The following is a 57,195-nucleotide window of genomic DNA, read 5'->3' on the forward strand; positions in this document are numbered from 1 at the left end:
AGGCGCGCGAAAAAGGCAGGCCGACTTGTCGTTGGAAAAATCCAGTTCCTTGCCAACATGGTACGATACTGCGGCCAATTTTGCGTGGCTGATCAGATCATTGCAACCTCCGGGCCATCTTTAGAAGGTTTGTAGCGGGCGGAATTCGGCTCGAATCAAGCTCAGCCGGCGCGTTTGACGGTGTGTGTTTTCCTGCCCAATCCCCGCCATATGGGATGCGTAGCCAGTTCAGTGCTAGAAAACGCCGGCTTCTGTTTTAGTTCATGGGCAGCAACAAGGTTAATCTTAGACAGCAGCGGGTACTGTATGACATCGCTTGAAATCGAGAACGTGCAATCCTATCCGCGGCCCCCGGTTCTTGAGGCTGTGCCGCACACCGTGCGTATTGAGTTTGGCGGCGATACGATTGCTGAAACGGATCGGGCGTTTCGGGTGCTCGAAACTCATCATGCTCCGACATATTACCTGCCGCCTGACGACATAAAGGCATGTCTTGTTCCGGTTTCTGGACGAACATTTTGCGAATGGAAGGGTGTTGCGCGGTATTGGGACGTAGAATCTGAAAAAACAAAAGCGCCAAAATCTGCGTGGAGCTATTCGGAACCCACCGCTGCATTCGCAAAAATCGCAGGCTACTACGCCTTTTACGCAGGCTTGATGGACGCCTGTTTTGTTGGTGCCCATCGTGTTCGCCCTCAACCCGGCGATTTTTACGGGGGCTGGGTTACAGATAACCTGCGCGGGCGTATCAAGGGTGCGCCCGGAACGGAGTTCTGGTGATGTTTTGTGAATTCTCGGGCATCGCCCACACTGGAATAATACCAAACTCTGTGGGCACAAACTGAATGACTGGGCGCAAACCCCTTTCCGGCCCGGTGGCGGTACCAACAGGCCGATTGGTTCGAATTGCAGGGCTGGGTGGTATGACCGCGGGCATAGCTGGAAACGTGGCCGCGCAGGCTTTGGGCCAGGTACGACGCGGGTCGCGGCCGGATATGCGCAGTTTGTTGATGACTCCGGATAACATTCGGCGGGTTGCAGATCAGCTTGCCCGCATGCGCGGGGCCGCGCTGAAAGTTGGGCAGCTCATGTCAATGGACGCCGGCGATGTGTTACCGCCCGAGTTGGCAGATATCATGGCACGACTGCGCGACCAGGCGCATTTCATGCCACCCAAGCAATTGCAGCAGGTGCTGAATCGAAACTGGAAACCTGATTGGCTGCAATCCTTTCAGAGTTTCAATGTAAGGCCAATCGCTGCGGCAAGCATTGGCCAGGTGCATCGGGCCACTTTGAAAGATGGGCGGGATGTCGCGATCAAAGTGCAATATCCCGGCATCGCGCGAAGTATTGATAGCGATGTTGCCAATGTTGCGGCGTTGGTAAGAATGTCCGGCCTCGTTCCAAGAAACTTTGACCTGAACCCCTATGTTGAAGAAGCCCGGAGCCAGCTGCACGAAGAAACGGAATATGAAAAAGAGGGCGCCCACCTAAGGCAATTCACGGATTTGCTGGACGGCGCGGATCAATTTGAAATCCCAAGTTTTTATGCCGATTGGAGCACGCCCGAAATACTCACGATGTCATTCCTCGAAGGTCTGCCCATCGAAACGCTGAGCGATATGCCAAGCGATGCACGCAACCATGTTGCACAAGCGCTGATAGAGTTGACTCTGAAAGAGGTCTTCGAGTTCGGCGTGACGCAAAGCGATCCGAATTTTGCCAATTTCCGCTACAATCCCGTGACGGGCAAGACCATACTCTTGGATTTTGGCGCGACAAGAACCCTGGATTCGTCAAGCATTGATGGCTATCGCCGCCTGTTGCGCGCAGGCCTGAAGGAAGACTGCGAGGGTTTGCGTGACGCGGCGGTTCAGATGAAGATAATTGAGGGCGACAGCGCATTTGACACTCAAATACTCGGGATGATCCGATCGGTTTTTGGCGCGATCGTCTCTAGAGAAGAATTTGATTTTGCGGATCGATCTTTGGCTGAACAGTTGCACAGGGAAGGTGTCGCTCTGGCCGAGGCTGGGTATGTTCCACCGCAGATTCCGATGGAAATACTCTACCTGCAAAGAAAATTTGGCGGAATGTTCCTGCTTGCAACCCGATTGAAGGCGAAACTGCCGTTGCGATCCTTGCTGACCAAATTTGCGAACTAAGACAGCCGCTGCCCGTACTTGGGGTTGGAGTTGTGGCAGCAGCACCAACCTTCCCAGGTGCGCGTTCAATTATTCCTTAAACTATTCATGGGATGTGGCGGGAGGAACAGACAAACAGGATCGAGATTAGAAAATGGGCGTTAGGTTTGGGACGATTTCGGCAAAGCTTCTTGCGGCCACTACCATCGCGATTACCGTACTGATGCTGTGCTTCACGGCATATGCAGCATTTGAGAAATCCAAAGAAGTAGAAAAGGAGGTGTTGGATCGCGCCACTGGATATGCCAACGAGCTTGCTCTGAAGCTCTCGACAGAGTTGATCGAGGCAAGTTCAGCCGCCGCTACGCTGGGGGGTGCGATTTCGGGGTTGGTAGATGACGGAAACGCCACCACGGATGAGGTCATTAACCTGATGGAAGGCGTGCCCGAGCGATACGATCTGGTGTTTTCATCCTATATGAGCGGAATTCCCAACGGCACTACAGAGCAGTTTATTCTGGGTCTTGAAGGCCGAAATGATGACGGAGTGTTTACGCCCTATTGGACCAAATCCAAATCGGGTGAGCTGACTTTTGAAACATTTACTGTGAGCCCAAATGAAACCGGCGAATGGTACCGTCTTCCGATTGACACCGGTGAAAGCGCGATCACCGAACCCTATCTGTCAGAGGCGGGGCGCTTGCTGACATCCGTTTCTGTTCCGGTTTTTGCCCAAGACCAGATCATCGGCGTTGCTGGTGTCGACATTCTTTTGGGTGAATTGACGCAGCTGGTAAACGACTTTTCGGTGTACGAAGGCGGCAATGTGATGCTTATTGGGCAGGGTGGTAAATTCCTGGCTCATCCCGATGCCAACATGTTGACCAAACCCTTTGAGGGTGAGGGACAGGCGGCGTATCGCGCCGCGATGGAGACGGGTGAAACGCAAGTGTATTCGGGACTTGAAAGTGGCGCTGTACGTCTGTTCCTGCCGTTTACGGCATATGGGATGAACAAGACTTGGGTTGTCGTTTTGGAAATCCCGCGTGACGTATTCGTCAACCCGGTACGCTGGATCGTGGCTGAGCAATTGATCACAGGGTTCTTTCTGCTGGTGCTGACCCTTTCAACTATTTTCTTTTCGGTACAGGCGTTGGTAAGCCGCCCGCTGGGAAAACTTCGGGGTATGGTTGAAAATCTGTCTGCAGGAAATGTAGACGAACCCATTGATCTGCAATCACGCCGCGATGAGATCGCCGATATCTCTGTATCCGTCGAAACGTTGCGACAGGGCTTGAAACAGAAAAAAGCCTTGGAAATCGCCAGACAAAACGAACAGAGCGAACAAGCAGATGTTGTGCAATCGCTGGCTCAGGGTTTGCAACAGTTGGCGGCAGGTCAGTTGGAAGCGGAAATTCACGAGGAAATGCCGGGGCGTTACGAAAAGCTGCGTCAGGATTTCAACGCGACCGTTACCACACTTAAACACACAATTGGTGAGGTTGTTGACGCCGCTGGGTCAATCCGCGATGGCTCTGTTGAGATCAGCCAAGCCTCTGACGAGCTATCGCAGCGCACCGAAAGTCAGGCGGCAACGTTGGAGCAGACGGCAGCCGCGCTTGATGAACTAACCGCCTCGGTCAAATCTGCTGCTGAAGGTGCCCGCAACGTAGAAAGCTCTATGGTTGTTGCAAAGAGCGAAGCCGAAGAAAGTGGCGAGGTTGTGCAAAATGCAATCGAGGCCATGCACGAGATCGAGCAGAGCTCAAGTTCGATTTCCCAGATTATCTCGGTGATTGACGACATCGCGTTCCAAACTAATCTGCTGGCACTTAACGCCGGTGTCGAAGCGGCGCGTGCGGGTGAAGCTGGCCGCGGGTTTTCGGTGGTTGCCTCTGAGGTAAGAGCATTGGCACAACGATCGTCAGAGGCGGCGAGAGAGATTAAGTCTTTGATCGGAGAAAGTGCGCAAAACGTCCAGCGAGGTGTTGTTTTGGTTGGCAAAACCGGAGAGGCGCTCAACAGCATCATGGAGCGTGTTACTCATATCTCGAAATTGGTCTCTGACATTGCCGAAGGCGCAGCCGAGCAGTCCGTTGGATTGGGTGAGATCAATTTGGGCGTCAACCAACTTGATCAGGTCACGCAAAAGAACGCGGCCATGGTCGAAGAAGCCACTGCCGCCGGGCATATGCTCAAAGGTGATGCAGAGCGGCTTACGGAGATGGTCAAGCACTTCACCATTGATGTCCACCGTGGCACGGATACGCACGCCGAGCTGTCCGGTTCTGCGACGCATGGCAGAGACTGGTCAGATGAGGTGCCAAAGCATCAACCTATGGCGATGGCGGTAGGGGATGCGTCCTCAACACGGATTTGGCAAGAGTTCTGACCCTGAACGCCAGTAAGGGTTAAAGAGTACACGAGCCGGCCATTTGGAATGCCGAGCAGAGCAAGAAGGCGAGTAAAACTGGTGACTGGCCGCAGCAGGGCAGACCCCTTGCGGACTTGACCCAACCAAAAAACCCGAGCGGTCCAGGGCGCAAAAAAAGCGCTTTGGGCCGTTTCCTCGTGTCAATAAAGCCCAGGGTAGGCGTTACTGGCTCAACCCGGCAAATTTTCAGACCCAAGAAAAGACCGTGAGACACGTTCCGTTTGGAGTCTGCCTTGAAAAGGAACTGCTCTACGAACCTTCAATAGACACCAAGCGGTTTGGATCGAGTGACTGTACTTTCTTTTCGCGCTACGCAAACGGTCTGCCTTTTCACTTGATCTCCGCAGCGTGCGATCTTTCAAGATCTCGGTTTTTTAGAGGGGAAGTATGGGCTGCATTTATGTAACTTTTTTGGGCTTTAGTTTTAAAGGACAGGGTTTCGGTGCCAGTGTCCGAGGACGGTTGTGGTGAAAGAGTTCGTGATTGAAGGAGCAGTCCCTTGGATGAGAAACAGGATCACCACACAAAGGCGCGAGGCTACCGCTAGGCGTAGGCATGAAAGCGCATGACCAGAACCAAGCCGAGCCATGGTGAGAAGGTGGCAAAGGACATTGCCGTGCGACTTGCAAACAGGATTCCGCAGACGAAAAGATCAGGATTGTTCTGGATGGCCTGAAGGGTGAGGACAGCAATGCCAAACTCTGCTGCCGTGAAGGTATTGCACAAAGCCTCTACTACAGTTGGTCCAAAGAGTTCCTGAAGGCGGGCAAGAAGCGGCTGGCAGATGCTTGGGAGAGTGGCGTGTTTAACGCAACGCAGAAAGATCACAAAGCGGTGTCGGGAAGATCCCACAGGCAGGCAAGCAAACTCAAGTGGTGATCCCAAACCGCCGTTCTGAAAAAACGTGGATAAGTCCATACCTATGCCGCAGAAAGCTGGGTTTCAGAAAAAAATGTAAAAACAGCTAGAATGGACAGCTTTGAGACAGTGTTTCAGCTGCAAACCACCGACCTAGCCAATTCAACCGGATGCGCACTGGTTTGGGTAAAAAAATCAGTAAAACAATGTCTTAGGCAATGGTCGCAGGCAAACAATCTCGGAGGGACTAAGTTTTAAGGCAAACTTGACCTGACAGTCGCCGCAGTGAATGTGGCTGACAGTCAGGTCAGATCGAAACCCCTTGAACTTATCAGTCAGTCCTTGGCACGGCAGTTACTTGATCGGCTTTTAACCCTTCTCTGCCTGTAGGTGTTGTTCTTCGGGATACTCCAACCGATCTCGCAACGATTGCAGTTTTATCTTTTGGATTGCGGTTTGCAGGTTTGGTTCTGCCTGTACCGCAAGGCGCTCGAATACTTCTTCCAGCGCGGCAAGTGTTTGAACCATAAGGTCCAAGCTTTGCAGCGTCGTTTTCGTTTTTTGCTTTGATGATGCTGCCTGCTGAGAAGAAAAACCTTCCAGGATCATCTCTTCTAGGTTCAAAGCCTGTTCGCGAAGCCGTTTCATTTCCGGCGAAAAACGCGCAAAGATTTTTCGCTCTTCCGTCGTAACATCCCTCATAGCCGGCCCACCACCTGCTCGATACTTGTTTTTAAAGACGATACAGTAAAAGGTTTCTTAACGAGGTTGTTCATTCCCAATCGGCGTCCTGCATCCAGAATTTCTTGCGTCGGCTTGCCTGTAATAAGTATAAAGCCAATTCTTTGTGTGACCCTTGTTGTGCGCAACGATTTCAAAAGACCAAGGCCATCCATACCCGGCATGTTGTAATCAGACAAAACCAAATGTACTGGGTTAGCAACAAGCTTCCGCAGCGCAGTTTCCCCCGAGTTTTCTACAAAATAGTTCGCAATCCCTATTTCATCCAGCGCCTGGGTAATGACGCCACGGCTGGTCGACATGTCATCAACGACCATCACACGCAGACTCGATTTTAGGCTCATTTTGATATTCCTTCTTTTTTCACTCAGACCTGTTCTCGCCCCGGTCATGAAATTCGTTGATACGTGGTGATGCCGGTTCCTCTGAAGCGTTGAAGCGCCGGGCCTGAAAGCCTTTCAGAGTGTCCGAGGAACAGAAATCCATCCGGTGTCAGAGCGTTAGCGAAAGCCATCCACACGTTTTGTTGCGTCTCTTTGTCGAAGTAAATGGCGACATTTCGACAGAAAATCGCATCGAATTTGCCAGAAAACGGAAACGGCTTGATAAGGTTGAGTGTTCCGAACCGAACGAGGCTGGTCACTTCATCCGGCAGGCGCGGCGCAAGACTGCCGCCACCCGTTACAATGTTGGCGTAGATCTTGGGAATTTGGGCCAAGTCTTTCGGTCCATACTCTGCGGCAATCGCCTGACGTACAACAACCGGGTCGATATCTGTTCCCAAAACCTTGATATCCAGCTTGTGTGCGTTTGGGCATAGAGCGTGCAGAACGATGGCAATCGAATAGGGTTCGGGTCCTGTAGAGCACCCCGCGGACCAAATTCTCACACGTTTACCGTTCTGTGCGGCATTCAAAAGTGGTGGAAGAACCTCATCCCTGAGCGTTTCGAAATGGTGCGCTTCTCTGAAAAATTGCGTGACGTTGGTTGTCAGCAAACACAGCAACTCGGTACGTTCTTCTGCCGAACCCGCGTCATCCAGAATATCAAGGTAGTCTGAAAACGACCCGATCTGCAGACTCCGGAGCCGTCTTGATAACCGCGAACGAACCAAAGGTTTCTTGTTGTCCGACAGGCTGAGCCCGAAATGCTTTTTTGCGTAGACTGCAATCTTTGCGAACTCTCGATCACCAAGCTGAACTTCCTCGGTCGCGTTCGACGCAGCTGTTGATACAGATCGCATCAAACCTCGTCCTTGTCTGGAAATCCGACCGCGTTCAGGTTAACGATACGGATCATTTGATCATTCTTCGAGATGATGCCCTGAATGAATTCCATCGTGTCTCGACTATCGACTGATGGCGTGTCTTGGATTTCTTCTGGATTGATCGAGATGATTTCCGAAACAGCCTCGGCTAGCAGCCCCAAAAGGTTGCCATCCAAGTTGACCACGATGACAACATCACGCTCACTCGCGTCGGACCGCGCCAAACCCAAGCGCGACGCCAAATCGTAGATCGGGATCACAGCACCGCGTAGGTTCATGACCCCCAGCACATAATGCGGGGCATGCGGCAAGATCGTAACCGGGGACCAGCGTCGTATCTCGCGAATCTGATTGATCCTGAGACAAAAGACCTGATCTGCCACAGAAAACGTAACGTATTCCTGAACGGCGCTGTGTTGTTCTTCTAGTTGTACCTGCATGTGAAATCCTCCTTTCACATTAAGCCAGAGCCTTGGCAGCCGGAGCCTCTGCCAATATGCTTTCGGGGTCCAAAATCATTGCGATCTTGCCGTCTCCGAGTATTGTGGCCGCAGCCACACCGGCAGTTTCGCCACAAACTCCGTCCAGGCTCTTGATTACCACCTGCCTTTGGTCATGGATTGTATCGACCGCCAACGCACCGCAGCCTCCCATTTGCGTTTCCACCAACAAAAAGACGGCGTTCAGGGGATCGCGGCTTTCGGCGCGCAGGCCAAGCACTTGGGCAACATCGAAAATTGGTACAAAGCTGCCCCGGACCGAAAGCATGTTCTCTTTTGGACCAAGACAGTGAACTGCGCCCTCGGTTGCTCGGATTGTTTCGATGATCGAGGTTATGGGAACAACCATCGTTTGATCCGCAACGGACACCACCATCCCATCCATCACCGCCATCGTTAGTGGTAAAATGATGGTAAAGACCGTGCCCGCACCAGGTGTCGACGAAATGGTGATGCGACCGCCAAGCGCCATGACAGAGTTTCGCACAACATCCATCCCAACACCGCGCCCGGATAAATTTGAAACCTCTGAAGCAGTAGAAAATCCCGGCAGAAATAACAGGCTGTCTATCTCGCTGTCGGAAAGATCGGCGTCTCTGGGAATAAGATTCTTCTCAACGGCTATTTCCCGGATTTTCTCGCGGTTTAAGCCCGCTCCATCGTCTCTGATCTCTATGGAAACGCTTCCGGACCGGTGCGACGCCGTCAGGCGAATTTCACCATCCTCGGATTTACCTGCGGCTAGCCTTGCCTCGGGTTTTTCGATGCCATGATCCACTGCATTGCGGAGGATGTGGGTCATCGGGTCCGTCAGACGCTCGATTACGGTTTTGTCCACCTCGGTGGCGTCACCTTCTGTTACTAGCCGCGTTACTTTACCGGTCGCCGCTGAAGCCTCGCGCACAATTCTGGCCATGCGCTGAAACAAGGGTTTCACAGGTTGCGCACGGATGGCCATAACGCATTCCTGAATTTCCCGCGCCAGCGATTTGAAAGCTTCAAGTTCGTTTTCTACCGCGCGTAAGTCGTCTACATCCAGGTTGTGAATTTGCTGCGCAAGCATCGAGTGATTGATAATCAACTCTCCGACAGTATTGATAAGCCGATCCACCCGTTCAAGATCCACCCGGAGCGTCGAATTGGCAGCCTTGGCGTCCGGTTTCGCAGAAGCCTTGGCGTTGGGCGTTGAAGTGTTCGACGACTGTTTGGTGTGTTCCGAGGAATTGTCCTTGACAGATGATGCATCAACAGAAGTATCTAAACCCGGGTCTTCTTTTGATCCGGCGACTTCTTCTGAGATTTCCAGATCGCACAGGCCGTGGACAAACTCGAAAACAGAATCGACGACGGCCTCGGACTTGTCTGTTGTGAGTCTGATCTCCCATGAAAGATATGCTTCTTCATGGTCAAATGATTCCAGCTTTGGCAGCCGGCTTTCGTCCAAAGTGACGTCGATCTCGCCCAATTCGGCCAATGCCTGGAACAGAAAGAGCGGCTCATTACCGCTGTCGTATAATGTCGCATGCGGACGGAAACGGATTAAAAATGAGGCTTGGCTTGGCTGATCGTCTGTAAAACCAAGGTCCAGCACCATCGGTTGAAAATCCGACAGGTCAACTTCTTCGCCAAGCCCTTCAGCTTCGAGGTAAGCTTGCAGCTCGTTTGTCACTGCACCGTGTGTTTCCGGATCTGCAGGCTTGCCGCCCCGCGCTTCGACCACCAGATCGGATAAATTATCGCTGGCCCGTAAAAGCAGTTGCGCCAGTTTCCCATCGAGCTTCTGGTTTTCCGAGCGCAGGCCGTCGAACACGGTTTCAAACGTGTGGGCAAACCCCACCAGCTTATCGAGCCCAAAGGCGCCGGCCCCGCCCTTGATGGAATGAACGGCGCGAAAAACGGCGTTCACCGTCTCTCCGTCCCAATTTCCGTCATCAATGGCTGTAAGACCCTCATCAATCGCTTCGAGGAGTTCTTCGCATTCTTCAAAAAACGTGTCTTGAATTGAACTGCTCATGTTAACCCGCCATTCCTGCCACACGTTTGATGGCAAAGATCAGAGATTCGTCATCGAAGGGTTTACCAATCCAGCCTGTTGCGCCTGCGCCCCTCACACGGGCTTTCACCTCAGCCGAGCTTTCGGTAGTGAGCACAAGAATCGGAACCCGCGTTGCGATTTTCTTGCCGCGCAACGTTTCGATCACACCGTATCCGTCCATTCGAGGCATGTTTATGTCCGTGATCACGACATCCGGCTTTGTTTTTGCAAAGGTCTCTACACCTTCTTGACCATCTTCAGCGGTGATGACCTCGAAACCGGCCTCAGAAAGCGTCTCGCTCAGCAAGGAACGGATGGTTCTGGAGTCGTCAATCGCAAGTACTTTGGTTTTCATCAGATGCCCTCGAATTGAAATGTCGTTTCGCTTACGCCAAGGGTGCGCAGCGCATGTCGGCATTCATCGCCGACGCCTGTAAGAATGAAGCTTTGTTCGGCCTCCGCCCAATGGCGGCGAGCAGCAAGCAGGATTTGCAGGCAGCGGGTCGGAATGTGCCTCAGGTCCGAGCAATCAATCGAGACCGGTTGGATCGCCCCGATTTGCAGAAACTCGACCATCGGCCCAGTGTCGCCGGACGCTTCTGACTGCGTTAATTCATAAGTTCTAACAGGTTTGCTCATCTTAGACCGCTCGCTTCCGAATGCGTGCCAGAGACAACAGGCACTTCGAAGGTGATTAGCGGCCACGAATTAACATTTGCTTTCTCAAGTCCGAAGAAATGCGCAACTCACGTCTCTGACGTCGTGGTATCTCTTGCTGCCAATTGGTCCCTTTCCGGAACCAGCGCAATTTTGTGGCAAAGCAACGTCAAACTATTCGAGAGGATGGCGAATTTGATGACCATCGCAATCTCTATGGTGGAAAATCCTGTTGTTCTGGCTCTAAATAGGGCCGGATTTTCGCCTATCGTGGGAACTGTGGCATGCAGAGTGTTCTTATCACCGGTTCGGCCGGTTTTATCGGCTTTCACCTGAGTAAGCTGCTGCTGGCGCATGGCTTCCGAGTGGTGGGTCTGGATGACCTGAACGACTATTATGATGTTTCTCTGAAAGAGGCCCGCCATGACATGCTGTCCCGTGAGCCTGATGGTGAAAACTTCACTCCGGTGATTGGCAAAGTTGAAACCCCCGGTTTGCTGATGGATCTGTTCAGGGATCACGGGTTTGACTATGTCATCCACCTCGCGGCGCAGGCGGGTGTACGCTATTCGATCGAAAATCCGCGTTCTTATTTGGAAAGCAACCTGATCGGAACATTCGAAATTCTCGAAGCGGCGCGTGCTTATCCTCCGAAACATATGCTGCTGGCTTCCACGTCTTCGGCCTTTGGGGCCAATACCGAGATGCCCTACAAGGAAACACAGCGCGCGGATCACCAGATGTCGTTTTACGCCGCGACCAAGAAATCGACCGAGAGCATGGCGCATTCTTATGCGCATCTGTTCGATCTGCCAGTCACCATGTTCCGTTTTTTTACCGTCTATGGCCCCTGGGGACGTCCGGACATGGCGCTGTTCAAGTTCACCAAGGCGATCCTCGCGGGCCGTCCGATCGACGTGTACAACCATGGCGATATGAAGCGTGATTTTACCTATGTCGAAGATTTGATTGAGGCAATCCGACTGTTGATGGATGCGATCCCCAAGCGCCCCGTGGATGGGCTGATACCGGAAGGGGACAGCCTGTCGCCCGTTGCCCCTTATCGGGTGGTGAATATCGGCAACAACGATTCCGTCCATCTGACTGCGTTTATTAAGGCCATTGAAGCGGCCACTGGCATTGAGGCAAAGAAAAATATGCTGCCGATGCAACCCGGTGATGTGCCCGCGACTTGGGCGGATGCATCGCTGCTCAGGGATTTGACCGGGTATCAGCCCAAAACGTCGGTGGAGGAGGGCGTTGCAGAATTCGTGAAATGGTATCGCGACTATTACCGCCCAAATGCAGCAGGCGCGGATCGGGCCAACGGATAGGGGCCGTTTGCCAAGCGCTTGAACCTCGATCGAACGGGTGGCGAAACTTGGGACTGGTCGCCTTTGCACCAGCTTTATTTAAAGTAAGCACGCCAATCTGGTTGTCTTTTGCTCTGTTTCGCCCTAACTACAAGCCTACCTCGGGGTGCGCGGTCTGCCGTGCTGAGACGTCTTTAACGAACCCGTAGAACCTGAACCGGCTAGAACCGGCGGAGGGAAGGTTACGGTTTCATCCATCCTTGCCCTCTCGCCGCAATGGAGGATGATATGAAACATCTGATGATTGCTGCGGGAATTCTGAGCGCAACTTCGGCTATGGCGGCCGATACACCTCAGCTGACCGTTTATACCTATGACAGTTTTGTCTCGGATTGGGGTCCGGGGCCGAAAGTAGAAGAAGCTTTCGAAGCCCAATGCGACTGCGACCTGAACCTTGTCGGCGTCGAAGACGGCGCGGCGCTGTTGTCGCGTGTTCGGCTTGAGGGTGCGAACTCGGACGCCGATGTGGTACTTGGGTTGGACACCAACCTGATCGCAGCGGCGAAGGAAACCGGGTTGTTTGCGCCCAGTTCAGTACGTGCCGAATACGATTTGCCGATCGAATGGGCGGATGACGTGTTCGTACCTTACGATTGGGGCTATTTCGCGTTTGTACATAATGCGGATGCGCCGGCACCGGCCAGTTTCCGCGATCTGGCCGATAGTGAGGCCAAGATCATCATACAAGATCCACGTTCATCGACACCGGGTCTGGGGCTGCTGTTGTGGGTCAAGGCGGCCTACGGGGATGATGCACCCGAAATCTGGGCCGGACTTGCCGACAATATCGTGACCGTTACCAAAGGCTGGTCCGAGGCTTATGGTCTGTTTCTGGACGGCGAAGCCGACATGGTCCTCAGCTACACCACGTCGCCCGCCTATCACCTGATCGCAGAAGAGGATGACAGTAAGGCCGCGGCGGCCTTCGACGAAGGCCACTACATGCAGGTTGAGGTTGCTGCGAAACTGGCCGGAACCGATCAACCTGAACTGTCGGACCAGTTTCTGCGATTCATGGTCTCAGACACTTTCCAGCAAATCATTCCAACCACGAACTGGATGTATCCGGCTGTAATCCCCTCGACGGGATTGCCAGACGGCTTTGACGCATTGATCACTCCGGAAAAATCCCTGCTTTTCAGCGCTGATGAGGCGGCTTCTGTGCGGGATGAGGCGCTTACGGAATGGTTGGGCGCGCTCAGCCAGTAAGCACATGGCCGGGTGTTGGCGCGGCCGGGCTTGTTGCCGCGCTCATCCTTGGCACCCTTGCCGCAGTGGCCCTGCGTGCAGAAACGGCGGGCGGTTTCGGCCCCGCTGACTGGTCCGCGTTGCGGTTTACGTCGGTCCAGGCGGTATTGTCCGCGGTGTTCAGCGCGGCACTTGCAATCCCGGTTGCGCGGGCGCTTGCCCGACGCCGGTTTCGCGGGCGGCGGGTTCTTATTACCTTGCTGGGTGCTCCGTTCATCCTGCCGGTCATCGTGGCGATCCTTGGGCTGCTGCAGGTCTTTGGGCGTGCCGGCTGGATATCGGATGTCTTGGGGCTGGTTGGGTTGCCTCCGTTACGTATATATGGGTTACACGGGGTGGTGCTGGCCCATGTGTTTTTCAATCTGCCGCTGGCCACGCGTCTGATCCTGCAGGCGTGGCAAGAAATCCCTGCTGAACGATTTCGTTTGGCCGCGCAACTGGGCTGCGACGGTGGCACCATGTTCCGTCTGATCGAGCTTCCCATGCTGAGGCGCATTTTGCCCGGTGTTCTTGCCGTGATCTTCGCGATCTGCCTGACGAGTTTTGCGGTGGCGCTGACCCTCGGCGGAGGACCCCGGGCAACGACACTTGAACTCGCTATCTATCAAGCCTTTACATATGATTTTGACCTTGGCCGTGCCGCACTGTTGTCGGCCTTGCAACTTGCCTTGACGGTTGCCGCCGCTTTGGCCGCGTTAAGGTTTTCGCAGCGTGACGGTTTCGGCGCAGGTCTGGACCGTGCCATCCGTCGCTGGGACGGTGGTGCCCCCGTACGCGATGCGTTTTGGATCTTTGCGGCAGCTGCGTTTCTTTTTCTGCCTCTGGCTGCCGTTTTAATCTCAGGTCTAGCTGGCCTGTTTGAGATGCCGATCCAGGTTCTTCGCGCCGCGCTGACCTCGGTGCTTGTCGCCTGCGTCAGTACGGTCGTGTTTCTGACGCTGGCGCTGCCGATGGCCTTCGCTGTTGCTGCCGGACGCTATGGAATAGTCGAGCTTAGCGGGATTTTGGGGCTGGCGGCTTCGCCGTTGGTTATTGGTACAGGTCTTTTCATCCTTATTCACCCGGTGGCGAACCCGTCCACGCTGGCGCTGCCAGTGACGGCGCTGGTAAACGCGGTTATGGCGCTGCCATTCGGCCTGCGTATTCTGGTGCCAGCCGCTCGGGAAGTGGTGACGCGGCACGGGCGACTGGCCCTTTCGCTGGACATGAACAAAAAGACCTTCTTCACTCTTGTTCTGCTTCCCCGCATGCGGCCGCAAATCCGGTTTGCCGCTGGCCTGTCGGCTGCTTTGTCAATGGGTGATCTTGGTGTGATTGCGTTATTTGCCGATCCACAGATCGCAACGCTTCCGTTGCAGATCTACAGGCTGATGGGCGCGTACCAGATGCAAGCAGCCGCCGGAGCGGCGTTGTTGCTTTTACTGCTGTCGATGGGTGCATTCTGGCTTTTGGATCGCGGAGGGCGGCATCATGCTGAAACTTGACAACTGCGTTGTCCAAAACGGAAGCTTTTCGTTGCAGGCAGATTTCAGTGTTGAGACGGGTGCAAGCGTGGCCATTGTCGGCCCATCAGGGGCAGGCAAGTCGACGCTGATTGAGGCAATCGCAGGGTTCCGCGATCTGACGCGCGGGCAAATTTTTTGGGACGGAGAACTGATATCCAACCTATCCCCCGGCAAACGTCCGGTGGCGATGCTGTTTCAGGACGGAAATCTCTTTCCCCATCTGACGGTCGAACAGAATATCGCACTCGGTCTGCGTCCAAATGGGCGTCTTTCAACCGAGGAACAAGCAGAGGTTCAGAACGCTTTGGATCGTGTTTCCTTAAGCGGACTGGGTGGAAGAAAACCTGCGGAGCTGTCCGGCGGTCAACAAAGCCGGGTGGCACTGGCCCGGGTCCTTGTGCAACGTCGTCAGCTATTACTGCTGGATGAACCATTCGCGGCTTTGGGGCCTGCACTGAAAGCTGAGATGCTCGATCTTGTAGCCGGGTTGCTGGCTGAGACCGGAACCACTTTGTTGATGGTCAGCCATGACCCGCAAGACGCCCGCCGTATCACTCAAGAGACAATTCTTGTGGCCGAAAATCACGCGCATCCGCCTGCGCCAACATCGGACCTTTTCGACAATCCGCCACCCAGCCTACGTGACTATCTTGGGTAGGGACAAAGGGTGTTCTATTGCGCCAAAGGGGAGCGGTGTCAGCATAACCTAGGTCTGACTGATGTAGCATCGCCCAAGTGGGCTGCTTTGGCATTCCCACGCGTACATAGCACAGCGCTTCAATCTGTTTTCTGGCTCGCCAATCTGTCCAACACCAATGGGTCAAATTCCGGCACGCGCACACGCCGTCGGTCCGGCTCGACGTTGCGCAACGGATCAACTGGAACAACCTCATCCGCTGCCCGGCGCGCAAGGTCCTGATAAACACCAGTCCCACGGGTCTTCCAGTCGATTTCGGCCTCTGTCAAAGGTCGCAAGACCCGCGCGGGTGAGCCTGCGATCATCTGCCGTGGTTCAAAGACGGATTTTGCTTTCACAAAGCTGAGCGCGCCGACAATGCACTCCTGTCCGATCCGCCCCTCGTCCATGATGACGCTGTTCATTCCGATCAGAACGTTTTCTTCCAGATGGCACCCGTGCAGAACGGCCCCGTGCCCGACATGGCCGAACCGTTCAACGACCACATCTCGCCCTGGAAAACTGTGCAACACGCAGGTTTCCTGAATATTGGCGCCTTCTCCAATGACAATCCGCCCAAAGTCACCCCGAAGAACGGCAGCCGGACCGATATAGCAGCCCTCTGCTATGATCACGTCTCCGATGACAACGGCATCCGGATGCACAAACGTCGACGGCGCAACGACAGGGACGACACCATCAAAAGCGTAAAAACCACCCATTCCTTTACCCCCTTATCGATCAATGGCCGCGGTTTTGGCATGAAAAAAAGCTACGACCGGCTGCGCTTACGCTGGCCGCGAACCTCAGCAATTGTCTGATGCAAACCGGCTGTCGAAAGCTGATATGATCTTGGCTTAACAAAATGTACATTTCCAATCTCGGGTCCCATCGTATACGGCTGTTCAAAACCACTGTCCCGGATGCAGCATTTTCACTGAAGCAATTGATAACTTGTAGCGGCAGAAGACGGCTTCCCGCTTAAAGCTTTTGTATCCCGTGGACAGTCAACGTGCAGACCAGATTGGCATAGTCTTCGCGCGCCTTGGTTCCCGCGCCGGTGTTCCACATATAGTACCAGTTCAGCATCCCAAAGACGGACATCGTGGCGCCACGCAGCTTAATTTTGTCCGCCCCCAGGGTCTCAGGTGCCAACTCCCTCAGAATCTCGCGGATGAAGTTGACCATATCAAGCTGATACTCGCGCAGTTTCTTTTGCTGCTCGTCCGTCAAAGCATTCATACCGCTGATTTGGACCCGGTGTTCGTCATCGGCGCCTTGGTACGCAAAGAGGATTTCGCGTACGGCTTTTCGCAGTTTTTCTTCTGGTCCCAGCCCGTCAAAATCCACATTGCAAATGCGGTCGCGCAGCTCACGAAGATAGGTTTCAAGGATGTCATACAGGATGGCATCCTTACTATCGTAGTAATGGTAAATGTTCGCCTTGGAGATCCCGCATTCTTTTGCCAGCAGCGTCATGGAGGCGCGGTCAAACCCTTGGTCTGCAAAGATTTTCGCAGCTCGAGTGAGAATCTGTTCCCGCTTCTGGTCGTGGTCTTTGGCAATTGTCCGTGCCACGGTTCAATCCTTATCGCGGTTGTCAATGACGCGCTTCGCCTTGCCCTGAGAGCGTTCGACGTCGCCTGGATCACCTACAACAATTTCCGTTGAAACGCCAACCATGTCCTTGATGCGCTTGGTCAGCATTCGGGCTGCGGCCGTTTTGGACATCTCGTCGGTCGAGTCTGTCGACGCTTCGACAAACACCCGCATCGCATCCATGCGACCGGACTTGTAAAGCTCGATCTGATAGTAGGGTGCCAGCCCGCCGGTCGCCATGACCTGCTCTTCGATCTGGCTCGGGAAAACATTTACACCCCGCAAGATCATCATGTCGTCACTACGGCCGGTTATTTTTGCCATCCGTCGCATGGAACGCGCGGTGCCGGGCAGCAGGCAGGTCAGATCGCGCGTGCGGTAGCGGATCATGGGCAAACCTTCTTTGGTCAAGGTCGTAAACACAAGCTCGCCCGTTTGGCCGTCCGGTAGAACTTCGCCAGTGGCGGGGTCGATGATCTCCGGAAGGAAGTGATCCTCCCATATCACAGGGCCATCCTTCGTTTCGACGCATTCGCTTGCGACGCCGGGGCCCATGATTTCAGAAAGGCCATAGATGTCGACAGCATGCATATCGAACGCAGCTTCGACTTCAGCACGCATGGCGTCTGTCCAAGGCTCAGCGCCAAAAATCCCGACCTTGAGAGAGCTTTTTCTGGGATCGAGCCCCACTTTGTGAAACTGTTCAAGGATATTGAGCATGTAGGACGGGGTCACCATGATCCCATCGGGTTGGAAGTCCGATATCAAGCCGACTTGCTTTTCGGTTTGACCCCCGCTCATCGGTACAACGGTCGCGCCCAGGCGTTCGATCCCGTAATGCGCGCCTAGGCCGCCAGTAAACAGGCCATAGCCATAGGCGTTGTGGACCATATCGCCCTTTCGCAACCCTGCCGCGCGCAGCGAACGCGCGACCAGATCTGCCCAATTGTCGATGTCGCCCTTGGTATAGCCCACCACTGTCGGTTTACCGGTCGTGCCTGATGACGCATGCAGCCGGATCAACTCACTCCGTGGTACTGCAAACAGACCAAAGGGGTAGTTGTCGCGCAGATCGTTTTTGTACGTGAACGGAAACTTGGACAGATCACTGAGCTGTTGGAGGTCATCGGGATGCACGCCAGCTTCGTCAAAGCGCTGCTTGTACATCGACACGTTTTCATACGCGTGCCGCAGCGACCATTTCAGGCGTTCAAGCTGAGTCGCTCGGATTTCATCAATCGAGGCGATTTCTATCGGGTCCAATTCGCCTTTGTTCGGGGACATGTCATCCATTGCGTTGCTCCTCCTGCGTCGTTCTATTCGTCAAAATTCTGACCGCCGATTGCACGGGACATTCCGCGGAATTCGGCGATAGTGATGTTGTCCTGATTGGTGATGCGCACATCATAGACCCCGCTGCGACCCGCCACGGCGGTTTCGGTGGCCGTCGCAGTCAGATGGTCACCTCGTTTTGCGGGTGCGAGATAACTCATCATCGTGTGTTGTCCGACGGTCGCCACGTTTCGGCTGTTGCAGGCAAAGGCAAAGGCGCTGTCTGCGAGGGCGTGCGTGACACCGCCATGGCAGATACCGTGCCCGTTGCAATGATGAGGCGCGACAGTCAGCGCCAGAACGGCGCGACCTTCGTCGACATCGACAAGGTCCATACCGAACCACTTGCTGGCTTCGTCATTGGCCCACATCACAGCGGCTGATTTGGCGGCGCGTTCTTTCGGGGTCATCGTCATTTTCCCTGAAACCGTGGCGCGCGTTTTTCAAGGAAGCTGGATACGCCTTCGGCATAATCCGCGCTTTCCCCACAGATTTTCATAGCGTCAGCTTCGATTTCAAGATGATCCGAAAGGGTGGTGGTCGCAGCAGCCTGAATGCACTGTTTGGTCTTGCCCAACCCAAGGGTCGGACCTTCGGCGAATTGACTTGCCAAAGTACGGGCCTGGGTCAGCAATTGCTCATCTGGCAGCGCTTTCCAGATCAAGCCCCAGTCTTCCGCTTGCTTCGCGGGCAAGGGTTTGGCCGTTAACGCCAGCCCTTTGGCTCGTGCCTCACCCAGCAGGCGAGGCAGGTGCCAGCTGCCACCAGTGTCAGGGATCAGGCCGACCTTGGCGAAACTCTGAATGAATTTGGCACTCTCACCGGCCAACACCATATCGCAGGCCAATGCCAGATTGGCTCCAGCACCGGCGGCAACCCCATTAACGGCACAAATGACCGGGAAGTTCAGTGAGCGGATCAAACGCACCAATGGCGCATAATAGGTCCTTACGGTCTTACCCAGATCAGGAGGGCTGTCCATTTTTGATGGGTCACGGTCGCCAAGATCCTGCCCGGCGCAAAAGCCACGCCCTGCGCCTGTTAACAAGATCGCGCGCGCACCGTTGTCGCGTGCGGATATCAGCGCATCCTGAAGCGCTTTGTGCATCTCATCGTTGAAGGAATTCAGCTTGTCGGGACGATTCAGGGTGATTTCAACCCAGTTTCCGTGATCTTCCACAAGAATCGTATCGCTCATAACCGTTCTACCTGATGTCGTTATAATTTAATCATTGCATTAACCGAACGGTTGGTCAATATATATACGAGTTTCGAATCTGAACCGTTTTAAGGGCATGGCAATGTCGCATACGTCACTTGTGGCTGTTGAATTTAAAGGCGATGTTGCGTGGGTGACCATCGACAATCCGCCAGTGAATGCAACGTCGATTGGTGTTCGACAGGGATTGGCGGACGCAGTTGCTGCCGTTCAAGGCGCGCGAGTAGCGGTGTTGCGATGCGCTGGTAAAACTTTTGTCGCTGGCGCTGATATGACCGAGTTCGATAGGGCACCGGTCGAGCCGCATTTGCCCGACGTCCTTCAGCTGATTGAGGACAGTGAAGTTCCGTTTGTCGCCTGCATGCACGGAAACGTTCTGGGTGGCGGTTTCGAAGTGGCTATGGCATGCGCATGGCGGATTGCGGCACCAGGCACTGGATTTGGATTGCCGGAAGTCAAAGTGGGGCTGATCCCGGGTGCGGGTGGAACGCAACGTCTGCCGCGCCTTGTGGGGATGGAAGCAGCGATTGACATGGCCTGCACAGGCAAAGTTCTAAGGGCTGAGGCTATCCAGCAGCTAGGCGGCGTCGATCTGGTGGCTGAAGATGTTGAAGCCGCGGTTGATAGCTTTGTTGCTGACTTGCCGGAACGCCCGGTGCCGGTTAGTCAGCGCCCTGTTCCCGAATTCGCGCCTGATCTAATTGAAACCTCTGGCGAGGCATTGAAAAAGCGCGCCAAAGGACAACAGGCGCCGCTGGAAGTCCTAACCGCGCTAAGCTGGGCCACTGAGCCGTTTCCCGAAGCACAACCGAAAGAGCGCGCCCTTCACCTGGCGCTGCGCGATAGTGCGGAGAGCCGGGCTTTACGGTACGCATTCTTCGCCGAACGAGTCGTGTCCAAACCGTCATTGATCAAAGACATCGATGCGCGTGAAATCCGTCGCTTAGCCGTTGTTGGCGGTGGTTTGATGGGTGCTGGGATCGCCACCGCTGCCTTGAGCAGCGGTTTGTCTGTCACGTTAATCGAACGCGACACTGAAGCCGCATCAGCGGCCCGCGATCGGGTTGAAGGCTTGCTGAAGGGTGCGGTCAAACGCGGAAAGATGACCGAGTCCGAATTGCAGAATGGCTTGTCCCGGTTTCGCGCCGTTGACAGCTATGCCGATGCAGCCGACGCACAATTGGCGATCGAAGCGGTGTTCGAGGATATGACGGTGAAGCAGCAGGTCTTTGCAGAACTGGCGCAGAATATGGACGCCAATGCCATTCTTGCTACCAACACCTCTTACCTCGACCCAGTCGAAATATTCGCAGGCATTGAGAATCAAGCGCGTTGCATCGGTTTGCATTTCTTCAGTCCGGCCCACGTCATGAAGCTGCTTGAGATCGTGCATACCCCGCACACGGCACCCGAAGTCGTGGCCACCGGATTTGCGCTTGGCAAGAGGTTGCGTAAGGTGTCGGTTCTGTCGGGCATTTGCGACGGGTTCATCGGAAACCGAATGCTGTCCGCCTATCGGCGTGAGGCAGACTATCTGCTGGCAGACGGGGCGCTGCCTTACCAAATAGATCAGGCGATGCGGGACTTCGGAATGCCAATGGGGCCGTATGAGCTGCAGGATCTGACCGGGCTACAGATCGCTTGGGCCAATCGCAAACGCAACGCGACCACGCGCGATCCGAACGAACGTTATGTCCCCATCGCGGACCAATTGTGCGAGATGGAGCGATTTGGCCAGCGTGCAGGCAAAGGTTGGTATCGATACGAAAAAGGGGACCGGACACCGATCCGAGATCCCGAAGTTGAGGCTTTGATCGAAGATTATTCTGCGGAACAGGGTATAACCCGCCGGGTCTTCTCGGCAGAGGATATATCTTCTCGCATGCTGGCTGTGTTGGCCAATGAGGGGCGCCTGATCATTGAAGAAGGCGTCGCCGAAAACGCCGAAGCTGTGGATATGGTTCAGGTTCATGGCTACGGTTTTCCACGCTGGCGCGGGGGACCAGTGAATTACCAAAATGAAATCGGTGATAAGGTGTCTCGTGCAATGATGGATATTGTAGATGCTGAAAGTCCTGGCTCATGGAGGGTTGCGCGAGGAGACTGTTAAGGCGCTCAACTCACTTACTGCATTTAAGCCCGGTTCATGGGCTTTGAACTCAAATTGCCATAATCAGGGAGGATCCAATGGCTAAGTTTACAAAACTCACTTCGCTTCTGGCCGGTGCGACACTGGCGTTGACTGGTTCTGCGGTTTTTGCCGCTGACTACACGCTGACCATTTCCAGCTGGGCACCACCAACCCACGGCATCAACGCCAAGATGTGGCCGAAATTCGTCGAGATGGTGGAAGAGGCCACAGATGGACAGGTCACGGCCGAATTGAAGCTTGGCATTGCACCGCCGCCTGCGCAGATGGATCTGATCATGGATGGCGCGGCGGACGCTTCGATCATCTTTCATGGCTACCAGCCGGGTCGTTTCGTGACCACTAAACTGATCGAATTGCCCGGTTTCGAGGGGTCGGCCGAGGCGGCATCGGTTGCCTATTGGCGTGCTTATGAGAAGTACCTCAAAGAAGCAGATGAGCATCGCGGTGTGAAAGTTATTGCCCTGCACACCCACGGTCCGGCCCAATTGCATACCAGCAACGCGGTAACCTCATTGGACGAGGTATCGGGGCTGAAGGTTCGCATTCCTGGCGGCGTTGGAGGTGATGTCGGTACGGCGCTGGGTGCAACAGGTATCCAGGTACCGGCCCCGAAGGTGTACGAAACTCTGGCTTCGAAGGCGGCAGATGGTGTTGTGATGCCATTTGAATCCCGCAAAGGCTTTAAACTGACCGAAGTGGCGCAGAACGTTTACGAAGTTCCGGGCGGCCTATATCGCGGGTCCTTTGCCTTTATCATGAACGAGGATACTTTTGCCGATCTGCCTGCCGATCTTCAGCAGGCGCTGGAAGAGAATGTTTTCGGAGAGCCGTTGAGCCGCGAAATCGGGAAAATCTGGGATGAGATTGATACGATTGGTCGCGAAGAAACTGAAGGCACGGAAGGCAATGCAATCAACACGGCATCTGCGGAAGACCTTGAAAAGTTCAATGCGATCGCCGTCGATGTGCGCACCAAGGTCATTGAAGAAGTCAACGGAGCTGGCATCGACGCTCAGGCCGCATACGACATGATCGTACAGGAAATGGCCGCGCAATAACGCGGCCCGGGTGGCGGTATCAAACCGCCAACCCTTTCGCTCCGACGGGGACTCAAAATGCAATCTCTCGTAACACTTGCGCGCCGCATTAGTGTTTTTCCAACGCTGCTGGCTTGTGTGGCGCTGTTTATCCTTATGGTCATGACGTTTTGTGACGTTATCCTTCGGTCCGTGTTCAACGCGCCGATCGAAGCGGCGACCGAGCTGACGCGCATTCTAATGGCGATCCTCGTTTTCTCGGTTCTGCCGATGATCTCAGCTGGTAAGGGCCAAATTGCGGTCGACCTAACGGATGGAGTGTTTTCCCGACTTCGTCTAAGCCGTGCACGGGATGCAGTTGTCTATCTGATCTCGGGCATCATTCTTTTTTGGCCCATTCAAAGGGTCTGGGTTCTGGCTGAACGGGCGCGGGACTACGGTGACGTTACCGAGTATTTGGCGATCCCCGTTTTCTATGTCGGCTGGTTCATCGCTGCGTCCACCGCAATCACGGCGGTCGCGATGATTGTGACCGGCCTTCTGTATATCTTCGCCCCCCACACTTTGTCGGAGCACCACCAATGACTGCCGCGCTGATCGGTTTTGCCCTTGTTCTAGTTCTCGTGCTTCTGCGCTTGCCGATTGTTTTCGCAATGGGCCTCGTCGGGACGCTGGGTTTTGCATATGAGCGTGGCGACAGCATTTTCTCGGAGCGCGGCTTAAAGGCAGCAATGTCCATGGTAGGCCGCCAGATCACCGACACAGCGCAAGACTACGGGCTTTCTGTTATTCCGCTGTTTATCCTGATGGGATTGTTCGTGAACAAGGGCGGGCTTGCCCGCGAACTTTACGCCGTATCGAACGCTTTTCTGGGGCATTTCAAAGGTGGGATCGCGATGGCTACGGTCGCAGCCTGTGGTGGGTTCTCGGCCATCTGCGGCTCGTCTCTGGCAACGGCTGCAACGATGTCCAAAGTCGCCATGCCGGAAATGCGCCGCTATCGGTATTCGGATGAGCTTTCAACTGCGTCAATAGCTGCCGGAGGTACGCTGGGTATTCTGATCCCACCGTCCGTGATCCTTGTTATCTACGGTCTGTTAACCGAAACATCCATCGGCAAGCTGTTTGTCGCGGGTATCATTCCCGGTGTGCTTGGCATCCTGCTGTACCTGTTTGCCGTCCGCTGGACCGTCTGGCGCAATCCAGAATCCGGCCCGGCCGGTGAGAAACACGGTTGGGGCGAACGGTTGTCAGCGTTGCGTTCGGTGTGGGCGGTTTTGTTGCTGTTCTTCTTGGTCATAGGTGGGCTTTACGGTGCCTTCGATTTCCACCCTTTGAACCTGACGTTCAGCCCGACGGAAGCGGCCGGCATGGGAGCCATGGGGGCCTTCTTGATCGCTCTGTCGCGTGGCGGGTTGAGCCTGTCTTCGACTTTCGAGGTTCTGAAAGAAACAACCTATACTGCTGCGGCCTTGTTCTCGGTTGTGATCGGGGCTCAGATCTTTTCGAACTTCATCAATCTTGCAGGTTTGCCCGAGGCGCTGATCGCATTGGTTACGGCGTATGACGTGGAACCTTTCGTGGTGATCCTGATGATCCTGGGCATCTACATCATCCTGGGTTGCGTGTTTGAATCGTTGTCGATGCTCTTGCTGACCGTTCCGATCTTTTTCCCGCTGGTGACGTCGCTGGGCTATGATCCGATCTGGTTTGGCATCGTGGTTGTTGTCGTGACCGAGATCAGCCTGATCACACCACCTGTTGGTCTGAACGTGTTCATCCTGAAAGGTGTCGTTGGGGATGTTTCGACCGGAACGATCTTCAAAGGTGTTACTCCGTTCTGGATCGCCGATATCTTCCGCCTGGCTTTGATTGTCCTGATACCGTGGCTGGTACTGGTCCTGCCCGAGCATATGGGGGCGATGGGTCACTGATGTTCTCACTGACTTCGCTTCCGGTTGGGTTTCACGAAGACCCTTATCCAGCCTATACCGCCTTGCGCGAAGAGACACCGGTTTGCCCTCAGCCCGATGGCTCGGTTATCCTGTCGCGTTACGAGGATCTGGATCTGGTTTACCGGGATACGGCGCGGTTCATTTCGGACAAGAAGGCGGTGTTTGGCCCAAAGTTCGGGGTCGACAGTCCGCTATACGAACACCACACCAACAGTCTGGTGTTCAACGATCCGCCTCTGCACACCCGCGTTCGTAAGGTGATGGTCGGCGCGATGAATCCGCGCGCTTTGGCGCAGATGGAACCGGGCTTGATCACGCTTGTCGATAGCTTGCTGGACCAGATTCAGGCCAAGAGTACGGTCGAGTTGATTGAGGATTTCGCGGGAGCGATCCCGATTGAAATCATTGGCAACCTGTTGGGTATTCCCAGATCCGAGCGCGGGCCCCTGCGGGATTGGTCCCTTGCCATACTCGGCGCGTTGGAGCCGGAACTGACGCCGGAACAGGAAGAGTGGGGCAACCGCGCAGTCTCGGAATTCAAGGCGTTCCTGCGGCATATCATTGATGACCGAAGATCCAATCCCGGCAACCCCGAGACGGATGTTCTGACACGGCTGATACAGGATGACTCGGATGGTGGTCTGACTGAGGTCGAGCTGTATCAAAACTGCATCTTCATCCTGAATGCAGGGCACGAAACCACAACGAACCTAATCGGCAACGCGCTGGAGCTGCTGGATCGGCACTGCGACAAACGAACCGAGTTGCTGAGCAGTCCCAACCTGATCTCCACGGCGGTGGATGAGTTCTTGCGCTTGGAAAGCCCGAACCAGTTTGGGAACCGTTTGACTACTGAAGATGTAACGTTTCACGGTTTCACCATTTCGGCGGGCACGGATATTCACCTGTGCATAGGGGCCGCCAACCGCGACCCACGGCAATTTGACCGGCCCGACGATATGCTGTTGGACCGCCGTCCCAACAAACACCACGCTTTTGCCGGCGGTCCGCACACGTGCGTCGGTCTGACTCTGGCCCGGATGGAGGGCAAGATTGCGGTCAGCCGGTTTTTGGACCGCTTTCCAGATTATCAGATCACCGACGGAGCCAAACGCGGAGGGCGTATTCGATTTCGCGGGTTCGCCCGTCTACCCGCGCAGGTTTGAGGTGGCCAAGGCAAGAAAAGGCCGGTCAATTTAATGACCGACCATACGGTGGATAAAATGATTATGATGACCGCGCGCATAGGGCCGCGAAGATCATCTCAGGACTGAGGAGAGACTCATGACGATCCAGCAAATTTCAAGTTTCGCGGCCGGTGAGTGGATCGCGCCGGGTGAAGGGGCCCGCAATATTGCCAGTGCCGTGACAGGCGAGGTGATTGCCACTGCTGGCAATAACGGTTTGGATGTGCAGGGCATGTTGGACTACGCGCGTAACGTCGGTGGACCGGCGTTGCGCAAGTTGACGTTTCACCAGCGCGCCAAGATGCTTAAAGCGCTGGCGCAGCATCTGGGTCAGAACAAACAGGTCATGTACGACCTGTCCTTCAATACGGGCGCGACACAGTCGGATCATCTGATCGATATCGACGGCGGGATCGGCACAATGTTCGTGTTTGCCTCGAAAGGCCGACGCGATATGCCGGATGGTCACGTCTATCTGGATGGTGACGTCGAGCAGCTTTCGCGCAATGGTACGTTTCTGGGTCAGCACATCTGCACACCGCTGCGTGGTGTGGCAGTCCATATCAACGCGTTCAACTTTCCGGTTTGGGGCATGTTGGAAAAGCTTGCTCCGACCTTGCTGGCGGGTGTGCCGGCTATCGTCAAACCGGCGACCAATTCCTGCTATGTGACGGAACTGTGCGTGCGGCTGATGCTGGAGTCAGGCATTCTACCCACCGGAGCGCTGCAACTCGTTTCAGGTGGACTGGGTGATATGCTGGATCATCTGACCATGCAGGACGTGGTCAGTTTTACCGGCTCGGCTGATACTGCGCTGAAACTGCGTTCTAACCCTGTCATTCTGGAAAACTCCGTGCGTTTCGTAGCGGAGCAGGACAGTCTTAATTGCTCGGTTCTGGGCGTTGATGCGGAGCCGGGAACGCCTGAGTTTGACCTGTTCGTCAAGGAAGTCCAGCGCGAGATGACCACGAAAGCGGGTCAGAAATGTACCGCAATCCGTCGGATAATCGCACCCGAAACCCATGTGCAGGCGGTGATCGAAGCCCTTTCCGCACGGCTTGAAAAAACAGTCATTGGTGACCCGAAACTTGAAACCACGCGCATGGGTGCTTTGGTCTCTAATAGCCAGAAACGGGACGTACTGGAAAAGGCGGCGATCATTGGCCAGGAGGCGGAGCGCGTGTTTGGCAACCCGGACGTGTTCGACGTTGACGGCGCTGATGGTGACAAGGGGGCTTTCTTGCCGCCAATGCTGTTCCATTGCGCTAACCCCGATACGGCAAAGCGCGTTCATGACACCGAAGCCTTCGGCCCCGTCAGTACCATCATGGGCTATCGGGACACGGACCACGCGATTGAGCTGGCGAACAAGGGGCAGGGCTCTCTGGTCGCTTCGGTCATTACCCGAGACGCAGACGTGGCGCGCAGTTTTGCATTGGGTGCCGGGGCTTTTCACGGGCGGCTTTACTTCAACAACCGCGACTCGATGAAAGAGTCCACCGGCCACGGATCACCCTTGCCGCATATGGTTCATGGTGGTCCCGGTCGTGCTGGTGGCGGTGAGGAAATGGGTGGTGTGCGTGGTGTGAAACACTACATGCAGCGCACGGCCACTCAGGGTTCACCCGACCTGTTGACGGCGATTGGGTCCAAATGGGTTCCGGGCGCGACCGAGATCAAGGGTCCTGCCCACCCGTTTACCCGCCGGTTCAATGATCTGGCCATTGGTGAGACACTCCATACAGAGCCGCGAACAATAACGATCGACGACATCCAGCATTTCGCGGACTTCACCGGCGATACATTCTATGCGCACACCGACGAGGCCGCCGCGAAACGCAACCCGTTCTTTCCGGGTCGTGTCGCGCATGGATATCTTCTGTTGTCGTTCGCAGCCGGTTTGTTTGTCGAGCCGAACGAAGGACCGGTCCTGGCCAACACGGGCTTGGACGGGTTGCGCTTCATGAAACCCGTCGTGGCAGGGGACAGCATCAAGGTTCGCCTGACCGTCAAGTCAAAGACAAAACGAAACGATCAGTATGGCGAAGTGCGCTGGCACGTCACCCTGACCCAGCAGGATGATGAACTGGTTGCAGAATACGAGCTGCTGACAATGGTGGCATACTGATGATGACGGGCCGGATGGTAATTCAATCCGGCCCGCTTATACTGGGCCCATGAAAGACGCTGCCTCAGACTGGTTCGACACGTGTGTCAGTCATTTAACGTCCGAGGGTTCCCTGCGGGTGTGGTCGGTGCTTGTCACGATTTTTGGCGATCTGGCGCAAAACAAATCGGATCAAATAAGCGGGTCACTGATTACGGCGTTGACAAGTCTTGTTGGTATCAAGGCCGAAGCGACCAGGGTGGCATTGCACCGATTGCGCAAAGAGGGCTGGATCGAAAGTACGCGTGTTGGACGGGCAAGCGTTCATCGTCTTACCGAATATGGCCGTAATCAGAGCGCGACTGCCGCGCCGCGAATTTATGCCCGCGAAGCAAGCTCGCCAGAAATCTGGCATGTGCTAATTTCAAGTAGCTCGGATTCATCCCGAAAGGAACTCGCAGATCTGTTGCTGACAGGGGACTACGTATCATTGAATCCCGCAACGGCGATGGCGTCGGGACCAATGCCGGACGATCTTGAAGACTTGTTGGGTTTTGAAACCAGTGCGGTTTCTGTTCCCCAATGGTTACAAGACTTGTTCGGGCCAGAGCAGTTGAAACACGCATATGATGAATTTTGGAAAACAACTTGCGCTATTGATGAGTCGTTGCCGCCGGCCGGGGTGGATGACCCGATGAAAAGGGCAATGCTGCGCGTTCTTATCGTCCATAACTGGCGCCGCATCATACTGCGGCATCCGGTTTTGCCAGCGGATTTTCTGCCGACTGACTGGAATGGTCCTGCCTGCCGCGAGTCCGTATCCAAGCTTTTGGAAAGGTTGCCGCGGCCAGAACTTGCAGCTCTGGAAACAGAACTGAGTAGCTAGGTTCTGACAAGATTCCCTTCTGATGTTGAGGAGAGCGCAGGTTTGGTTTGTGCGGGAAAACATCGTGGCAAGCTGATCATTTTACATGTTACGAAGTTAGGCGAATTAACCATCATCTGGTAACATGACACTTGCTTCGAATCAGTCGCGACTCTATAAACCGACCATACGGTCTATGAATGAACGTGAACGTACGGGAGAATTCACACATGGATGCATTCATTTGCGACGCGACGCGCACTCCGATTGGTCGGTACGGTGGTGCTTTGTCGTCGGTCCGCGCGGATGATCTGGCGGCCATTCCGCTTGCTGCTTTGAAAGAGCGGAATCCGCAAGTTGATTGGTCCAGTGTGGACGATGTTGTTTATGGGGATGCGAACCAGGCCGGTGAAAGCAACCGGAACGTGGCAAGGATGGCGGCCTTGTTGGCCGGGTTGCCCGTTGACGTTCCGGGAACCACGATAAACCGCCTGTGCGCCAGCGGAATGGATGCGGTTGGAATGGTGGCTCGGGGTATCAAGGCGGGTGACTATGACCTGGCGATCGCAGGTGGCGTAGAAAGCATGTCCCGTGCGCCCTTCGTGATGCCCAAGGCAACGTCTGCGTTCATGCGCAGCAACGCGGTTTACGATACCACCATTGGCTGGCGTTTTGTGAACCCCAAGATGAAACAGGAATACGGCATCGACTCGATGCCGCAAACCGCTGACAATGTGGCCGCTGATTATGGCATCAGCCGCGCGGATCAGGACAGTTTTGCCGCACGCAGCCAAGCCCGTTGGGCAGCGGCGCATGAGGCGGGTCTGTTCGCGGACGAAATCACTCCGGTCTCGGTTCCGCAGCGCAAGGGCGATCCGATCGTGATCGACACCGATGAATACCCCCGACCGGGAACAACGGCAGAAAAACTGTCGGGTCTCAAGGGCGTCAACGGACCGGACAAGACTGTTACGGCTGGAAATGCGTCCGGTGTCAATGACGGTGCGGCAGCCATTTTGATGGCGAATGAAGCGTCGGCGGAAAAGAACGGTCTTACCCCGATTGCTCGGGTCGTGGGGATGTCGGTTGCCGGTGTCGAACCGCGCATCATGGGAATTGGCCCTGTTCCCGCCAGTCGCAAGGTATTGGCACGGGCCGGACTGACTATTGAACAGATGGATGTGATAGAGTTGAACGAAGCATTTGCGTCTCAGGGGTTGGCGACGCTTCGGGAATTGGGTCTGCCGGACGACGCGCCACACGTTAACCCCAATGGCGGTGCCATTGCCATTGGCCACCCTCTTGGCATGTCCGGGGCGCGACTGGTGTTGACTGCGGCCTACCAACTGCGCCGGACAGGCGGGCGGTATGCGCTGTGCACAATGTGCGTGGGTGTTGGGCAGGGCGCAGCTTTGATTTTGGAACGGGTTTGATAGGCAGATCACAGAGTTGACCGCGCACATTGGTTCAATTCTGGCTCAGCCTGAGAGGAGGAAATACGATGTACGCTCAAATGGTTAAGTCCGAGGCCACGAATGATGACCCCGAAAAGCTTGCCGAATTTCAGGCAAAGATTGACGCGGACATCAAGATTGAGCCGAAGGATTGGATGCCGCAAGGTTATCGCAAGACCCTGATCCGCCAGATTGGTCAACATGCTCATTCCGAGATTGTAGGGCAATTGCCTGAGGGCAACTGGATCACCCGCGCACCCACGTTGGAGCGCAAGGCGATCCTGCTGGCCAAGGTGCAAGATGAGGCCGGGCACGGGCTTTACCTATATGGCGCAGCGGAAACACTGGGCGTTAGCCGGGACGAGTTGACCGAGATGCTGCTGGACGGTCGGATGAAATACTCGTCGATCTTCAACTACCCCACACTGAACTGGGCCGATATCGGCGCAGTTGGCTGGCTGGTTGATGGTGCCGCTATCATGAACCAGGTCCCGCTGCAGCGGACCTCGTACGGGCCGTACTCACGCGCCATGATCCGCATCTGCAAGGAAGAAAGCTTCCACCAGCGTCAGGGGTACGATGCCATTCGCAAGATGGCCGAGGGCACGCCTGAGCAGAAGAAGATGGCACAAGATGCCCTGAACCGCTTTTGGTACCCTTCGCTGATGATGTTCGGGCCTTCGGATAAGGACTCGGTGCATTCTGCTCAATCCATGGCTTGGAAGATCAAAATAAACACCAATGACGAACTTCGTCAGAAATTCGTCGATCAGACGGTGCCGCAGGCCGAATACCTTGGGCTGACCGTCCCGGACCCGGACCTGAAATGGAACGAAGAGCGCGGCCATTACGATTTCTCGGAACCGGACTGGTCCGAGTTCTTTGATGTCATCAAAGGCAACGGTCCATGCAACACGGATCGTTTAACCGCACGGAACAAGGCCTGGGACGACGGGCAGTGGGTCCGTGATGGATTACTGGCCCACGCAAAGAAGAAACGTGCCCGCCATCTGGCCGCTGAATAAGCCTGACCTGAGGAGGAAACCCGATGAAAAACGAATGGCCCCTATGGGAAATCTTTATCCGCGGTCAGCATGGCATGAGCCACCGTCATGTCGGTTCGCTGCACGCCCCAGACGCGGAAATGGCGATCAAGAATGCGCGCGATGTGTATACGCGCCGCAACGAAGGCGTATCGATCTGGGTGGTCGAAGCGAACAACATCTCGGCCTCGTCACCCAGTGACAAAGGCCCGCTCTATGAGCCCAGCGAAAGCAAGGTGTATCGTCACCCGACATTTTTTGACATCCCCGACGAAGTGGGGGCGATGTGATGACCCAAGACGAAGCTTTCCTGCAGTTTCTGCTGAGAATGGGTGACAACACGCTCATCCTTGGTCATCGCGTGAGTGAGTGGTGCGGCCATGCGCCAGTACTCGAAGAAGATATCGCGCTGGCCAACACCGCGCTGGACCTGATCGGCCAAACCCAAATGTGGTTGGGCCTTGCCGGTGAAGTAGATGGTGGCCAAAGCGCGGATGATCTGGCGTTCCTGCGCGATGCTTGGGATTTCCGCAACGTTCTGATGGTCGAGGTTCCGAACGAAGATTTCGGCCGGACCATGATGCGTCAGTTCCTGTTTGATGCGTGGCACTCGATCATGCTGGGGCGTCTGATCAAATCGTCAGACGAACGCGTTGCAGCAATTGCGGCCAAGGCCAGCAAAGAGGTTGCGTATCACCTGGAACGCTCAAGCGATACGGTTGTCGGATTGGGCGACGGAACAGCTGAAAGCCATGATCGGATGCAAGCGGCGCTGGACTACCTGTGGCCTTACGTTGGTGAGATGTTCGCCAGCGACGAGATCGACGCCGAGATGGCAAAGGCAGGCATCGCGCCTAACCCTGCCGATCTGCGCGCCGAGTTTGACGCTTTGGTCCAGCGGGTATTGGCGGATGCAACGCTCACGATCCCGGAAAGCGAATTTGCACACAAGGGCGGGCGCAACGGGAAGATGCATACTGAACATCTGGGGCACTTGCTGACGCAGATGCAGTGGCTGCAACGCGCCTATCCCGGCGCAAGCTGGTAAGCCAAAATGAACCAGGTGCCGACAGACAAGATCTGGGAATGGCTGGATGCCGTTCCGGACCCCGAAATTCCGGTCATCTCAGTGGTTGATCTGGGTATTGTGCGCGATGTCTGCTGGGATGGTGGCACGTTGAAGGTGTCGGTCACACCGACCTATTCCGGCTGCCCGGCGACGTCCGTAATCAGCATGGACATCGAAACGGCGCTGCGGGATCACGGGATAAAGGATCTGCGGATCGAAACCAGTATCTCACCCGCGTGGACGACCGATTGGCTGAGTGAAAAAGGCCGCGCACGGCTTGAAGAATATGGCATCGCCCCGCCGCAACCGGCGGGCGGTCCGGAACGTTGCCCACATTGCGGCAGCAAGGCGGTTGAGAAGGTCAGCCAGTTCGGCTCGACCCCGTGCAAGGCGCACTGGCGGTGTACCGACTGTCTTGAACCTTTCGACTATTTCAAGTGCATCTGAGGAGGAGCACCGGATGGCACGTTTCCACGACCTGAAGGTCACCGATATCCACAAAACGATCCGTGATGCGGTGGTTTTGACGCTGGAGCCCGTGAACGGTGCGGCGGAAGAATTTGATTTCACCGCTGGTCAATACCTGACATTCCGCCGCGATTTTGATGGCGAGGAACTGCGCCGGTCCTACTCGATCTGTGCGGGCAAAGACGATGGCGTATTGCAGGTCGGCATCAAGCGGGTCGAGGGCGGGGCTTTCTCAGGCTGGGCAAACACAGAACTGAGCGTCGGAGATATCGTACAGGCCATGCCGCCGATGGGCAGTTTCCACGCTCCGATCGATGCGAGCGCCGAAAAGAAGTATCTTGGTTTTGCCGGAGGTTCGGGCGTCACACCTGTTTTGTCGATCCTCAAAACGACCCTCGCGCGGGAACCCCAATCACAGTTTACGCTGATCTATGCCAATAAAGGCATCAACACTATCATGTTCCGGGAAGAGCTGGAGGACCTAAAGAACCTCTACATGGGTCGTTTCAACGTGATCCATATTCTTGAGACCGATGCGCAGGACATCGACCTTTTCACAGGGTTGGTCACACAGGAAAAATGCGCAGAATTGTTCAAACACTGGGTCGATATCGACAACGTCGACACGGCCTTTATCTGTGGCCCCGAGCCGATGATGCTGGGCATTGCCGCAGCCCTTCGCGAACACGGGCTTGATGACAGTCAGATCAAATTCGAACTGTTTGCCAGCGCTCAGCCGGGTCGCGCAAAACGCAAGACAAGTTCGGCGGATGCTGACAGGAAAGACAATCAGACCAATGCATCCATTACGCTGGATGGGTCTACGCAGTCGCTGACGATTCCCAAGAACCTGTCCATTCTGGATGCCGCTTTGGAAAATGCAATGGATGCTCCTTATGCCTGCAAGGCGGGTGTATGTTCGACCTGTCGCTGCAAGGTGCTGGAAGGAGAGGTCGAGATGATCGCCAATCACGCGCTTGAAGACTACGAAGTTGAGAAAGGCTATGTGCTGAGCTGCCAGGCCTATCCCGTAACAGACCGCGTGGTCGTGGATTATGATCAGTAGAGGAGAGGCCGACATGACCGACACTATGACCCTCGACAGCTATCTTGCCGCAGGTGGCGTGCTGACCAACCCGTCGAATGTACCGCCGCGTTATCGCGCTGAGCTGATGAAACTGATGGCAACTTTTGTAGACAGCGAACTGGCCGGGGCTGCAGGCTTTGCTGACATCATAAATCTTGGGCCGGGGATCAAAGAACGTATCGCTGCGGCCAAGATCGTGCTTGAGAAAACGGACCATGCACACCGTGTTCTGAACATCATGGGAGAGTTCGGAGCAGACACGGACCGGTACGCCAACCATCATCCCTGGACGGCGCGGCTAGGCCGCGATGCGGATATCGGAGCGACACGTTCCGAGCATGACATGCGTTTGGCCGTATTCAACTATCCTTTCTCGGGCTGGACGGACGCTGTGATCATGAACTTACTCATGAGCCGAGCCGTAGCTGAACAATTGGCCGAGTACTCAACGATTTCCTATCAACCCCTGGCCGAAGCGTTCCGTTCGATTGCCCCAAACGAAGCGCACCACGGCGATTTGGCCCTGGAAGGCGCGACGAAGCTGATCGAAAACGGCGAAGACCAGCATATGCAGGACTCGGTGAACTACTGGTGGCCTCGCGTCGCAGTGTCTTTCGGAGGCGACGATCCGAAACGGTTCGAGTTTTTGAAATCTCTTGGCCTGCGGCGGAATAAAAACAGTTCCTTGCGAGATCGCTGGAGCCAGACAATGGCTGAAACGCTAAAGAGCTTGCGAATGAAAACGCCCGAACAGAACGTATGAACAGATAGGACTCGGGCCAGTCCGCAAACTAAGACGACAGGCCCGATTACGCAGGAAATACAGAAAGGCGGTGCCTTCCTACCCTCGGGCTCGGGGGTGTTTCTGTGCGAAAATTGACGGGCAAATCGAAAAGAGGTCAGCTTTTCTTTGCAGCCTCCAGCGCCTGTTTCAGTGTTTCCCGCTCTCCGATGTGATTGGACAGGATAAGGATGAGACGAGAGTTCAGCGCCTCGCTTTCCTCATCCGACAACCCTTCATGCGCGGCAATGAGGTCTGCGTAAAAATCATCCGGTGAATACAGGTTGGGTTCAGTAATCAGGGGCATCGGCTTATTCCTTTCCGCAGGCTTTCCGGACTGCTGAACGCAGTGCATCCTCGTCGTATTCACGCCAGCGCGCCGTGACATGCTGATCAGGGCGGATGAGATACACCGCCTGGCTCTCCGAACCAAGGTAGCGTTCCGCCAGAGCGCCAGTAAGATCATCAGTGGTGTTCAGGGATACGCTTCTGACGTTGATCCCGTCGATATCGACGCTGTTCGGGACATCGGTGTTGATCGCCAAAATTGCAAAGTCATTTCCAAGCTGATCAAGCAGGAAGCCATGACCAACCGGCGCGTCTTTGCATGGAGACCCCACCCGGGACGTAACAGGACCTCCGGGAAGATCGTCTGCACCATTCAATGGCGAGTGATCATAGGTGCAAGGCACTGACAAACGTCCCGAATTCACCAGAGGCCGCGCAAATGTATAGCGTTCTGCAAGATTGAGGACAGCATCCCGAAAATTCTTGCTCACCTTTGATTTCGGAGTGATGAAATCGGTTGATCGGGTCGAATTCAGGATGTTTTCATCCGCGCCGTAAATCCGTTCGTCATCATAGGTGTCCAGCAGACTTTCCGGGGCTTTGCCCGAGATCACAAGCCCAAGCTTCCAACCAAGGTTATCGACGTCCTGAAACCCGGAATTCGCGCCACGCGCACCGAAGGGCGACACTTGATGCGCGGCATCACCAGCGAACAGAACACGCCCATGGCGGAACTTGTCCATGCGGCGGCACTGGAAGGTGTAAATAGACGACCAGACCATTTCATAGTCAACATCATCGCCCAGCATCGCATCCAGCCGCCTGCGGATGTTTTCCTCTTTCAGTTCCTCTTTGCGGTCGACATCCCAGCCGATCTGGAAGTCAACGCGCCATACGTCGTCGGGTTGTTTGTGCAGAAGGGTCGAGGCGCCGGACTTGAAGTATGGTTCGAACCAGAACCAGCGTTCTGTAGGAAACTCGGTACTCTTCATCTTGATGTCGGCAATCAGGAAACTGTCCTGAAACACCCGGCCTTCAAAACCCAGACCAAGCATGTCACGCGTTGGGGAACCAGCGCCATCGCAGGCGATCATCCAGTCCGCCTCAAGCTGATATGCCCCGTCTGGGGTGTCGACGGAAAGAACGACATGGTCGTCTTTCACATCTATGGCATCGACCCGGTTCTTGCCACGGATCTCGATCGGTGCGCCTCGTTCCTGTTCAGTGCAAATGGCGTCGAAAATGAACTTTTCAAAGTATGGCTGCTGAAGGTTGATGAATGCAGGGTTGCGATGTCCGGATTCGGGCAACAGGTTGAATTCGTAAACCTGCCGGTCATCCTGAAATACTTTTCCGACGTTCCAGACCACTCCTTTGTCGAGCATGGGTGCGCCGCAACCATAGCGGTCTGCGATTTCCAACGTCCGCTTGGCAAAGCAGATGGCACGGCTGCCCATGCCTATTCCTTCGTGGTCGTCCAGAACCAATGCCGGGATGCCCTGCCGACCGAGATCAAGCGCTGTGGCCAGACCGATAGGGCCACCACCAACGATGACGACCGGGTGTCGCACCGCATCAGGCTTGTCCTGATCCTTGGACTTTTTATACGGGTAAAGCTTGAAGGCGAGGGAATATCGGTCTTGAAACATCGTCGTACCTACCTTGCAGAATATGGCTGAGATGATCTGGGATCACCCTTGCAGTTGTTCCCACATTTCGAGATCCCGTTTGTCGGTCCAGATGCGTGGGTGCCAGATACCGCGCGCTTCGTCATATGCGCGCGAGACGTTGAACGGCAGGCAGTGTTCGTAGATGGCGTAGTCTTTGAACTTGGGGTCGCAGGCATCGCGGACCGCGTCCCAAGCGTCTTTCAGACTGCCGCCTTTCATGGCCACCTTCTTGGCGGGTTCATAGGTTGAATTGACGAAGTCGCGGGTGCTTTCGATCGCGCGCTCGACCGCCTCTTTGCCGATCAGCGCACCGCCGCGGCCCGGGGCAATGGCGTCGACGTCATAGGCTTTGATATTGTCCAGCGTCTGACCCCAATCTGAAAAGTAACCGTCGCCGCAATAGCAGGCCGAATGGTCCTCGACGATATCGCCGGTAAACATAACATTCTGGTCGGGCACATGGATCACTGCATCGCCTGCCGTATGGGCGCGGCCGATCTGTTTGATATCGACGCGGCGGTTGCCGAGATAGACAGTCATGCTGTCGCTGAAGGTGGTGGTCGGGTAGGTCAGACCCGGAATGCTTTCATGGCCCTCAAACAGGCGCGGGAAGCGTTGAAATTCGCTGTCCCAGTCTTCCTGCCCGCGCTCAACAACCATCGAACGGGCAACATCGGACATGATCACTTGCTGTGCGTTGTAGGCCGAGGCCCCCAGTACGCGCACTGCGTGGTAGTGAGTCAGCACGAGGTGGCTGATCGGCTTGTCGGTAACCTCGCGCACCTTCTCGATCACTTTATTTGCCAGACGTGGGGTGGCCTGAGCTTCGACAATCATGACGCTGTCATCGCCGATGATGACGCCCGAGTTCGGGTCGCCTTCGGCAGTAAAGGCCCACAGGCCATCGCCGATCTCATCAAAGGTGATTTTCTTTTCGGTCAGGTCGCCTTGCGACGCAAATGCCTTTGCCATGTGGTTTTATCCTTCTGACGTTGCGCCGGTGGTTGGATCGCGAAGCCTCCGGCGTGGGTATTCTTGAAACGCGTATAATCAGACCGTCATCTGCCGTATGGATCGTCGAGCGCCGGCAGAACCTGCCCTGTGCAGTCACCGAACCCGATTGTGTAGCCATCGCCTTTGGCTGCGCCTGACAGGGTCAGGGTATCGCCGTCTTCGATGAAGCTGCGGGTCTCGCCGGTGTCGAGTGTAATCGGCTCCTTGCCTCCCCAGCTGAGTTCCAGAAGGGACCCCCGGTTTTGCTTTTCCGGGCCGGAAATCGTGCCGGAGCCCAGCAGATCGCCGGTATTCATCGGGCAGCCGGATGTGGTGTGATGGGCCAATTGCTGCGCCGCCGAGTAATACATTTCATTATAGTTGGTCCGGGCAATGGTTGTCGCTGCCTTTCCCTTGGGGGCTATCGTGATCGACAGGTCGATGTCATACAGCATCGGGCCGCAATCTTGCAGGTGATCCAGCAACTCGAACTCCCGCGCAGGGGTGTCGCAGCGGAACGGCTCAAGCGCAGCTTTGGTCACGATCCAGGGGCTGATTGAGGTTGCGGTGGCCTTGGCTTGAAACGGCCCCAGCGGCTGGTATTCCCAGGCCTGAATGTCACGGGCGGACCAGTCGTTCAGCAGCACGTATCCAAAGATGTTGTCGTCGGCTTGCTGAACCGAGATCGGACCATCAGACGGGGTACCAACGATGGCGCCCATCTCAAGTTCAATGTCGAACCGCTGCGACGGAGCAAATCGGGGCAGTGCGTCGTTTGGTCCCTTCAACTGACCCCAAGGCCGGCGAATATCCGTGTCCGAGACAACCACCGATGAGGCTCGCCCGTTGTAGCCGATCGGTATATGCAGCCAGTTTGGCGGCAGCGCGTTTTCCGGACCGCGAAACATTGTGCCGACATTCTGGGCGTGATGACGACCCGCGTAGAAATCAGTGTATTCGCTGACCGCGAAGGGCATATGCATCTCGGCATCGTCTTGTGCGACAAGCAAGGGCTCAACTCTAGTTTGGTCTTCCGAGCCTTCTGCCAACAGGCTTGTCAGCCGGTCTCGCAACGCGGTCCAGACAGCCGGGCCTTCTTCCATCAACGGGTTCCAGAAGGGCAGATCGAACAGGGGTTCGTCGCTCAGCGCAATCAGACCTTCGGCCTCGGCAGCGCAGACGTCCAGGATCATGTCGCCAATGGCCACACCGCAACGCGGCTCGGCACCTTCGGTCGAAAACACCCCATAGGGCAGGTTGTTCAGGGGAAAAGGATGGGCCGCATCATTGGCTGAGGTCAACCAGGATTTCATCAAAGGCATTATATTTCCTGACTTTTAGCACGAGAGCGGGACTCTTCGATGCCGTCATGTTGCATCACTTCTTTCCGGGCGTGCCGTCGAATTTCTTTTCAATATCCGTCCAGCAATCGATGTAATCGTCCTGAAGCGGCGCCTCTTTCGCAGCAAACCCGGTGAGGTGCTGCGGGAAGCGCGTTTCGAACATGAACGACATGGTGTTGTCGAGCTTGTCCGGCCCTAGATTGGCATTTGATGCCTTCTCAAAGGCTTCTTTGTCCGGCCCATGTGGAAGCATCATGTTGTGAAGGCTCATACCGCCCGGAACGAAGCCCTGAGGTTTCGCGTCATACTGGCCGTATATATTGCCCATCAACTCGGACATGATGTTCTTGTGGTACCATGGCGGGCGGAAAGTGTCTTCCATCACCATCCAGCGCTCACGAAATAGGACAAAGTCAATATTGGCTGTGCCGGGATGGCCCGAAGGCGCGGTGAGGACGGTAAAGATCGACGGGTCCGGATGGTCAAAAAGGATCGCTCCGACCGGGCAATAGGCACGCAGATCGTATTTGTACGGCGCATAATTACCGTGCCAGGCCACGACGTCCAGCGGGCTTTGATTGATCTTGGTGACGTGGAACTGGCCGCACCACTTCATTGTCACGGTCGAGGGGACTTCGCGGTCTTCATAAGCGGCCACCGGGGCCTTGAAATCGCGCGGGTTGGCCATGCAGTTGGCCCCGATCGGGCCGCGACCGGGAAGTTCGAATTTCTGGCCGTAGTTCTCGCAGACAAAACCCCGGCAAGGACCTTCCAGCACCTCGACCCGGTAGACAAGGCCGCGCGGGATTATCGCTATCTCTTTCGGTTCTACGTCAATAATCCCCAGCTCGGTCGCAAAGCGCAGGCGGCCTTCCTGCGGAACAACCAGCAGCTCGGAATCGGCCGAGAAGAAATAGTCGTCCACCATAGACGTGTTGACCAGATAGACATGGCTGGCCATGCCCACCTGCGTGTTCACATCGCCTGCCGTGGTCATTGTGCGCATGCCTGTCACCCAGGTCAGCGGCTTATCCGTGTGTTCTACCGGGTCCCACCGGTACTGACCCAAAGAAATGACATCCGGATCAATACAGGGGGCCGATTTCCAATAGGGCAGGTCAATCTTTTCGTATCGATGCGAGTGCTTGACCGATGGGCGAATGCGATAGCACCAGGTGCGCTCAGGCGGATTGGCGGTAAAAGCCGTACCGCTGAGTTGTTCGCCGTACAGGCCATAGTTACATCTTTGCGGGCTGTTCATTCCGATTGGCAATGCGCCGGGCAGGGCCTCGGTCTCAAAATCATTTGCCCAACCGGGCATGTAGCCCTTGGAAATAGCGTTTCCATCATCGGCGACAGTCAATCCGCTGTGTTTCATGAGTTCGTTCATCTGGATCTCCCACTCACTCGATTCGGTAGATTTTGAGCTTGCGGTAAATATTTGTTGCATTTGCAACGTTGTCAATATTTTTGTTGCAGATGCAACGAATTTCTGACTTCAATAGCTTCGAAAGGATATCGATGCATGAGCACCAAGGACTTGCCAGAATTCGATTTGGAACGGTTTTTGCCGTACCGGTTTACTGTTTTGGCCGCGCGTTTGAGCGCGGAAATGGCGCAGCACTATAAGCACGAATTTGGCATTTCGAACCCCGAATGGCGCGTTCTTGTGAATGTAGGATATGCGGAAAACCCGTCAGTTCGGGACATCGAGAAAAGGGTCAGTCTGGAAAAGTCCAAGGTCAGTCGGGCAGCGGCACGCCTTGAAGCCCGCGGCCTGATTACAAAGGTCGAAGATCCCGATGACCGGCGGTTGGTCAAGCTCGATCTGACAGAAAAAGGCGCTGACCTTCTAAGCCAACTGGTCCCAATCGCGTTGTCGTTTCAATCCAGCCTCGAAAACAAACTTGGTGCATCCGAGGCGACCCTGAATGAGGCGCTCGATTTGCTGTTGGAAGATTGAATGATCAAACTTTATGACTATTGGCGCTCATCGGCCAGCTATCGCGTTCGGATCGTCCTTGGCCTTGCCGGCGAGAATTGGGAAACCGTCATCGTAGATCTGCTAAATGCAGAGCAGCGTTCCGAGGCACATCTGGCCAGAAATCCTCAGGGCCTTGTGCCAGTGCTGGAAATAGATGGGCACAGCTTCACCCAGTCTCTGGCACAGATCGAATACATTGACGAGACCAGAGGCCTTGGCCTTTTACCTTTGGACCCCGTGAACCGTGCTGAGGTGCGCGCTTTGTCTTACGCGGTGGCGATGGAAATCCATCCGGTTTGTAATCTACGGGTTGCGAAATGGGCCGTCGAAAAATCAGAAAAACAGATCACGATGGAAGGTTGGATGCAGCATTTTATCGGTGAAGGGCTGATGGCTTACGAAGCCATGCTTCAGGGCGGCAGGTATTCTTTCGGTGACCGTGTAACGCTGGCCGATGTTTGCCTGATGCCGCAGCTTTACAATGCGCAACGGTGGGGTGTTGATCTGGCTGGTCTTCCCAAGATTGCGCGGATCAAGGAAAGTTTAGATCAGATTCCGGCCTTTCAGGATGCTCATCCCGATAACAGCCCGCACTAACCGTCCATTTTTACCTTATCCTGCCCATATTCAACAACAGCCCGTTGAAGCGCGCGAAGCCCTTCTTTTAGCTTGCTTATGTCTTCATCGCTCATGTGCTCCAGGATCGCGTCAGCACAGCTCTGAACGGCCGGAAAAACTTGGTTGAAAAGCGATCTTCCCGCCTTTGTACAAGTGTACTGGCGCAACCGCCGGTCATTATCTGCCACGGCACGGGCAATCAGGCCTTTGTTCTCAAGTCGTGTCGCAGCGCGGCTGACCTGCACCTTGTCCAACGTGGTACGCTGCGCCAGTTGCAGTGAGCTCAACTGACCGGCGCTGGCCAGCAAGAACAATAATCGCCATTCTTCACGCGATAAACCGAAAGTGCGGCCATAGACCTGAACAAGCTGGCGCGAAAACGCTTCGGCAGTCGATGCAAGCTGATAGGGGAAATATGTTTCAAGCTTCATTGGAATGCCTCGTTTACCGACATCATATCTCGTTGCATATGCAACGAGATGATCTGAATCAAATTGAAATCGAAATGTTGATGATTGTGCGGTTGATCCCGATCAGTTTGCCAAAGCTCTACCGGCGCCACGCCTCTTGTAAGTATAAGAGTTCTTTGAGTTATGTCAGTGTCATGGTCGTTAAGTTTGACCCGGATTCTGGGAGAGAACACTGTGACAACGGATAGGGTGATCTACATCCAACGCAATAGGGTAGCCGGCCACGCGATGGCCGACGGGGAAGCCTCTGCCCAACTGACACGCCGCGTAGGTACTATGGATTGACAGTTTCCAAGCTCTCACGCGCCGATTGCAGCGTGTTCAACAGAATATCGATATCCTCATCGCTGGTGCGCCAGGAGGATACGCTTATCCGGAGCGCTGGCTTTCCGTTCCAGACTGTGGTGCCGAACCACACCTTGCCCGAGCGTTCCACCAGTTGCTGAAGCTCTTTGGTCTGGTCCACAGTGGCACAACGGAAAAGAACCTGATTCAATACTGGGTCGCACAGCAGTTCAAACCCAAGAGAGGGCAGAGCCTGTGCGACGCGGTCAGCCATCGCGCAGTGCCTTTCGATCAGGTCCGCAACGCCGGTGCGACCCAAAGTGCGCAACACTGCCCAAATCGGTATGCCGCGGGCACTGCGGGAAAACTCGATGCCAAGGTTCTTCTGACTCTCGGGCGATGCAGTGGAATACACCGCGTCACTGTTCATGGCAGCCGCCATTGCATCGCGGTCACGACAAATGCCAGCAGCACCGTCATACGGGGTATTGAGCCATTTGTGGCCGTCAGTCGTCCAACTATCCGCACCGTCGACACCAGTGGTAAGTTCACGTTTTGCCGGAGCCGCGCGCGCCCACAACCCAAAGGCACCATCAACATGCACCCATGCGTCGGCTTGTTTCGCTTTTTCAATCAGTGGAGCAAAGGGATCAAAGCTGCCTGTATTAACCTCGCCCGCCTGTAGGCACAAAATGGTCTGCGCATCCAATGCAGGGAGTCTTGCCGGATCGATGCGACCAGCGTTGTCAACTGGTGCCTTGATCAGACGGGCTTGGCCGAAACCAAGAATTCTCAAGGCCTTGAGAACGGTAATATGTGCCAATTCAGATACGACAACCTTGATTTCCGGCGCGCCCTGCAACCCCATGGCATCAAAATCCCACCCGCATTTATTCAACAACTCGCGCCGCGCGACGCTGAGGCAGACAAGCGTACTGGCGGTTGCCGATGTTCCAAACGCCACACCGCTTTCGCGCGGCAGGTCCAGAATTTCGAGCAACCACTGCGCGGCCACCTTCTCAATCTTGTCGGCAACCGGCGAATTTACCTGAGAGGACGCGCATTGATCCCAAGCCAAAGCAAGACGCTGTGCGGCGGCGGCGATTGGTAGCGTTGCGCCGATCACAAAGCCGAAATACCGGGGTCCGTTTGATACCGTAGTCGCTGCTGAGCCGGTTTCATCCAGCAGCGCAAGTGTGTCTTTCGCGGATCCAGCGCCATCGGGCAAAGGTTCGTCAAACCGCGCAAGTTGCTGCAAAGAAGCGCTGTCGGGAAAAACAGGCATGTCTTCCACTTTGGAAATGTAGCGCGCGGCTCTGGCCTCTGCATCGCTGAGTAGCTGCTGTTCTTCCAATTTAGGCCCTTGCATTGTGCACTTCCTTTCTGAAAACGCTACGGTCTTGATAGCAGATCAGGCGATGGCGGGTATTGAATACCGTGTTTCGGCTGAGTTGCGCGAATTCTGTTTTCCACTTTTTGTTTCTGCGAAGGGAAAAGCCCAGAAGCAAACTCATGCTAAGCACCCGGCGTTTAAGTACTTGTGATGAAGTCGGACTCGATACCGGACACTGCGGCGCATCATCCGGGCGGCAGTGTCCGGTATCGGGCAAGGTCCCCAAACCGAACGTTATTGCGGAAGAGGTCTCTCATACCGCGCATTAATACCGATCCATTTGGTCATTCGATGTGGAACTGCGGCCTTTCAGAGAACAAGGGTAAACCGGTTTTAAGGGACGCAAACAAAAAGTCAGGAAGAAGCAATACGTGTAGGTCTTTTGTATCTGCGGTTTCAACACTCGAGAAATTGTTTGTAAGTAGGGTCAGGGCACCAAGACCGCTGCCCCCTGCAAGCGCCCCGCACGCAGATCGTCGATTGCTATGTTGGCGTCGATCAACGGATATTGTTGCGTCTGCGTTCGAATGCCCGCCGCTTCGACGAGGGAAAAAAACTCTTCCCCATCTTGTCGGGTCAGGTTCGCGACCGACAGGACATGTCGTTCACCCCACAGATCGCGGTATGGAAAGGCAGGGATATCGCTCATGTGGATGCCTCCGCAAACGACCCGACCTCCTTTTCGGACGGCTCTGAGAGCAATTGGAACAAGCGCGCCGACGGGTGCGAAAATTATCGCGGTATCCAGCTCTTTTGGAGGCAGTTGGTCGGAATCGCCTGCCCATACCGCCCCGAGGTTGCGCGCAAAGCTTTGTGCTTCAACATCCCCGGGCCGGGTCAACGCATAGACAGTTCTGCCTTGCCAGATTGCCAGTTGTGCCAGGATATGCGCCGCGGCGCCGAAACCGTAGAACCCGATTTCCTGTGCATCGCCCGCCATACGTAGACTGCGAAACCCGATCAGACCTGCACACAGCAGCGGTGCCAGCGCAACCGGATCAGCGGACTCCGGCAACGCAAAAACATATCGCGCATCGGCCACGCACGCTTCGGCAAAACCGCCGTTCCGCGTGTAGCCGGTAAAGAGCGGCGCATCACACAGGTTTTCCTGCGCGTCCCGGCAATAACGGCACTGCCCACATGTTGAACCAAGCCAAGGTACGCCGACACGCTGGCCGATTTTCAAATCCGTGACCGCTTCGCCTTTGCGCAGGATGCGCCCGACAATTTCATGCCCAGGAACCAATGGAAGCTCGGGGTGTGTCAGGTCACCATCTAGGATGTGCAAGTCAGTGCGGCAGACACCGCAGGCCTCAATCCGGATGAGTACATCATGGGGACCAGTTGTGGGAAGTTCGATGTTTTCTTGACGAAGCGTGCTGCCATCGCCCGTAAAGACCATTGCAAGTGTCATCCTAGTGCTCCCCGTGAATGACCGCTCAACCTCAACTTAACCCCAATTCACCATAGCACGAGGCCACAGGATTCAGGCTTGATCCATCGCAAAGCCGTCGATTTGGCCGCACGTTAGGGTCTTGTCAAAATCAACCACCTGGAAAAGCTATGAAGCAGAGTTCGCTTATTTATTTTGCTCTGGCTGCGCTCGTGATTACGGGCGGTATAATGTATGCCGTCATTTCCACGAATGGTGACCAGTTGCCGGAGGGTTTCGTTCAGGGAAACGGACGGATCGAGGCCGAGCAGGTTGAGATCGCCCCCACGATCGCGGGACGTGTCGTGAATGTATTGGCGGCCGAAGGTGATATGGTCGCCACCGGGGACATTCTGGCCGAGATGGATGTTGATGAATTGTCGGCGGCATTGGACAGGGCCAAGGCCGAGGTGGCGTTGGCGCGTCAGACCAAGGCAGAAGCCGAGGCGCTTGTTCTGCAACGTCAGAGTGAACAGCGCCGGGCCGAGCAGGAGCTGGATCGCGCAACGGCGTTGCTGGCCGGGCAGAACATCTCTGAAACCGTTTTTGAAGAACGTGAGACCATTCATCAGGTTGCTGAGGCTGTATTGGGAGCGGCCAAGGCCCGTGTGGCAACCGCAGAAAGCCGTATTGCAGCCTCTGAGGCCGAAGTGCGCCGGATCGAGGCGCAGATCGAAGATAGCCTCCTGCTGGCACCGATGCCCGGTCGCGTGCTTTATCGTCTTGCAGAGCCCGGTGAAGTTGTCGGCGCGGGTGAGCCGATCCTGACTCTTCTCAGCCTCCAGAAGGTGTACATGGAGGTATTTCTTCCAGCTCGCGAAGCCGGACTTTTGCCTATCGGAACCGAGGCGCGGATCGTGCTCGATGCGTTGCCGGACTATGCGATACCTGCATTTGTCAGTTTTGTCTCACCCGAAGCGCAGTTTACACCGAAACAAGTTGAAACTCTGGATGAACGCGAGCAACTGGTGTTTCGCGTCCGCGTTCGCATACCTGAGGATCTGGTCGAAAGCCGGATTGAGCATGTCAAAACCGGTCTTCGCGGCGTAGCCGTGATCCGGGTCGACCAGAGCAGCGCCTGGCCCGAAGCCCTTGAACGGCGCATACCTCAAGAGCTGTTCGAATGAACGCCAAGGTCACTGCGTTGGAAATCCACGTTGCCGATGTCACGCACAGATATCGAAAGCAAATTGCATTAGAGTCTATTTCCCTGAATATTCCGACCGGCAAGCTTGTTGGTTTCATCGGGCCGGACGGGGTCGGGAAATCCACTTTGCTTAGCTTGATTACCGGCGCAAAAAAGCTGCAATCGGGGTCAATCGACGTTCTGGGCGGATCAATAGACGCACCCGCACATCGCCGCCGCATTTGTCCGGCAATCGCATTCATGCCGCAAGGGTTGGGGCGCAACCTCTATTCTGAGCTTTCGATACGCGAGAATCTGGAGTTCTTTTCGGGCCTTTTCAGCCAAGGGCAGGATGAGCGTGATGCCCGGATTGAGGCGTTGCTATCAGCAACCGGACTTGCGCCTTTTGAGGATCGCCTGATGGGCAAACTCTCTGGCGGGATGAAACAGAAGCTGGGCTTGTGTTGCGCACTGATTCATGACCCGAAACTTCTGGTCTTGGACGAGCCGACAACCGGGGTTGATCCGCTGTCGCGGCGACAGTTCTGGGCTTTGATAGACGCGATCCGGTCCGAAAACCCAAAGCTCTCGGTTCTGGTGTCGACTGCCTACATGGAAGAAGCAGAGAGTTTTGACTGGATCGTCGCGATGGACGCTGGCCGGGTCATCTTTCAAGGACAACCGGGCACGTTGAAGGGGAACGAAAAGGACCTGGAAACCGCGTATCGACGATTGCAGGCACAAGGCGCACCTGCCATTACGTTGCATGAAAGTCCAGCCCGCCAGATTGAAACAGACCCGGTGATCACCGCGCGCGGGCTGACACGGCGCTTTGGCGATTTCACGGCTGTCGACAGCGTGGATTTCTCGATTAAGCGGGGCGAGATTTTCGGGTTCCTCGGATCGAATGGATGCGGCAAATCCACAACGATGAAGATGCTGACAGGTTTGCTGCCGGCCAGTTCAGGTGAGGCTCTGCTTTTCGGCAAGCCCGTTGACGCCCGCGATCGGGAAATGCGGCGGCAGATCGGATACATGAGCCAGGCCTTCTCGCTTTACGGTGAATTGTCGGTGCTTCAGAATCTTCGGCTGCATGCCCGCGTGTTCGACCTATCTGACCGAGAGGAGCGTATCGCGGAATTGACGGATCGTTTTGGACTGACCACCCATCGCGATACGTTGGCGGCCGCGTTGCCGCTTGGGATCAAGCAGCGCCTGTCGCTGGCGGTTGCCGTTATCCATTGCCCGCGTGTGCTTATTCTGGATGAACCAACGTCAGGTGTTGACCCAGCGGCACGAGATACGTTTTGGGCTTTGCTTGTTCAGCTTGCGCGCGAAGATTCGGTTACGATATTTGTGTCCACCCATTTCATGCCCGAAGCAGAGCGGTGCGACCGCGTTTCCTTCATGCATGCGGGACGGGTTCTGGCAGAAGGCACACCAGCAGACTTGATCGCCACTGAGGGCGCGGAGAACCTTGAAGAAGCATTCATTTCAATTCTTGAAGCAGAGGAAAAACCAGCACCAGTTGTTGCGCCAAAAGTGAAGATGAGCGCCCAAACCAAACGTGCACGGGCAAGCTTTGGCTGCGCCTTTGCGTACACGCGGCGTGAGGCCGTCGAAGTTGCCCGTGACCCGGTTCGGCTTGCCTTTGCCTTTCTTGGGTCTGCAATTTTGATGTTGGTCTTTTGCTTTGGCATCACGCTTGACATTGATGAGCTTGATTTCGCAATTCTCGACCTGTCTCAGGGGCCCGAAAGCCGGGCCTATGCGGCAGAGTTCGCAGGATCATCTTATTTCAAACCCACACCTCCCCTGGACAGCGCTGCGGAAGGACGTAGCCGGTTGCAGGCCGGAGACGCCTCGCTTGTTATTGAGTTGCCGCCTGACTTTGGCCGCAAGTTGCGGGCAGGAGAAACAACCAACGTCCTGGCCACGGTCGATGGGGCCATTCCGTTCAAAGGTGAGACGGTTGAAGGTTACGTTGCCGGGCTGCACCAGACATTTCTGGATGAGCAGGCACGCAACACTGGCAAAGCCCCGGTTGAGATTGCCAGCATTGAACCTCGGTTTCGCTACAATCAGAGCTTTGAAAGCATAGCTGCAATGGCCCCGGCGATGCCTGCAATCCTGCTTATCATGCTGCCAGCCGTCCTGATGGCGGTCAGTGTCGCGCGAGAGCGGGAACTGGGATCGGTCGTTAATTTCTACGTCACACCAACGACGCGGCTTGAATTCCTGGTCGGCAAGCAAATCCCATATATTGTGATTGGCTACGCAAATTTCCTGCTCTTGGTCGGGATGACGATTTTCATCTTTGGCGTGCCACTTAAGGGGGACCCCTTTCCCTTGGCTATTGGTGCGTTCCTGTATGTCTGGGCGACGACATCCTACGGATTGGTGATTGCGACCATGACCTCCAGTCAAGTGGCCGCTACATTTGCGACGGCCATTGCCTCGGTTGTGCCAACCATTCAGTTCTCGGGCCTGTTGCAGCCTGTTTCAACCCTTGAAGGGGGCGCGCAGGTGATCGGCTCATTCTGGCCGTCATCCTATTTTTTGCACCTGAATGTCGGTGCATTTACTAAGGGGCTGGGTTGGGAGGCGCTTGCCCCGGACATTCTGGCGCTGGCCTGTTTCGGGCCGGTGCTGACGCTGATTGCCGTCCTCTGCCTGCGTGCGCAGGAGAAGTGAATGCAGCGCATTTCCTGCATATTCTGGCTGGGCCTGAAAGAGATGATGAGCCTGCGCCGTGATTGGGTCATGATGGCGTTGCTGGTCTGGTCGTTCACGCTGGCGCCGATCATGGAGGCGACGGGTGTTGCAAGTTCAGTGAACAATGCCTCGATCGCGTTTGCGGACGAGGACAACTCACCGCTCTCCCGCACGCTTTCCACTGCGTTTTTCCCGCCAGAATTCCAGCAGGTTGTTCAGATCGAACCCGGGACCGGCCCTGAGCATATGGATGCGGGGCGCTTTATCTTTGTTGTTGCCATACCGCCGGGGTTTGAGAAGGACCTGCGCGCGCGGCGCCAACCAGAGATCCAGGTACTGATCGACGCCACGGCCATGGAGCAGGCGGGCATTGGCGCCAGCTATATCACCAACATACTGAGCGCCGAGATTTATCGTTTCGCAGCCGGTGTCGATCTCGTCGACGCGCCTCCGGTAGATCTTATCCTGCGAAGCGCCTTCAACCCAAACAGAGATACAGTGCGTTTTGCGGGTATCGTGGCCCTGATCGGCCAGATCATGTGGCTTACGACGATCCTGACCGGTGCTGCTATGATCCGGGAACGAGAGCAAGGGACGATAGAACATCTTCTGGCGCTGCCCTTGGCCCCGTTCGATATTGCAATGGCCAAAATCTGGGCCAATGCGGCGGTTGTGCTGATCGCGGCAGGGGTGTCGCTTGTCTTTATCATGCAGGGTGCGTTGGACATCACCATTGCCGGATCGAAGCCCTTGTTCCTGTTAGGTACAGCCCTCTTTCTGTTTACAGCCACCGCATTGGGGGTTTTCCTTGCCACCATCGCACGGTCAATGGCGCAGTTTGCGCTTTTGGTTATGCTGATTGTCCTACCCATGCTGATGTTATCAGGTGGCGAGACGCCGGTTGAAGGTCAACCTGCCTGGCTACAGGCTGGTACGCTGTTCCTTCCGTCGCGCCACTATATGTCGGCCAGCCAGGCAATCGTTTTCAAGGGCGCCGGGATTGAAACCGTCTGGCTGGAATTTGCGTCGATGGCGGCATTGGGCCTGGCCTTGCTGATCACAAGCCTGGTCATGTTTCGTAGGTCGATCGCCCGTATGAGCTGACATGATCCGACGATCTGCGAGCGCTCCGTAGTGGGCTGAGCTCTCGGTCCAGCTTTAGCGCCGCTTTCAGGTTTGGTGCACGTAGCTGCCGGGCGCATCAGGCAGTTTGTTGGCGCTTCGCCGTTCCCCGCCCATGAGCGGAGGTTTGGCCTCACCCGTTGAGTGGAGTTTCAACCAATCAGCCATAGCGGGCCACCACGAACCCTGCCGCACCTTGGCATTTTCAAACCATTCATCAGGAGATATGTACAGCGCATCAGCCGCCCTGTGATCTTGCCGATAGTGCCGATTCTTGTGGCCCGGCTCGCTCAGGATACCGCCGTTGTGGCCGCCATTGGTCAGCACAAATGTCAGGTCCCCATCCGTAAACAGCCTGATTTTGTAGACCGACCGCCACGGCGCAATATGGTCGGATTCTGTACCCACCACGAACATGGGAACGCGAATGTCCTTCAGCGCGACAACGCGACCTTCAACGGCAAACCGCCCGGCGCTCAGGCGGTTTTCCAGAAACAGACCCCGCAAGTATTCCGAATGCATTCGCGCAGGCATGCGTGTAGTGTCGTTGTTCCAAACCGTCAGATCCGTCGGTAAGTCCGCCTCGCCCAGAAAATAACGCCGCACCGCGCGGGCGTAGATCAGGTCTTCGGCACGGATGGTCGTAAACGTGCGCGCCATTTGCGGTCGATCCAGACAGCCCTGCAGCCACATAAGATCTTCGACAAACGCAACTTGACTGTCGTCGATGAAAAGCAACAACTCACCTGCTTCGGCAAAATCGACTTGCGCGGCCATAAGGGTGATGCTGGCCAGCCTGTCATCTCCGTCGCGTTGCATAACGGCAGCGGCAATCGCCAAAAGGGTGCCGCCAAGACAGTATCCATTGATGTGAATCTTTTGACCCGGAACGAATTTTGAAATGGCATCAATCGCCGCCATGACGCCGTTCAGGCGGTAATCCTCTAGGCTCAGATCGGCCTGATCAGCCGTAGGGTTTATCCACGAAATCATAAAAACCGTGAACCCCTGATCAACAAGATAGCTAACCATCGAGTTTTCCGTCGACAAATCAAGCACGTAATATTTCATGATCCAGGCGGGTACGAACAGAATTGGCTCGGCCTGTACGCTGTTGGTGGTAGGTGCGTATTGAATCAACTCGAACAAAGCATTGCGGTAGACGACCTTTCCGGGGGTTGCAGCAAGATCTGTGCCAAGCTCGTATCCTTTCGGCGGAAGGTCGTGCTTTTGCGTCACGGCGTGCGTAAAATCTTCTAGGAAATGCGCGCTGCCTTCGATCAGATTGCGACCGCCCGTTTGCATGGTACGCCTAATGATTTCAGGATTTGACCACGGGAAATTCGACGGGGACACTAAATCAAGGGCTTGCCGAACCTGAAACTGCGCACGTTCTGCGTCGCGGGGCGCGATACCTGGCATGCTGTCCGTCGCAGCCTGCCACCAGTCCTGCGTGCTCAGAAAAGCTTGTTGCCACAGCGAGAATGGGGCTTTCTGCCAGCCTTTGTCGCTGAAGCGGTGGTCTTGTGTTCGGGTTTCAAAGGGTGGGGTGGGTTTTGATCCTGCTGCCAATTTGCTGGCATATTCCGAGAGCTTGGCCGTATTCTTTGCAGCATGTTCCACCAGTTCGAACTGACGTCCCGGCGACCGGCTGAGATGAAGGGCCCAATCCATCCAAGTGGCCATGATCGAATGCGGGGAAACCCCTGCTGTGGCACGCGCCATTGCCGCACGCATTGCGCGGTCAAGTTTCTCATACGGGTGGCCCCCGGTGCCCGGATCAGGCGCCGCCCGGGTCGTCTTGTCTTCAGCAATCGGTTTGCCTGGAGGCAATTCAGTCATCGGGTTTCTCCGTTCTGGGTCTTGCGCGGTGACACAAATTTATGAACTGCGACCGGTACAATAATCCGCTGCCTGCGTGGTTTTCGTCGTAAAGCACGATTCTCTGGCTTTGGATGAAGACATGTGACGGGAGTGTGCCAACAAATTCTCGCTGGTGAACTGACCCATGTCAATTACCCGTGAAAGCGCCTTAAGCGGTCATGGAATGGACCGGAAACAAGGCACACAGCGGACGACCTGGCGTCTTGTGGCCAACGGTTCTGTGTTGATCTGCAGAGTATTACAAAAGTGGCGCATCGGTACTGAGACTGCCGCCGTCAAAACCGCCTTAGAGTCCGCCGCCTTGCGAATACCAGGCGCATGGCGCCGCTTTCATCTCACCCATGGAAACGTGATCTTCCGTTTGCCCGATTTATGGTCCCTTGCGGCCACATGCAACCGTTGGAGATGATGAAGAGAGACGGTGCTGGCTCGCTAACAAACGTGGTCAAACTCACAAAGCTCAGACGCCATACACGGCCCCGTCAGCTACCTCTACCAAGGCGGCTAATGGGAACTGCCGAGCAAAGTGGAGAGTCAGAAGGGTCAGGAATCGTGACTAATAAATGACGTTTGCTGCGAGTGAGAATGCTGTCGGGAAGACCTTGGAACAGCGATTATAGGGGATCGCAACGCGCCGCGTGTATCAGCGTTTGTCGTATCGGAAAGGGTTCCTTCGCTTTTTCGGCCTGACATGCCAGCGCGTACACCCTTGTCTTTCAGGGCATCTCTGAACCGATCGACATCATGGCCGCGGTCCCCAAGCAGCCAGTCGAAATCCGGCAGACTGCTCAGCAATGCCCGTGCCCCAATATAGTCACTGACCTAGCCAGCGGTGACGAACAGACTGAAAAGCCGCCCCCGGCTATCGCACACAGCGTACAATTTGGAATTTATACCGCCCTTGGTTTGGCCTATCAGGCGTCCACGCCTCTTTTTTCGCTCCCATGCTGCTGTCGGGATACATCTCGACCAAAGCTTCCGCTCGATCAAAAGGGTACACTTTCATCAACGCAAGATAGCTGCTTTCATGGTACTTCGATCTGTTCGAGCAGATAAATTTGCATTGCCGTTGAGGTGGGTGGCCGCCCCCTCAGCGGTTTTTCTTTCACTTTTCGGCGGAAACCAGACCTCAAAAACAGAATAATCTGGACAAAATCCGGGTGTGCTGCGGCAATGGCGCAGTTCATTCGCATTTAACTAGTTGATTTTATTGGTCGGAGTGAGAGGATTCGAACCTCCGACCCCTGCCTCCCGAAGACAGTGCTCTACCAGGCTGAGCTACACTCCGACCGTGGCGGGTGATCTATACCTGGGTGTTTTGATGTGCAAGAGGGATTCTGAGGGCTGAGACAGGAATTCTTGTAGGTCCGTCAGTCCGCGAAGCCTGTCGTTTGGCGAGCCGTCACGGTAAAGGATCAGTTCGATACAGCCGGATTTTAGTACCGCCATGATCGACAATTGGACCTGCGGGCAGCAAGGGCAGGCGTGTAGCGCGCGCCAAAGATTGACTGCTGGTTACAATGCCCACCCTCCATCCTGTGAAACGCGAGAGTAAAACCTTGCCAAAACTGCCATAAAGCGAGCGCAGACGTTTTTCGTCTCCTATCCTTGCACCGTAGGGCGGGTTGACGATGACAAGCCCCGCCTGACCCGGTGGTGGCTTGATGTCGCTGACAGATCGGCAGAAAAACCGGGTGTTTGCAGCTACCCCAGCGTGTTCGGCATTGGCTTTGGCCGCTTCAATGGCTCCGGCGTTGCGGTCTGATCCAACAAATACCGCGTCAATCTGCGCTTGAGGACTGCCGTCTCGCATCTCAGCCCATCGTTGTGCGTCGAATCCACGCAGATCTTCGAACGCAAAATGGCGTGACCGACCGGGGTTCAGCCCCATCGCCATCTCGGCTGCTTCTATTACGAACGTGCCTGAACCGCACATCGGGTCCAAAACAGGCTCGGACCCGTCAAAGCCACATTCACGCAGAAACATTGCTGCCATTGTTTCGCGCATTGGTGCCTTTGCCACAGCCAGCTTGTGACCACGCTTGTGCAAAGGCTCGCCAGAGGTATCGATCGAGAGGGTGCAGATGTCCTTTTCAATACGCAGCAACACACGCAGACCTGCCTCGGGTGAAATTGGTGCCCCCAATGTTTCCGAGATCGCCGTCTCGATCCTCTGACGTGCAGCCCCGGCGTGGTAGATGCGTGACTTTCGACTTGTGGCTTCAACCTTCACCGGTATGTCGGGCCGCAAGAAATCAGACCAAGGGACCTTACGTGCCCGTTTGTCCAGCTGGGCCAGGTGCACTGCGGGAAAACTGGCTATTCGTACCAGAACCTTGTTGACCCCGCGAAGACACAGATTGGCGCGCCAGACCTCTGGCCAGTCACCGTGGCACGTTATTCCACCCGGAACGCGTTTCGCACCCGCGAATCCCTTTTCGACCGCCTCAGCAAGCAAAGGAGCTTCAAGCCCGGGGGTTGCCACCAGAAAATATTCAAGATCGTGCTTTTCGTCCATTGGACGTGCTTACACCGGAAGCAACCCGGGCGCGACATGCAATTTTTTTGTGACAACATATAAGGTATTTAAGGAAATTGACACGGAATGTTCGATTTTGGCGGTAACAGGTTTGCTTTCGGCATAATCCCCGCGTAAAGGGGCCACAATCAGGATTACGCCCGCGGATCACAGACACCTTTCGGCGTTTTTACGGCGACTGTGCAGAAGACCCGCGTTATTGTCTGACCCTAACAAGGTGTCGGCAAAGCTGGCGCAGATAAAGAGGCTTGGAAGACCGTAGCGACATGCAAACTTTCAAACTGAAAAAAGGGTTGGAGTTACCGGTGCTGGGTGCGCCTGACCAAACCATTCATCCGGGACCGGAATTCACGACCGTTGGCGTCTTGGGTGGCGACTACATGGGTCTAAAGCCCCGCATGCTTGTGCAGGAGGGCGAGACGGTACAGCGAGGTACGCCGTTGTTCTGCCACAAGGACGCGCCAGAGGCGATGATGGTCGCCCCGATGAGTGGTAAGGTCGTGGCAGTTAACCGTGGCGCACGCCGTGTCCTGCAGAGCGTTGTGATCGAGGTATCAGACCCCAATGATGCAGGGCTTGATTTCTCGGGTGTGGGTAATTCGGACAGTGCTGAAGATGTTACCGAGAAATTGTGTGCGGCGGGTCTGTGGACGTCGTTCCGCACACGGCCCTATTCGAAAATGCCCGAGCCGGGCAGCAAACCGGCAGCGATTTTCGTAACCGCCATGGATAGCGAGCCGCTGGCCGCCGACGCGGCCGTGGTTATCTCGGACGCGGAAGAGGCCTTTACGACCGGTCTTGGCGCAATCACCAAACTGACCGAGGGCAAAACCTATCTTTGCCACAAGGAGGGTGACAACGTTCCGGGCGCAGATGTTCCTGGGGTTGAGGCGGCGTCTTTCTCTGGTCCGCATCCCTCGGGGTTGGCTGGAACGCATATTCATTTCCTCGAACCGCTGACCGGCGACAAAAAGGTCTGGACCATTGGCTTTCAGGATGTGATCGCCATTGGCCGTTTGATGTTGACCGGGCACCTGGATCCAAACATCGTGATTGCGCTAAGCGGTCCGGGCGCGCGGCAACCGCGCTTGATCCGAACCGCGATGGGTGCTTCGACGGATGACCTGACGTCTCACGAAATCAACCTCGATGGGACACCTCGGATCATCTCGGGCTCGATCCTGTCCGGAACGCAGGCCGAAGGTCCGACGGCTTTTCTGGGTCGCTTTGCGCGTCAAATCTGCATCATCCGCGAGGATCACGATCAGATCCCGATGGGTTGGATTCGCCCAATGCCGTCGAAATTCTCGGTTCAGCCGGTTCTGGGTTCGGCCTTCTCGCAAAAGCTTTTCAACCTGACCAGCAATCTGAACGGTGGTCGACGGGCCATGGTTCCAACCGGTACGTTCGAGCGGCTGATGCCGCAGGACTATCTGCCGACGCAGTTGCTGCGCGCGCTGCTGGTCATGGATACCGACAGCGCCCAGGCACTCGGTGCGTTGGAACTGGACGAAGAAGATTTGGGTCTTGTCGGCTTTGCGTGCCCGGCAAAATATGAATACGGGCTGGCGCTGCGCGACTGCCTGACAAAAATCGAAAAGGAGGGCTGATCCAAATGGGTTTGCGCAACTTCTTTGATCGGATCGAGCCGAACTTCACCAAGGGCGGCAGATACGAGAAGTATTTTCCCATCTACGAGATGGTCGAAAGCTTCATTTACACTCCGAAAACCGTGACCACGGTCGCGCCTCATGCGCGGTCATACATCGATATGAAGCGGATCATGACCTATGTCGTGATCGCGACGATCCCCTGCATCCTGTGGGGGATGTACAATACCGGTTATCAGTCCAATGCCGCGATTGTGGCACTTGGTCCGGATTCGGCGACGGGTTGGCGGATTGCGATCCTGCAAGCGTTCGGTATCCCGCTGGATCCCGGTAACGTCTTTGCCAACGTCATGCACGGCTTGATGTACTTCCTTCCGATCTACATCGTGACCCTTGTTGCAGGCGGTATTTTTGAGGTGATCTTCGCAACCGTGCGCGGGCATGAGGTAAACGAAGGTTTCCTCGTTACTTCAATGCTTTATACACTGATCATGCCGGCCAGTGCGCCGCTCTGGCAAGTCGCGTTAGGCATCATCTTTGGTGTTGTGATCGGCAAAGAGGTGTTCGGCGGGACAGGCAAGAACTTTCTCAACCCCGCTTTGGTGGGTCGGGCCTTTCTGTACTTTGCCTACCCGGCGAATATGTCAGGCGACACGGTCTGGACCCCCGTGGATGGGTTTTCTGGCGCGACTGCACTGTCGGTGTCAGCGTCCCAGGGATATCAGTCTCTGGCTACCGAGGGTCTGACCTGGTGGAACGCGTTTTTTGGCTTGATGCAGGGCAGTTTTGGCGAGACGTCGGCACTGGCCTGCCTGATTGGACTGGGCTTTCTGCTAATGACGCGTATCGCCAATTACCGCCTGATCGTTGGGTGTCTGGCAGGCACCATTGGCTTTACGCTTCTGCTGAACCTTATCGGTTCGGATACAA

General features: G+C 55.4%; 51 protein-coding genes, 1 tRNA gene, 2 pseudogenes and 1 riboswitch (2 of these 55 cut by a window edge). Of the genes and pseudogenes, 30 read left to right on the top strand and 24 right to left on the bottom strand.

Going from position 1 to position 57,195, the window contains the following annotated elements; translation table 11 throughout:
• The 5 genes and pseudogenes from AVO44_RS03820 to AVO44_RS20575 all read left to right on the top strand — a co-directional run.
• Positions 1 to 124: the 3' end of a glycosyltransferase family 4 protein gene (locus AVO44_RS03820; RefSeq protein WP_068332824.1), read on the top strand. Its footprint begins 929 nt before the window's first position; only the last 124 of its 1,053 coding nucleotides appear in the window; its start codon lies beyond the left edge, outside the window; it ends in the stop codon at positions 122 to 124.
• A 182-nt stretch (positions 125 to 306) separates the two neighbouring features.
• Entirely contained in the window at positions 307 to 780 is a 474-nt protein-coding gene (locus tag AVO44_RS03825) for a DUF427 domain-containing protein (protein ID WP_068332827.1), read from the top strand.
• Positions 781 to 845: 65 nt separating this feature from the next.
• On the top strand, positions 846 to 2,165 hold the full coding sequence (locus AVO44_RS03830) for an ABC1 kinase family protein (protein WP_068332830.1): 1,320 nt from the start codon (positions 846 to 848) through the stop codon (positions 2,163 to 2,165).
• 133 nt (positions 2,166 to 2,298) lie between these two features.
• Positions 2,299 to 4,536, top strand: coding sequence for a methyl-accepting chemotaxis protein (locus AVO44_RS03835; RefSeq protein ID WP_068332833.1), 2,238 nt, complete (start codon positions 2,299 to 2,301; stop codon positions 4,534 to 4,536).
• 607 nt (positions 4,537 to 5,143) lie between these two features.
• Positions 5,144 to 5,361, top strand: a pseudogene (locus AVO44_RS20575) (transposase); the annotation flags it as partial.
• 444 nt (positions 5,362 to 5,805) lie between these two features.
• On the opposite strand, the gene AVO44_RS03845 reads toward AVO44_RS20575, so the two are convergent.
• The 7 genes from AVO44_RS03845 to AVO44_RS03875 are packed head-to-tail and all read right to left on the bottom strand — an operon-like array spanning position 5,806 to position 10,618.
• The gene (locus AVO44_RS03845) at positions 5,806 to 6,084 is read right to left on the bottom strand and encodes a hypothetical protein (RefSeq protein WP_169794826.1); all 279 of its coding nucleotides are present in this window, start codon (positions 6,082 to 6,084) and stop codon (positions 5,806 to 5,808) included.
• 50 nt (positions 6,085 to 6,134) lie between these two features.
• Entirely contained in the window at positions 6,135 to 6,521 is a 387-nt protein-coding gene (locus AVO44_RS03850; RefSeq protein WP_068332842.1) for a response regulator, read from the bottom strand.
• A 44-nt stretch (positions 6,522 to 6,565) separates the two neighbouring features.
• Positions 6,566 to 7,420, bottom strand: a complete 855-nt coding sequence (locus AVO44_RS03855; RefSeq protein WP_068332845.1) for a CheR family methyltransferase — start codon at positions 7,418 to 7,420, stop codon at positions 6,566 to 6,568.
• The gene (locus AVO44_RS03860; protein WP_068332848.1) at positions 7,420 to 7,884 is read right to left on the bottom strand and encodes a chemotaxis protein CheW; all 465 of its coding nucleotides are present in this window, start codon (positions 7,882 to 7,884) and stop codon (positions 7,420 to 7,422) included. Before AVO44_RS03860 ends, AVO44_RS03855 begins: the two co-directional genes overlap by 1 nt.
• A 19-nt stretch (positions 7,885 to 7,903) precedes the next feature.
• Positions 7,904 to 9,958 carry a chemotaxis protein CheA gene (locus AVO44_RS03865; RefSeq protein ID WP_068332850.1) on the bottom strand — a complete coding sequence of 685 codons (2,055 nt, stop codon included), beginning with the start codon at positions 9,956 to 9,958 and terminating at the stop codon, positions 7,904 to 7,906.
• 1 nt (position 9,959) lies between these two features.
• Positions 9,960 to 10,334: a response regulator gene (locus AVO44_RS03870; RefSeq protein WP_068332853.1), complete on the bottom strand. Its 375-nt coding sequence runs from the start codon at positions 10,332 to 10,334 to the stop codon at positions 9,960 to 9,962.
• Complete coding sequence (locus AVO44_RS03875) at positions 10,334 to 10,618, bottom strand: STAS domain-containing protein (protein ID WP_082677378.1); 285 nt, start codon at positions 10,616 to 10,618, stop codon at positions 10,334 to 10,336. The genes AVO44_RS03870 and AVO44_RS03875 overlap by 1 nt, the downstream gene beginning before the upstream one ends.
• Before the next feature lie 302 nt (positions 10,619 to 10,920).
• Between AVO44_RS03875 and AVO44_RS03880 the strand changes: the two genes are divergently transcribed.
• The 4 genes from AVO44_RS03880 (at position 10,921) to AVO44_RS03895 (ending at position 15,420) form a co-directional block, all read left to right on the top strand.
• Entirely contained in the window at positions 10,921 to 11,970 is a 1,050-nt protein-coding gene (locus AVO44_RS03880) for a GDP-mannose 4,6-dehydratase (protein ID WP_068332860.1), read from the top strand.
• A 131-nt stretch (positions 11,971 to 12,101) separates the two neighbouring features.
• Positions 12,102 to 12,205: riboswitch (TPP riboswitch) on the top strand.
• A gap of 32 nt (positions 12,206 to 12,237) precedes the next feature.
• A complete protein-coding gene (gene thiB, locus AVO44_RS03885) occupies positions 12,238 to 13,218 on the top strand; it encodes a thiamine ABC transporter substrate binding subunit (RefSeq protein ID WP_068332863.1) in 981 nt (326 codons plus the stop codon).
• Positions 13,194 to 14,741 (top strand): ABC transporter permease family protein, encoded by a 1,548-nt coding sequence (locus tag AVO44_RS03890; protein ID WP_068332866.1) that lies wholly within the window; start codon positions 13,194 to 13,196, stop codon positions 14,739 to 14,741. Before thiB ends, AVO44_RS03890 begins: the two co-directional genes overlap by 25 nt.
• On the top strand, positions 14,728 to 15,420 hold the full coding sequence (locus tag AVO44_RS03895; protein ID WP_068332881.1) for a thiamine ABC transporter ATP-binding protein: 693 nt from the start codon (positions 14,728 to 14,730) through the stop codon (positions 15,418 to 15,420). Before AVO44_RS03890 ends, AVO44_RS03895 begins: the two co-directional genes overlap by 14 nt.
• A gap of 119 nt (positions 15,421 to 15,539) precedes the next feature.
• Here the strand turns inward: AVO44_RS03895 and AVO44_RS03900 are convergent, their stop codons facing one another.
• The 5 genes from AVO44_RS03900 to paaG all read right to left on the bottom strand — a co-directional run bounded on the left by AVO44_RS03900 (position 15,540) and on the right by paaG (position 19,567).
• A complete protein-coding gene (locus AVO44_RS03900) occupies positions 15,540 to 16,160 on the bottom strand; it encodes an acyltransferase (RefSeq protein ID WP_068332884.1) in 621 nt (206 codons plus the stop codon).
• A 259-nt stretch (positions 16,161 to 16,419) separates the two neighbouring features.
• Positions 16,420 to 17,016 carry a TetR/AcrR family transcriptional regulator gene (locus AVO44_RS03905; protein ID WP_068332888.1) on the bottom strand — a complete coding sequence of 199 codons (597 nt, stop codon included), beginning with the start codon at positions 17,014 to 17,016 and terminating at the stop codon, positions 16,420 to 16,422.
• A 3-nt stretch (positions 17,017 to 17,019) separates the two neighbouring features.
• On the bottom strand, positions 17,020 to 18,330 hold the full coding sequence (gene paaK, locus AVO44_RS03910) for a phenylacetate--CoA ligase PaaK (RefSeq protein ID WP_068332890.1): 1,311 nt from the start codon (positions 18,328 to 18,330) through the stop codon (positions 17,020 to 17,022).
• A 23-nt stretch (positions 18,331 to 18,353) separates the two neighbouring features.
• Positions 18,354 to 18,779, bottom strand: a complete 426-nt coding sequence (paaI, locus tag AVO44_RS03915) for a hydroxyphenylacetyl-CoA thioesterase PaaI (protein WP_068332893.1) — start codon at positions 18,777 to 18,779, stop codon at positions 18,354 to 18,356.
• Between the two features lie 2 nt (positions 18,780 to 18,781).
• The gene (gene paaG / locus AVO44_RS03920) at positions 18,782 to 19,567 is read right to left on the bottom strand and encodes a 2-(1,2-epoxy-1,2-dihydrophenyl)acetyl-CoA isomerase PaaG (protein ID WP_068332896.1); all 786 of its coding nucleotides are present in this window, start codon (positions 19,565 to 19,567) and stop codon (positions 18,782 to 18,784) included.
• Between the two features lie 103 nt (positions 19,568 to 19,670).
• Between paaG and AVO44_RS03925 the strand changes: the two genes are divergently transcribed.
• The 14 genes from AVO44_RS03925 (at position 19,671) to AVO44_RS03990 (ending at position 34,775) form a co-directional block, all read left to right on the top strand.
• Complete coding sequence (locus AVO44_RS03925) at positions 19,671 to 21,698, top strand: FAD-dependent oxidoreductase (protein ID WP_068333976.1); 2,028 nt, start codon at positions 19,671 to 19,673, stop codon at positions 21,696 to 21,698.
• A 77-nt stretch (positions 21,699 to 21,775) separates the two neighbouring features.
• Positions 21,776 to 22,798, top strand: coding sequence for a TRAP transporter substrate-binding protein (locus tag AVO44_RS03930; RefSeq protein WP_068332899.1), 1,023 nt, complete (start codon positions 21,776 to 21,778; stop codon positions 22,796 to 22,798).
• A gap of 57 nt (positions 22,799 to 22,855) precedes the next feature.
• A complete protein-coding gene (locus AVO44_RS03935; protein ID WP_068332902.1) occupies positions 22,856 to 23,362 on the top strand; it encodes a TRAP transporter small permease in 507 nt (168 codons plus the stop codon).
• A complete protein-coding gene (locus AVO44_RS03940) occupies positions 23,359 to 24,711 on the top strand; it encodes a TRAP transporter large permease (RefSeq protein ID WP_068332905.1) in 1,353 nt (450 codons plus the stop codon). The genes AVO44_RS03935 and AVO44_RS03940 overlap by 4 nt, the downstream gene beginning before the upstream one ends.
• Positions 24,711 to 25,898: a cytochrome P450 gene (locus AVO44_RS03945; RefSeq protein WP_068332908.1), complete on the top strand. Its 1,188-nt coding sequence runs from the start codon at positions 24,711 to 24,713 to the stop codon at positions 25,896 to 25,898. Before AVO44_RS03940 ends, AVO44_RS03945 begins: the two co-directional genes overlap by 1 nt.
• A 118-nt stretch (positions 25,899 to 26,016) precedes the next feature.
• Entirely contained in the window at positions 26,017 to 28,047 is a 2,031-nt protein-coding gene (paaZ, locus tag AVO44_RS03950) for a phenylacetic acid degradation bifunctional protein PaaZ (RefSeq protein WP_068332911.1), read from the top strand.
• A gap of 49 nt (positions 28,048 to 28,096) precedes the next feature.
• Positions 28,097 to 28,912 carry a PaaX family transcriptional regulator C-terminal domain-containing protein gene (locus AVO44_RS03955; protein WP_068332914.1) on the top strand — a complete coding sequence of 272 codons (816 nt, stop codon included), beginning with the start codon at positions 28,097 to 28,099 and terminating at the stop codon, positions 28,910 to 28,912.
• A 209-nt stretch (positions 28,913 to 29,121) separates the two neighbouring features.
• Positions 29,122 to 30,324 (top strand): 3-oxoadipyl-CoA thiolase, encoded by a 1,203-nt coding sequence (gene pcaF / locus AVO44_RS03960; protein WP_068332917.1) that lies wholly within the window; start codon positions 29,122 to 29,124, stop codon positions 30,322 to 30,324.
• 68 nt (positions 30,325 to 30,392) lie between these two features.
• Positions 30,393 to 31,370, top strand: a complete 978-nt coding sequence (gene paaA, locus AVO44_RS03965; RefSeq protein WP_068332919.1) for a 1,2-phenylacetyl-CoA epoxidase subunit PaaA — start codon at positions 30,393 to 30,395, stop codon at positions 31,368 to 31,370.
• Between the two features lie 23 nt (positions 31,371 to 31,393).
• On the top strand, positions 31,394 to 31,678 hold the full coding sequence (gene paaB, locus AVO44_RS03970; protein ID WP_039130972.1) for a 1,2-phenylacetyl-CoA epoxidase subunit PaaB: 285 nt from the start codon (positions 31,394 to 31,396) through the stop codon (positions 31,676 to 31,678).
• A complete protein-coding gene (gene paaC, locus AVO44_RS03975) occupies positions 31,678 to 32,436 on the top strand; it encodes a 1,2-phenylacetyl-CoA epoxidase subunit PaaC (protein WP_068332922.1) in 759 nt (252 codons plus the stop codon). Before paaB ends, paaC begins: the two co-directional genes overlap by 1 nt.
• A gap of 6 nt (positions 32,437 to 32,442) precedes the next feature.
• Positions 32,443 to 32,904, top strand: a complete 462-nt coding sequence (paaD, locus tag AVO44_RS03980; protein WP_068332924.1) for a 1,2-phenylacetyl-CoA epoxidase subunit PaaD — start codon at positions 32,443 to 32,445, stop codon at positions 32,902 to 32,904.
• 13 nt (positions 32,905 to 32,917) lie between these two features.
• Entirely contained in the window at positions 32,918 to 33,991 is a 1,074-nt protein-coding gene (locus AVO44_RS03985; RefSeq protein ID WP_068332928.1) for a 2Fe-2S iron-sulfur cluster-binding protein, read from the top strand.
• Positions 33,992 to 34,004: 13 nt separating this feature from the next.
• On the top strand, positions 34,005 to 34,775 hold the full coding sequence (locus AVO44_RS03990) for a Phenylacetic acid catabolic protein (protein WP_068332931.1): 771 nt from the start codon (positions 34,005 to 34,007) through the stop codon (positions 34,773 to 34,775).
• Between the two features lie 136 nt (positions 34,776 to 34,911).
• Here AVO44_RS03990 and AVO44_RS03995 read toward each other — a convergent pair whose 3' ends face one another.
• The 5 genes from AVO44_RS03995 to hmgA form a co-directional block, all read right to left on the bottom strand.
• Positions 34,912 to 35,100, bottom strand: coding sequence for a DUF2783 domain-containing protein (locus AVO44_RS03995; RefSeq protein WP_068332935.1), 189 nt, complete (start codon positions 35,098 to 35,100; stop codon positions 34,912 to 34,914).
• 4 nt (positions 35,101 to 35,104) lie between these two features.
• Positions 35,105 to 36,730, bottom strand: coding sequence for an FAD-dependent oxidoreductase (locus AVO44_RS04000; RefSeq protein WP_068332938.1), 1,626 nt, complete (start codon positions 36,728 to 36,730; stop codon positions 35,105 to 35,107).
• A 42-nt stretch (positions 36,731 to 36,772) separates the two neighbouring features.
• On the bottom strand, positions 36,773 to 37,723 hold the full coding sequence (locus tag AVO44_RS04005) for an MBL fold metallo-hydrolase (protein WP_068332941.1): 951 nt from the start codon (positions 37,721 to 37,723) through the stop codon (positions 36,773 to 36,775).
• Between the two features lie 86 nt (positions 37,724 to 37,809).
• The gene (gene fahA / locus AVO44_RS04010; RefSeq protein WP_068332944.1) at positions 37,810 to 39,066 is read right to left on the bottom strand and encodes a fumarylacetoacetase; all 1,257 of its coding nucleotides are present in this window, start codon (positions 39,064 to 39,066) and stop codon (positions 37,810 to 37,812) included.
• A 55-nt stretch (positions 39,067 to 39,121) separates the two neighbouring features.
• Positions 39,122 to 40,465: a homogentisate 1,2-dioxygenase gene (gene hmgA, locus AVO44_RS04015; RefSeq protein ID WP_068333979.1), complete on the bottom strand. Its 1,344-nt coding sequence runs from the start codon at positions 40,463 to 40,465 to the stop codon at positions 39,122 to 39,124.
• Positions 40,466 to 40,612: 147 nt separating this feature from the next.
• On the opposite strand from hmgA, the gene AVO44_RS04020 reads away from it, so the two are divergent.
• Entirely contained in the window at positions 40,613 to 41,050 is a 438-nt protein-coding gene (locus tag AVO44_RS04020; RefSeq protein WP_068332948.1) for a MarR family winged helix-turn-helix transcriptional regulator, read from the top strand.
• Positions 41,051 to 41,668 carry a maleylacetoacetate isomerase gene (gene maiA / locus AVO44_RS04025; protein WP_068332951.1) on the top strand — a complete coding sequence of 206 codons (618 nt, stop codon included), beginning with the start codon at positions 41,051 to 41,053 and terminating at the stop codon, positions 41,666 to 41,668. It begins immediately after the preceding gene.
• Here the strand turns inward: maiA and AVO44_RS04030 are convergent.
• The 3 genes from AVO44_RS04030 to AVO44_RS04040 all read right to left on the bottom strand — a co-directional run bounded on the left by AVO44_RS04030 (position 41,665) and on the right by AVO44_RS04040 (position 45,251).
• A complete protein-coding gene (locus AVO44_RS04030) occupies positions 41,665 to 42,120 on the bottom strand; it encodes a MarR family winged helix-turn-helix transcriptional regulator (RefSeq protein WP_068332954.1) in 456 nt (151 codons plus the stop codon). The two genes, maiA and AVO44_RS04030, sit on opposite strands and share 4 nt — an antisense overlap.
• A 313-nt stretch (positions 42,121 to 42,433) precedes the next feature.
• Positions 42,434 to 43,813 (bottom strand): pyridoxal phosphate-dependent decarboxylase family protein, encoded by a 1,380-nt coding sequence (locus tag AVO44_RS04035; protein ID WP_233421913.1) that lies wholly within the window; start codon positions 43,811 to 43,813, stop codon positions 42,434 to 42,436.
• A 451-nt stretch (positions 43,814 to 44,264) separates the two neighbouring features.
• Positions 44,265 to 45,251: a zinc-dependent alcohol dehydrogenase family protein gene (locus AVO44_RS04040; protein ID WP_068332957.1), complete on the bottom strand. Its 987-nt coding sequence runs from the start codon at positions 45,249 to 45,251 to the stop codon at positions 44,265 to 44,267.
• A 149-nt stretch (positions 45,252 to 45,400) separates the two neighbouring features.
• Between AVO44_RS04040 and AVO44_RS04045 the strand changes: the two genes are divergently transcribed.
• From AVO44_RS04045 to AVO44_RS04055, 3 genes are read left to right on the top strand one after another with little or no spacing between them, the layout of a single operon-like run.
• Positions 45,401 to 46,396 (top strand): HlyD family secretion protein, encoded by a 996-nt coding sequence (locus AVO44_RS04045; protein ID WP_068332960.1) that lies wholly within the window; start codon positions 45,401 to 45,403, stop codon positions 46,394 to 46,396.
• Positions 46,393 to 49,089 carry a ribosome-associated ATPase/putative transporter RbbA gene (gene rbbA, locus AVO44_RS04050; RefSeq protein WP_068332963.1) on the top strand — a complete coding sequence of 899 codons (2,697 nt, stop codon included), beginning with the start codon at positions 46,393 to 46,395 and terminating at the stop codon, positions 49,087 to 49,089. The genes AVO44_RS04045 and rbbA overlap by 4 nt, the downstream gene beginning before the upstream one ends.
• A complete protein-coding gene (locus AVO44_RS04055; protein WP_068332965.1) occupies positions 49,090 to 50,214 on the top strand; it encodes an ABC transporter permease in 1,125 nt (374 codons plus the stop codon). It begins immediately after the preceding gene.
• 66 nt (positions 50,215 to 50,280) lie between these two features.
• Here the strand turns inward: AVO44_RS04055 and AVO44_RS04060 are convergent, their stop codons facing one another.
• The 4 genes and pseudogenes from AVO44_RS04060 to AVO44_RS04070 all read right to left on the bottom strand — a co-directional run bounded on the left by AVO44_RS04060 (position 50,281) and on the right by AVO44_RS04070 (position 54,634).
• The gene (locus tag AVO44_RS04060; protein WP_068332969.1) at positions 50,281 to 52,074 is read right to left on the bottom strand and encodes a PHA/PHB synthase family protein; all 1,794 of its coding nucleotides are present in this window, start codon (positions 52,072 to 52,074) and stop codon (positions 50,281 to 50,283) included.
• A 598-nt stretch (positions 52,075 to 52,672) separates the two neighbouring features.
• A pseudogene (locus tag AVO44_RS21520) lies at positions 52,673 to 53,055 on the bottom strand (transposase); the annotation flags it as partial.
• A gap of 272 nt (positions 53,056 to 53,327) precedes the next feature.
• Positions 53,328 to 53,404, bottom strand: a tRNA-Pro gene (locus tag AVO44_RS04065).
• Between the two features lie 114 nt (positions 53,405 to 53,518).
• Positions 53,519 to 54,634: a THUMP domain-containing class I SAM-dependent RNA methyltransferase gene (locus AVO44_RS04070; RefSeq protein ID WP_068332972.1), complete on the bottom strand. Its 1,116-nt coding sequence runs from the start codon at positions 54,632 to 54,634 to the stop codon at positions 53,519 to 53,521.
• Positions 54,635 to 54,921: 287 nt separating this feature from the next.
• Between AVO44_RS04070 and AVO44_RS04075 the strand changes: the two genes are divergently transcribed.
• The gene (locus AVO44_RS04075; protein ID WP_068332975.1) at positions 54,922 to 56,265 is read left to right on the top strand and encodes a Na(+)-translocating NADH-quinone reductase subunit A; all 1,344 of its coding nucleotides are present in this window, start codon (positions 54,922 to 54,924) and stop codon (positions 56,263 to 56,265) included.
• A gap of 5 nt (positions 56,266 to 56,270) precedes the next feature.
• Positions 56,271 to 57,195 carry the 5' portion of an NADH:ubiquinone reductase (Na(+)-transporting) subunit B gene (locus AVO44_RS04080; protein ID WP_068332978.1) on the top strand. 284 nt of this gene lie beyond the right edge of the window, so only the first 925 of its 1,209 coding nucleotides appear in the window; the start codon lies at positions 56,271 to 56,273; its stop codon lies beyond the right edge, outside the window.

Source organism: Ruegeria profundi, assembly GCF_001507545.1.
GTDB lineage: Bacteria > Pseudomonadota > Alphaproteobacteria > Rhodobacterales > Rhodobacteraceae > Ruegeria > Ruegeria profundi.

Coding starts and splice junctions, on each gene's coding strand:
- AVO44_RS04035 (WP_233421913.1), bottom strand. CDS start 43,813: ATGCAAGGGCCTAAATTGGAAGAACAGCAGCTACTCAGCGATGCAGAG.
- AVO44_RS04055 (WP_068332965.1), top strand. CDS start 49,090: ATGCAGCGCATTTCCTGCATATTCTGGCTGGGCCTGAAAGAGATGATG.
- AVO44_RS03880 (WP_068332860.1), top strand. CDS start 10,921: ATGCAGAGTGTTCTTATCACCGGTTCGGCCGGTTTTATCGGCTTTCAC.
- paaZ (WP_068332911.1), top strand. CDS start 26,017: ATGACGATCCAGCAAATTTCAAGTTTCGCGGCCGGTGAGTGGATCGCG.
- AVO44_RS04045 (WP_068332960.1), top strand. CDS start 45,401: ATGAAGCAGAGTTCGCTTATTTATTTTGCTCTGGCTGCGCTCGTGATT.
- paaK (WP_068332890.1), bottom strand. CDS start 18,330: ATGGATGACATGTCCCCGAACAAAGGCGAATTGGACCCGATAGAAATC.
- AVO44_RS03825 (WP_068332827.1), top strand. CDS start 307: ATGACATCGCTTGAAATCGAGAACGTGCAATCCTATCCGCGGCCCCCG.
- AVO44_RS04020 (WP_068332948.1), top strand. CDS start 40,613: ATGAGCACCAAGGACTTGCCAGAATTCGATTTGGAACGGTTTTTGCCG.
- AVO44_RS03835 (WP_068332833.1), top strand. CDS start 2,299: ATGGGCGTTAGGTTTGGGACGATTTCGGCAAAGCTTCTTGCGGCCACT.
- AVO44_RS04040 (WP_068332957.1), bottom strand. CDS start 45,251: ATGACACTTGCAATGGTCTTTACGGGCGATGGCAGCACGCTTCGTCAA.
- AVO44_RS03940 (WP_068332905.1), top strand. CDS start 23,359: ATGACTGCCGCGCTGATCGGTTTTGCCCTTGTTCTAGTTCTCGTGCTT.
- AVO44_RS03935 (WP_068332902.1), top strand. CDS start 22,856: ATGCAATCTCTCGTAACACTTGCGCGCCGCATTAGTGTTTTTCCAACG.
- AVO44_RS04070 (WP_068332972.1), bottom strand. CDS start 54,634: ATGGACGAAAAGCACGATCTTGAATATTTTCTGGTGGCAACCCCCGGG.
- AVO44_RS03855 (WP_068332845.1), bottom strand. CDS start 7,420: ATGCGATCTGTATCAACAGCTGCGTCGAACGCGACCGAGGAAGTTCAG.
- AVO44_RS04030 (WP_068332954.1), bottom strand. CDS start 42,120: ATGAAGCTTGAAACATATTTCCCCTATCAGCTTGCATCGACTGCCGAA.
- AVO44_RS03865 (WP_068332850.1), bottom strand. CDS start 9,958: ATGAGCAGTTCAATTCAAGACACGTTTTTTGAAGAATGCGAAGAACTC.
- hmgA (WP_068333979.1), bottom strand. CDS start 40,465: ATGAAACACAGCGGATTGACTGTCGCCGATGATGGAAACGCTATTTCC.
- paaI (WP_068332893.1), bottom strand. CDS start 18,779: ATGACCCCGAAAGAACGCGCCGCCAAATCAGCCGCTGTGATGTGGGCC.
- AVO44_RS03925 (WP_068333976.1), top strand. CDS start 19,671: ATGTCGCATACGTCACTTGTGGCTGTTGAATTTAAAGGCGATGTTGCG.
- fahA (WP_068332944.1), bottom strand. CDS start 39,066: ATGCCTTTGATGAAATCCTGGTTGACCTCAGCCAATGATGCGGCCCAT.
- AVO44_RS03860 (WP_068332848.1), bottom strand. CDS start 7,884: ATGCAGGTACAACTAGAAGAACAACACAGCGCCGTTCAGGAATACGTT.
- paaB (WP_039130972.1), top strand. CDS start 31,394: ATGAAAAACGAATGGCCCCTATGGGAAATCTTTATCCGCGGTCAGCAT.
- AVO44_RS03875 (WP_082677378.1), bottom strand. CDS start 10,618: ATGAGCAAACCTGTTAGAACTTATGAATTAACGCAGTCAGAAGCGTCC.
- AVO44_RS03990 (WP_068332931.1), top strand. CDS start 34,005: ATGACCGACACTATGACCCTCGACAGCTATCTTGCCGCAGGTGGCGTG.
- AVO44_RS03900 (WP_068332884.1), bottom strand. CDS start 16,160: ATGGGTGGTTTTTACGCTTTTGATGGTGTCGTCCCTGTCGTTGCGCCG.
- AVO44_RS04075 (WP_068332975.1), top strand. CDS start 54,922: ATGCAAACTTTCAAACTGAAAAAAGGGTTGGAGTTACCGGTGCTGGGT.
- AVO44_RS04000 (WP_068332938.1), bottom strand. CDS start 36,730: ATGTTTCAAGACCGATATTCCCTCGCCTTCAAGCTTTACCCGTATAAA.
- AVO44_RS04005 (WP_068332941.1), bottom strand. CDS start 37,723: ATGGCAAAGGCATTTGCGTCGCAAGGCGACCTGACCGAAAAGAAAATC.
- paaG (WP_068332896.1), bottom strand. CDS start 19,567: ATGAGCGATACGATTCTTGTGGAAGATCACGGAAACTGGGTTGAAATC.
- paaD (WP_068332924.1), top strand. CDS start 32,443: ATGAACCAGGTGCCGACAGACAAGATCTGGGAATGGCTGGATGCCGTT.
- AVO44_RS03850 (WP_068332842.1), bottom strand. CDS start 6,521: ATGAGCCTAAAATCGAGTCTGCGTGTGATGGTCGTTGATGACATGTCG.
- thiB (WP_068332863.1), top strand. CDS start 12,238: ATGAAACATCTGATGATTGCTGCGGGAATTCTGAGCGCAACTTCGGCT.
- AVO44_RS04060 (WP_068332969.1), bottom strand. CDS start 52,074: ATGACTGAATTGCCTCCAGGCAAACCGATTGCTGAAGACAAGACGACC.
- AVO44_RS03955 (WP_068332914.1), top strand. CDS start 28,097: ATGAAAGACGCTGCCTCAGACTGGTTCGACACGTGTGTCAGTCATTTA.
- paaA (WP_068332919.1), top strand. CDS start 30,393: ATGTACGCTCAAATGGTTAAGTCCGAGGCCACGAATGATGACCCCGAA.
- AVO44_RS03890 (WP_068332866.1), top strand. CDS start 13,194: ATGGTTGGGCGCGCTCAGCCAGTAAGCACATGGCCGGGTGTTGGCGCG.
- AVO44_RS03830 (WP_068332830.1), top strand. CDS start 846: ATGACTGGGCGCAAACCCCTTTCCGGCCCGGTGGCGGTACCAACAGGC.
- pcaF (WP_068332917.1), top strand. CDS start 29,122: ATGGATGCATTCATTTGCGACGCGACGCGCACTCCGATTGGTCGGTAC.
- AVO44_RS03995 (WP_068332935.1), bottom strand. CDS start 35,100: ATGCCCCTGATTACTGAACCCAACCTGTATTCACCGGATGATTTTTAC.
- AVO44_RS03930 (WP_068332899.1), top strand. CDS start 21,776: ATGGCTAAGTTTACAAAACTCACTTCGCTTCTGGCCGGTGCGACACTG.
- maiA (WP_068332951.1), top strand. CDS start 41,051: ATGATCAAACTTTATGACTATTGGCGCTCATCGGCCAGCTATCGCGTT.
- AVO44_RS03845 (WP_169794826.1), bottom strand. CDS start 6,084: ATGAAACGGCTTCGCGAACAGGCTTTGAACCTAGAAGAGATGATCCTG.
- rbbA (WP_068332963.1), top strand. CDS start 46,393: ATGAACGCCAAGGTCACTGCGTTGGAAATCCACGTTGCCGATGTCACG.
- AVO44_RS03945 (WP_068332908.1), top strand. CDS start 24,711: ATGTTCTCACTGACTTCGCTTCCGGTTGGGTTTCACGAAGACCCTTAT.
- AVO44_RS03870 (WP_068332853.1), bottom strand. CDS start 10,334: ATGAAAACCAAAGTACTTGCGATTGACGACTCCAGAACCATCCGTTCC.
- AVO44_RS03895 (WP_068332881.1), top strand. CDS start 14,728: ATGCTGAAACTTGACAACTGCGTTGTCCAAAACGGAAGCTTTTCGTTG.
- paaC (WP_068332922.1), top strand. CDS start 31,678: ATGACCCAAGACGAAGCTTTCCTGCAGTTTCTGCTGAGAATGGGTGAC.
- AVO44_RS03985 (WP_068332928.1), top strand. CDS start 32,918: ATGGCACGTTTCCACGACCTGAAGGTCACCGATATCCACAAAACGATC.